This window comes from Duffyella gerundensis, assembly GCF_001517405.1.
GTDB lineage: Bacteria > Pseudomonadota > Gammaproteobacteria > Enterobacterales > Enterobacteriaceae > Duffyella > Duffyella gerundensis.
Map to the genome: position 1 here is coordinate 3615749 of NZ_LN907827.1, position 57671 is coordinate 3673419.

Annotated in this window: 41 protein-coding genes and 1 tRNA gene (2 of these 42 running past the window's edge); 9 read left to right on the forward strand and 33 right to left on the reverse strand. The window is 55.6% G+C overall.

What is annotated here, in order from left to right; translation table 11 throughout:
* The 7 genes from rfbB to trxA all read right to left on the reverse strand — a co-directional run.
* Positions 1-378 carry the beginning of a dTDP-glucose 4,6-dehydratase gene (gene rfbB, locus EM595_RS16555; RefSeq protein ID WP_067434642.1) on the reverse strand. It extends 696 nt beyond the left edge of the window, so the window shows 378 of its 1074 coding nt (coding positions 1-378); the start codon lies at positions 376-378; its stop codon lies off the left edge, out of view.
* Positions 375-1637, reverse strand: coding sequence for a UDP-N-acetyl-D-mannosamine dehydrogenase (wecC, locus tag EM595_RS16560; RefSeq protein WP_067434648.1), 1263 nt, complete (start codon positions 1635-1637; stop codon positions 375-377). Before wecC ends, rfbB begins: the two co-directional genes overlap by 4 nt.
* A complete protein-coding gene (gene wecB, locus EM595_RS16565; RefSeq protein ID WP_067434651.1) occupies positions 1634-2764 on the reverse strand; it encodes a non-hydrolyzing UDP-N-acetylglucosamine 2-epimerase in 1131 nt (376 codons plus the stop codon). Before wecB ends, wecC begins: the two co-directional genes overlap by 4 nt.
* Positions 2765-2774: 10 nt before the next feature.
* A complete protein-coding gene (gene wzzE, locus EM595_RS16570; RefSeq protein ID WP_067434654.1) occupies positions 2775-3824 on the reverse strand; it encodes an ECA polysaccharide chain length modulation protein in 1050 nt (349 codons plus the stop codon).
* A gap of 33 nt (positions 3825-3857) precedes the next feature.
* Entirely contained in the window at positions 3858-4940 is a 1083-nt protein-coding gene (gene wecA / locus EM595_RS16575) for a UDP-N-acetylglucosamine--undecaprenyl-phosphate N-acetylglucosaminephosphotransferase (protein WP_067434656.1), read from the reverse strand.
* Positions 4941-5256: 316 nt separating this feature from the next.
* Entirely contained in the window at positions 5257-6516 is a 1260-nt protein-coding gene (rho, locus tag EM595_RS16580; protein WP_067434659.1) for a transcription termination factor Rho, read from the reverse strand.
* 341 nt (positions 6517-6857) lie between these two features.
* Positions 6858-7187, reverse strand: coding sequence for a thioredoxin TrxA (gene trxA, locus EM595_RS16585; RefSeq protein WP_067434661.1), 330 nt, complete (start codon positions 7185-7187; stop codon positions 6858-6860).
* A gap of 132 nt (positions 7188-7319) precedes the next feature.
* On the opposite strand from trxA, the gene rhlB reads away from it, so the two are divergent.
* Entirely contained in the window at positions 7320-8609 is a 1290-nt protein-coding gene (rhlB, locus tag EM595_RS16590) for an ATP-dependent RNA helicase RhlB (RefSeq protein ID WP_067434664.1), read from the forward strand.
* Between the two features lie 6 nt (positions 8610-8615).
* Positions 8616-10100, forward strand: coding sequence for a guanosine-5'-triphosphate,3'-diphosphate diphosphatase (gene gppA, locus EM595_RS16595; RefSeq protein WP_067434667.1), 1485 nt, complete (start codon positions 8616-8618; stop codon positions 10098-10100).
* A gap of 102 nt (positions 10101-10202) precedes the next feature.
* On the opposite strand, the gene rep is transcribed toward gppA, so the two are convergent.
* Entirely contained in the window at positions 10203-12227 is a 2025-nt protein-coding gene (rep, locus tag EM595_RS16600) for a DNA helicase Rep (protein ID WP_067435586.1), read from the reverse strand.
* A gap of 105 nt (positions 12228-12332) precedes the next feature.
* On the opposite strand from rep, the gene ppiC reads away from it, so the two are divergent.
* Entirely contained in the window at positions 12333-12614 is a 282-nt protein-coding gene (gene ppiC / locus EM595_RS16605) for a peptidylprolyl isomerase PpiC (RefSeq protein WP_067434671.1), read from the forward strand.
* A 1-nt stretch (position 12615) separates the two neighbouring features.
* Here the strand turns inward: ppiC and EM595_RS16610 are convergent, their stop codons facing one another.
* Both EM595_RS16610 and pdeH read right to left on the reverse strand, forming a co-directional pair.
* A complete protein-coding gene (locus tag EM595_RS16610) occupies positions 12616-14652 on the reverse strand; it encodes an AsmA family protein (protein ID WP_067434675.1) in 2037 nt (678 codons plus the stop codon).
* 61 nt (positions 14653-14713) lie between these two features.
* A complete protein-coding gene (gene pdeH / locus EM595_RS16615) occupies positions 14714-15481 on the reverse strand; it encodes a cyclic-guanylate-specific phosphodiesterase (protein ID WP_067434677.1) in 768 nt (255 codons plus the stop codon).
* Between pdeH and EM595_RS21170 the strand changes: the two genes are divergently transcribed.
* The 3 genes from EM595_RS21170 to EM595_RS16625 all read left to right on the forward strand — a co-directional run bounded on the left by EM595_RS21170 (position 15461) and on the right by EM595_RS16625 (position 18008).
* The gene (locus tag EM595_RS21170; RefSeq protein ID WP_157883900.1) at positions 15461-15661 is read left to right on the forward strand and encodes a hypothetical protein; all 201 of its coding nucleotides are present in this window, start codon (positions 15461-15463) and stop codon (positions 15659-15661) included. The genes pdeH and EM595_RS21170 overlap by 21 nt on opposite strands.
* 77 nt (positions 15662-15738) lie before the next feature.
* A complete protein-coding gene (gene kdgK / locus EM595_RS16620; protein ID WP_067434680.1) occupies positions 15739-16671 on the forward strand; it encodes a 2-dehydro-3-deoxygluconokinase in 933 nt (310 codons plus the stop codon).
* 467 nt (positions 16672-17138) lie between these two features.
* Positions 17139-18008 carry an alpha/beta hydrolase gene (locus EM595_RS16625; RefSeq protein WP_067434683.1) on the forward strand — a complete coding sequence of 290 codons (870 nt, stop codon included), beginning with the start codon at positions 17139-17141 and terminating at the stop codon, positions 18006-18008.
* Between the two features lie 32 nt (positions 18009-18040).
* Here the strand turns inward: EM595_RS16625 and EM595_RS16630 are convergent, their stop codons facing one another.
* The 8 genes from EM595_RS16630 to bcsR form a co-directional block, all read right to left on the reverse strand.
* Positions 18041-19534, reverse strand: a complete 1494-nt coding sequence (locus EM595_RS16630; RefSeq protein WP_067434685.1) for a M16 family metallopeptidase — start codon at positions 19532-19534, stop codon at positions 18041-18043.
* Positions 19535-19760: 226 nt separating this feature from the next.
* The gene (locus tag EM595_RS16635; RefSeq protein ID WP_067434690.1) at positions 19761-21047 is read right to left on the reverse strand and encodes a dicarboxylate/amino acid:cation symporter; all 1287 of its coding nucleotides are present in this window, start codon (positions 21045-21047) and stop codon (positions 19761-19763) included.
* Positions 21048-21287: 240 nt separating this feature from the next.
* Complete coding sequence (gene hmsP / locus EM595_RS16640; protein WP_173645383.1) at positions 21288-23294, reverse strand: biofilm formation regulator HmsP; 2007 nt, start codon at positions 23292-23294, stop codon at positions 21288-21290.
* A 144-nt stretch (positions 23295-23438) separates the two neighbouring features.
* Positions 23439-26912, reverse strand: a complete 3474-nt coding sequence (gene bcsC, locus EM595_RS16645) for a cellulose synthase complex outer membrane protein BcsC (protein ID WP_067434696.1) — start codon at positions 26910-26912, stop codon at positions 23439-23441.
* The gene (gene bcsB, locus EM595_RS16650) at positions 26905-29166 is read right to left on the reverse strand and encodes a cellulose biosynthesis cyclic di-GMP-binding regulatory protein BcsB (protein WP_067434699.1); all 2262 of its coding nucleotides are present in this window, start codon (positions 29164-29166) and stop codon (positions 26905-26907) included. The genes bcsC and bcsB (EM595_RS16650) overlap by 8 nt, the downstream gene beginning before the upstream one ends.
* 15 nt (positions 29167-29181) lie before the next feature.
* Entirely contained in the window at positions 29182-31800 is a 2619-nt protein-coding gene (gene bcsA, locus EM595_RS16655; RefSeq protein ID WP_067434702.1) for a UDP-forming cellulose synthase catalytic subunit, read from the reverse strand.
* On the reverse strand, positions 31797-32528 hold the full coding sequence (gene bcsQ, locus EM595_RS16660; RefSeq protein ID WP_067434705.1) for a cellulose biosynthesis protein BcsQ: 732 nt from the start codon (positions 32526-32528) through the stop codon (positions 31797-31799). Before bcsQ (EM595_RS16660) ends, bcsA (EM595_RS16655) begins: the two co-directional genes overlap by 4 nt.
* A complete protein-coding gene (gene bcsR / locus EM595_RS16665) occupies positions 32528-32725 on the reverse strand; it encodes a cellulose biosynthesis protein BcsR (RefSeq protein WP_067434708.1) in 198 nt (65 codons plus the stop codon). The genes bcsQ (EM595_RS16660) and bcsR overlap by 1 nt, the downstream gene beginning before the upstream one ends.
* Before the next feature lie 169 nt (positions 32726-32894).
* On the opposite strand from bcsR, the gene bcsE reads away from it, so the two are divergent.
* Genes bcsE through bcsG form a run of 3 tightly spaced genes read left to right on the forward strand, consistent with a single transcriptional unit; the run spans position 32895 to position 36270 of the window.
* Positions 32895-34433, forward strand: a complete 1539-nt coding sequence (gene bcsE, locus EM595_RS16670; RefSeq protein ID WP_067434711.1) for a cellulose biosynthesis protein BcsE — start codon at positions 32895-32897, stop codon at positions 34431-34433.
* Positions 34434-34438: 5 nt separating this feature from the next.
* Entirely contained in the window at positions 34439-34618 is a 180-nt protein-coding gene (locus tag EM595_RS16675; protein ID WP_306464866.1) for a cellulose biosynthesis protein BcsF, read from the forward strand.
* Positions 34618-36270, forward strand: coding sequence for a cellulose biosynthesis protein BcsG (bcsG, locus tag EM595_RS16680; RefSeq protein WP_067434718.1), 1653 nt, complete (start codon positions 34618-34620; stop codon positions 36268-36270). The genes EM595_RS16675 and bcsG overlap by 1 nt, the downstream gene beginning before the upstream one ends.
* Positions 36271-36432: 162 nt before the next feature.
* On the opposite strand, the gene EM595_RS16685 is transcribed toward bcsG, so the two are convergent.
* The 15 genes from EM595_RS16685 to EM595_RS16755 all read right to left on the reverse strand — a co-directional run.
* Positions 36433-37440: a family 8 glycosyl hydrolase gene (locus tag EM595_RS16685; RefSeq protein ID WP_067434721.1), complete on the reverse strand. Its 1008-nt coding sequence runs from the start codon at positions 37438-37440 to the stop codon at positions 36433-36435.
* A gap of 12 nt (positions 37441-37452) precedes the next feature.
* On the reverse strand, positions 37453-37896 hold the full coding sequence (gene bcsD / locus EM595_RS16690; protein ID WP_371317198.1) for a cellulose biosynthesis protein BcsD: 444 nt from the start codon (positions 37894-37896) through the stop codon (positions 37453-37455).
* On the reverse strand, positions 37893-41699 hold the full coding sequence (locus EM595_RS16695; RefSeq protein WP_067434727.1) for a cellulose biosynthesis protein BcsC: 3807 nt from the start codon (positions 41697-41699) through the stop codon (positions 37893-37895). Before EM595_RS16695 ends, bcsD begins: the two co-directional genes overlap by 4 nt.
* A 13-nt stretch (positions 41700-41712) precedes the next feature.
* The gene (gene bcsB, locus EM595_RS16700) at positions 41713-44409 is read right to left on the reverse strand and encodes a cellulose biosynthesis cyclic di-GMP-binding regulatory protein BcsB (protein WP_067434730.1); all 2697 of its coding nucleotides are present in this window, start codon (positions 44407-44409) and stop codon (positions 41713-41715) included.
* Positions 44406-46508, reverse strand: coding sequence for a UDP-forming cellulose synthase catalytic subunit (gene bcsA, locus EM595_RS16705; RefSeq protein WP_067434732.1), 2103 nt, complete (start codon positions 46506-46508; stop codon positions 44406-44408). The genes bcsB (EM595_RS16700) and bcsA (EM595_RS16705) overlap by 4 nt, the downstream gene beginning before the upstream one ends.
* A gap of 89 nt (positions 46509-46597) precedes the next feature.
* The gene (gene bcsQ / locus EM595_RS16710) at positions 46598-47395 is read right to left on the reverse strand and encodes a cellulose biosynthesis protein BcsQ (RefSeq protein WP_067434735.1); all 798 of its coding nucleotides are present in this window, start codon (positions 47393-47395) and stop codon (positions 46598-46600) included.
* Positions 47386-47982, reverse strand: coding sequence for a cellulose biosynthesis protein BcsO (gene bcsO, locus EM595_RS16715; RefSeq protein WP_067434738.1), 597 nt, complete (start codon positions 47980-47982; stop codon positions 47386-47388). Before bcsO ends, bcsQ (EM595_RS16710) begins: the two co-directional genes overlap by 10 nt.
* Positions 47983-48251: 269 nt before the next feature.
* Positions 48252-49256, reverse strand: coding sequence for a dipeptide ABC transporter ATP-binding subunit DppF (dppF, locus tag EM595_RS16720; protein ID WP_067434741.1), 1005 nt, complete (start codon positions 49254-49256; stop codon positions 48252-48254).
* A complete protein-coding gene (dppD, locus tag EM595_RS16725) occupies positions 49246-50232 on the reverse strand; it encodes a dipeptide ABC transporter ATP-binding protein (protein WP_067434744.1) in 987 nt (328 codons plus the stop codon). The genes dppF and dppD overlap by 11 nt, the downstream gene beginning before the upstream one ends.
* Before the next feature lie 11 nt (positions 50233-50243).
* Entirely contained in the window at positions 50244-51146 is a 903-nt protein-coding gene (gene dppC / locus EM595_RS16730) for a dipeptide ABC transporter permease DppC (RefSeq protein ID WP_067434747.1), read from the reverse strand.
* 9 nt (positions 51147-51155) lie between these two features.
* A complete protein-coding gene (dppB, locus tag EM595_RS16735; protein WP_067434750.1) occupies positions 51156-52175 on the reverse strand; it encodes a dipeptide ABC transporter permease DppB in 1020 nt (339 codons plus the stop codon).
* A 167-nt stretch (positions 52176-52342) separates the two neighbouring features.
* Entirely contained in the window at positions 52343-53953 is a 1611-nt protein-coding gene (dppA, locus tag EM595_RS16740) for a dipeptide ABC transporter periplasmic-binding protein DppA (protein ID WP_067434753.1), read from the reverse strand.
* A gap of 1499 nt (positions 53954-55452) precedes the next feature.
* Positions 55453-55529: transfer RNA gene (locus EM595_RS16745), tRNA-Pro, on the reverse strand.
* 116 nt (positions 55530-55645) lie between these two features.
* Positions 55646-57334, reverse strand: coding sequence for a kdo(2)-lipid A phosphoethanolamine 7''-transferase (gene eptB / locus EM595_RS16750; protein ID WP_067434756.1), 1689 nt, complete (start codon positions 57332-57334; stop codon positions 55646-55648).
* Positions 57335-57566: 232 nt separating this feature from the next.
* Positions 57567-57671, reverse strand: the end of a protein-coding gene (locus EM595_RS16755; RefSeq protein WP_067434759.1) for a molybdopterin-dependent oxidoreductase. It continues 645 nt past the right edge of the window; 105 of the gene's 750 nt are visible here — the last part of the coding sequence; its start codon lies off the right edge, out of view; it ends in the stop codon at positions 57567-57569.

Genomic DNA, 57671 nt, shown 5'->3' on the forward strand with positions numbered 1-57671 from the left:
TTCTTTCTGACGAATGCTATCCAATTTTTGCCAGTAATGGCGTGCGGCTTCCAGCAGGTGATAGGTGCCGACGAGATTGGTTTCTACAAAAGCAATGGGGGCGTCGATAGAGCGATCAACATGACTTTCTGCTGCCAGATGCATAATGCGATCGGGCTGATACTGGGCCATAACGCGATCTAACGCTGCGCGATCGCAAATATCAACCTGCTCAAACGCGAAGTCTGGATGGTGCTTTATCTCCGCGAGTGATGCCAGATTACCGGCATAACTCAGCTTATCGACCACAACCACCTGATGGGTGGTTTCCTGCAGGAGAAAACGGACTAATGCAGAGCCGATAAAACCAGCGCCGCCAGTGATCAGAAATTGGCTCATTGCCAGACGCCTCGCGTATCCACCCGCCATGGCTGAGCGATAGCGGTGCTGTCGATATCGCGAAAGACCTGATGATCAACCAGCATCACCAGCACATCCGCCTCGGCCAGTGCCTGCTCCAGCGAAACCAGCGTTGCCAGCCCAGTCAGTTTCTGCGGCAGTGATTTTACGTGTGGTTCAACCACCCAGTTGGTGCCACTGTGCCAGCGCGCAATGAGCTGGGCGACTTCCATTGCCGGGCTTTCGCGCAGATCGTCAATATTGGGTTTAAACGCCAGCCCGAAGCAGGCGATGGTGATGTCGCTGGCACGCTTGCCGCTGGCTATCAGACAATCTGCCAGCGTCCGCTTAACCTGATCCAACACCCAGTGCGGCTTGGCATCGTTCACTTCGCGCGCCGTACGAATCAAACGCGCCTGCTGTGGATTCTGCGCGACGATAAACCAGGGATCGACCGCAATACAGTGTCCGCCTACGCCAGGTCCCGGCTGCAGAATATTGACGCGCGGATGACGATTCGCCAGGCGAATCAGCTCCCACACATTGATCTGCTGCTCGGCGCAAATCAGCGAAAGCTCGTTGGCAAAAGCGATATTGACGTCGCGGAAGCTGTTTTCAGTGAGCTTGCACATTTCGGCGGTGCGCGCGTTAGTTTCCACGCAGGCCCCCTCAAGGAAAATACGATAAAGCTCGCTGGCACGTGCCGAACAGGCGGGCGTCATGCCACCAATCACCCGATCGTTTTTAATCAGCTCGGCCATAATATGGCCAGGCAAGACGCGCTCGGGACAGTAGGCGATAAAGATATCGGGCTGTTCAGCCTCGTGCTGAGGGAAACGCAAATCGGGCCGGGCATCAGCCAGCCAATCGGCCATCTGCTCGGTGGTGCCGACCGGTGAGGTCGATTCAAGAATCACCAAATCACCTTTTTTTAGCACCGGGGCAATCGACAATGCCGCGGCTTTGACGTAGCTCAAATCGGGCTGATGATCACCCATAAACGGCGTTGGCACAGCGATCAAAAAGGCATCCGCGGCGACCGGCGTGGTGCGGGCAGAAAAGTTGCCCTGCTGCACCGCCGTTTGCACTACGTGATCCAAATCGGGTTCCACAATATGGATTTCACCACGATTGATGGTAGCAACCGCCTGCGGATTCACATCGACGCCGATAACCTGCTTGCCCCGGGAGGCAAAAATCGCGGCGGTGGGCAGGCCGATGTAACCGAGGCCAATAACCGAAAGGATGTTAAAACTCATAACGTTACTCTGTTCTCTTTTAGTGCCTGTAAAATTCGGCCACAGGCCTGACCATCACCATAAGGATTATGCGCGCGGCTCATCTCCTGCCAGGCGTTATCGTCGTTGAGTAAGTGGGTGATGCCAGCAACGATCTTTTGCGTATCGGTACCCACCAGGCGCACCGTACCGGCGGCGATCGCTTCCGGCCTTTCAGTGGTATCGCGCATCACCAGCACCGGTTTACCCAGCGACGGTGCCTCTTCCTGAATACCACCGGAATCGGTGAGAATCAGCCAGGCATGATTCATCAACCAGACAAACGGCAGGTACTCCTGCGGCTCGATCAGGATGATGTTGTCGATGCCGCTCAAAATGCGGTTGACCGGCTCCAGCACGTTGGGATTGAGGTGCACGGGATAAACAATCTGCACCTCAGGATGCTGACGGGCAATCTGCGCCAGCGCGCTGCAGATGCGCTCAAAACCACCGCCAAAGCTTTCCCGACGATGGCCGGTAACCAGAATCAGCTTTTTATCGGCGCGCAGGAAAGGATACCGTGCCGCCAGCTGTTGATTAAGTGCAGCGTCGCCGACGACCCGATCGCGCACCCACAGCAACGCATCAATCACCGTATTCCCGGTAACGAAGATGCGTCGATCGTCGAGGTTCTCACGCAGCAGATTCTGCCGTGCCTGTTCGGTCGGGGTAAAGTGCAGACGTGCAAGATGTCCGGTTAAGGTGCGATTGGCCTCTTCCGGCCACGGCGATGACAGATCGCCGGTTCGCAATCCAGCCTCCACATGCCCCACTGGAATACGATGATAGAAAGCCGCCAGGCTGGCCGCTAACGTTGTGGTGGTATCACCATGCACTAGCACCACGTCGGGCTGAAAATCGGTAAGCACCGCCTTCATGCCTTCCAGAATGCGGCTGGTGATTTCCGTCAGCCCCTGCTCGGGGCGCATGATATTGAGATCATAATCGGGCGTGAGGGCAAACAGATTCAGCACCTGATCGAGCATCTCGCGATGTTGGGCCGTCACGCAGAGGCGCGATTCGAAGGCGTCATCCTGCGCCAGTGCTTTCACCAGCGGGGCCATCTTAATGGCTTCCGGACGCGTACCAAAAACTGTCAACACTTTCACACGGATACTCTTAATTTAAAGGCTGAATGGCATGGCGAGGACGGCGCAACAGAGCAATACCCGCACCGATAAGCGCACCCACTGCGCCCCACATAATCATCAGGAACAGGCGACGCGGGCTGTCGCGTTTCACCGGCTCTTCAGGCGTGCGCAGATAACGGTAGCTCTGGAACTGTTTATCGGGATGTGGCCCGGCCTGCAACGTGGTCAACATCGCCCTGTTCTGATCATAGTCGATATCATAAGCCGGGCCGTTTACCTGCAGGCTCTCCAGCCGCGCCTGCAACAGAGGTCGGCCTAACATAAAGAGTTCTGAATCGGGCAACTGCTCAGAGGGCGTAGTGGTTTTGGCTTCATTAATGCCCTGCTCGCTGGCAATTTTTAACGCCTGCGTCACACTGCGCAGCTGACGTTGATAAACCGTATTAGCCACGCTTTCCTGGCGAGCAATTTGTGCCTGCAGTTGTCCTGCACGAACCTGCCAGGCACCATCCAGTTCATCATTCAAATGGCGGGCGGCGCGCTCGCTGGCGAAAGCAACATACTGCCGCAGCAGATTATTGGCATCCGCCGCGCTTTCTGCCGTTAACCTGACGCTGTCATGCGGATTGCGGGCCGCATCGACCGGTGCCAGCTCAATATGGCTAATCAGTTCATCAAGCAGAGCAGCATCGTTATGCGCATTACCGCTTTTTCGCTGCTTGTAATAGTCCGTTTGCTGCCAGAAATCGCGACGTGTATCCCACGACGCGAGCTGCATCACAAACTCCTGATACGCCTCATCCATCGCCGTCGGCAAGGGCGCGGTGACGCTCACCGGCGCATTACGCATATCGAGATAATGCAGGAACTGTTGCTGCGAATAGTAGCTGCCCAACATGTTAACCGTTGGGCGATCGGTAATGGCGGTGGTGCTCCACGCCTGCTTCACCAGCAATGAATAGACATACGCCAACAGCATCAGCAGCACAGCACAGCCGATAATCCAGTGCTTACCACGCCAGAGTTTGCAGCACAGGCCACGAATATCCAGTTCGTTATCTACGTGGGAGGAGGTCATACAGCGCATTCCTTTTTCACAGAGTCAAAAGTGCTATCTGGCTTCATTGTTTTTGCCGCCGTGGCGCAGACGTCGTTTGATACGTTTGACCTTACGCGCCACACGCCATGCGTGCTTCAGGCAGTAACCGTAGAGGAAAAACGCCAGCAGAAAGAGCGCCAGCATGACCCACTCCGGAATAAACGCGAGGTATTCTCCCAGCACACCGATGGCGGCCAGCAGCGCGGCGGCCAGCGTAATCAGCATAAATGCCTGACGCGACGTGAAGCCTGCACGCATGATCAGATGATGAATGTGCTGCCTGTCGGCGGAAAAAGGACTCATGCCTTTGCGCAGGCGGCGGTACATAATGGCGACCATGTCCATCAGAGGAATGGCGATCAACCACAGCGCGGTGACAGGGGTAATGGGATGACTTAAACCCTGGGTAGTTTCCAGCAGGATCCAGATAATGGTGAAACCAATCAGCGTGCTGCCCGCATCGCCCATGAAGACTTTATAGCGACGGCCAAACACGCCAAGGTTGAGCAGAATGTAAGGTAGCGTGGCGGCAATCATGGCAAAGCACCACATCGCCAGGCTCAGCTGGCCATCAAAGTAGAGAATAATGCCCATTGCGCCGAAAGTGACGCAGGAGAGACCACCCAGCAGGCCATCAATACCATCGACCATATTAAAGGCGTTAATGGCAGCCCAGACGGCAAACAGCGTCAGGACGTAGCCGAACGGGCCAACGATCAGCTCCATTGGACCTACAATGAACCCGAGGCTTAGCAGATATAATTTGGCGCCAACCATCATCACCACGGCAATGGCAGCTTGCACCACCGCCCTGATTTTGACGCTGATATCAAAACGATCGTCCAACGCACCGACCAGAACCAGTACGCCAGCACAGGCGAGATAGAGCAACGCGTGAGGCAAATAGTAATTGGTTATCGCGAAGGTAAAACAGATTCCGGCAAAAACCGAAATGCCGCCCACCAACGGGATCATGCCTTGATGACGCTTACGATAATTAGGTTGATCCACCAGACCAATTTTTTTAGCCGCTTTACGAGCAAAAAACAGGAAAGCTAAGGAAAAGACAAAAATTAACGCAAGCTCAGTACTCATATCGAGTAAATTCACATTCACAGCTCTCAGCTAAAAGACTGGAATACTATAAGCAATTATTATGCCCGATTAAGCATCCCGATTCCGAATTCTGCTTTTTGCCACGAATTTTCCAGCCTGTGAGCCAGAGCATTCCGTGCCATTGTCCGCAGTAAGTATAAGACTCCATCAACCTGATAATCGTATAGCCCATAAAAGAAAAACGCCACGTGTTAACGTGGCGTTCCTGCGTTTTTATCCGCTTTTGGCGCACAAAAAAATCAGGATGTCATAACCTTCTCTTTTTCGGCGCTTTACGTACGGTTGTCCGCGCGTTTTATGAACGCTTCATCATATCGAAGAATTCATCATTGGTTTTGGTCATCGCCAGCTTATTAATGAGGAATTCCATCGCGTCAATTTCACCCATTGGATGGATGATTTTGCGCAGAATCCACATTTTTTGCAGCTCTTCCTGCGTAGTGAGCAGCTCTTCTTTACGCGTACCAGAACGGTTGTAATCGATCGCCGGGAACACACGTTTTTCAGCGATTTTACGCGCCAGGTGAAGTTCCATGTTACCGGTGCCTTTAAATTCTTCGTAGATAACTTCATCCATTTTAGAACCGGTATCGACCAGCGCAGTCGCGATGATGGTCAGGCTTCCGCCCTCTTCCACGTTACGTGCAGCACCAAAGAAACGTTTTGGACGATGCAGGGCGTTAGCATCCACACCACCCGTCAACACTTTACCGGAGGCCGGTACGACGGTGTTGTAGGCACGCGCCAGACGCGTGATGGAATCGAGCAGGATGATGACATCTTTTTTATGCTCAACCAGGCGTTTCGCCTTTTCGATAACCATTTCGGCTACCTGCACGTGGCGCGATGCTGGCTCATCAAAGGTGGACGCGATAACTTCGCCTTTCACCAGACGCTGCATCTCGGTTACTTCTTCCGGGCGCTCGTCGATCAGCAGCACCATCAGCACGCAATCCGGGTGGTTATACGCGATGCTCTGCGCAATGTTCTGCAGCAGCATGGTTTTACCGGCTTTCGGCGGTGCCACGATCAGGCCACGCTGACCGCGACCGATTGGCGATGCTAAATCCAGCACGCGAGCGGTCAGATCTTCAGTTGAACCGTTGCCACGCTCCATGCGCAAACGTGAGTTCGCGTGCAGCGGCGTTAAGTTTTCAAACAGAATCTTATTACGCGCGTTTTCCGGCTTATCGTAGTTAACCTCGTTCACCTTCAACAGGGCAAAATAACGCTCACCCTCTTTCGGTGGACGGATTTTACCGGAAATGGTGTCACCAGTGCGGAGGTTGAAGCGGCGGATTTGGCTGGGGGAAACGTAGATATCATCGGGACCGGCGAGGTAGGAGCTGTCACCAGAACGGAGAAAACCGAAACCGTCCTGCAATATCTCCAGCACACCATCGCCGAAAATATCCTCGCCGCTTTTCGCGTGCTGTTTAAGGATAGCGAAGATGATGTCCTGTTTACGCATGCGCGCCAGGTTTTCCAGCCCCATATTTTCGCCGAGAGTAATTAACTCAGATACAGGCGTATTTTTTAATTCGGTAAGATTCATAATGGTGGGTTCTTAAACTCGGGGTAAATCTCGAAGTGATTGTCGTAAGTGGTATGGCAAAAGATCCATGCCTGTTAATGGCGTTACTTTCTGTCTGCTCGACGATCATTTAAGGAAAAGCGATCTGACACGAGGAGACGGTTTAAAAGCGTTGCCGGAAATTTGGTGCTGACCGTCAGATTGCTGAACGATGGAAACTGGAAAGGAAATCATTCAACAAGGGAAAAACTTGGAATCAAACTACAGGTAAGTTCGTATTGCAGTTAAATCAACATAGCATGGCTGAAGCCGGGCGTCCAGCGGTCAGCGTAAAATCGTTGACCGCCAGCGCCGGCAGAGGATCAGCTCAGATTCGCGTTCAGAAACTCTTTCAGCTGACCTTTGGAGAGTGCGCCCACTTTGGTAGCGGCGACTTCACCGTTTTTGAACAGCAGCAGCGTTGGAATACCGCGAATACCGTATTTAGGCGCAGTGCCCGGGTTTTCATCGATATTCAGCTTAGCAACGGTCAGCTTACCATCATACTCAGTGGCAATTTCGTCAAGAATCGGGGCGATCATTTTGCAAGGACCGCACCACTCAGCCCAGAAATCGACCAGTGTTAAACCTTCAGCTTTCAATACATCGGTTTCGAAGCTGTCATCGGTCAGATGAACAATTTTATCGCTCATGTTCTACTCCAAAGGATTATCTTTACCTTGATGATGTAGCATTAAGCAGCATCAGGTTAACTTAATTTCTCCGCTTTTATTTCAGCGGATATGCTTTCGTAAAGCAACAGGAAGCTGATATTCTACCACACTATGAGCAAAACACACTTAACCGAAAAGAAGTTTTCCGACTTCGCCCTGCACCCTCAGGTCGTTGAAGCCCTTGAAAAGAAAGGGTTTCACAATTGCACGCCTATTCAGGCGTTAGCATTACCTTTTACGCTCTCCGGACGTGATTTAGCAGGTCAGGCGCAAACCGGTACCGGCAAAACGATGGCGTTTTTAACGTCAACGTTTCATCATCTGCTTACTCACCCGGCCCCTGAAGGTCGTCAGGTGAATCAACCCCGTGCCTTAATTATGGCACCGACCCGCGAACTGGCGGTACAAATTCACGCAGACGCTGAGCCACTGGCTGAAAGCACCGGCCTGAAACTGGGTCTCGCTTACGGCGGCGACGGTTACGACAAACAGCTGAAAGTGCTGGAAAGTGGCGTCGATATCATTATTGGTACCACCGGTCGTTTGATCGATTACACCAAGCAAAACCATATCAACCTCGGCGCGATTCAGGTGGTTGTGCTGGATGAAGCCGATCGCATGTTCGATCTCGGCTTTATTAAAGATATCCGCTGGATGTTCCGTCGTATGCCGCCGGCTACCCAGCGTCTGAGCATGCTGTTCTCAGCAACGCTGTCGTGGCGCGTACGCGAGCTGGCGTTTGAGCACATGAATAACGTGGAGTCGGTTGAAGTTGAACCAGACCAGAAAACCGGCCATCGCATTAAAGAAGAGCTCTTCTATCCGTCTAACGAGGAGAAGATGCGTCTGCTGCAGACACTGATCGAAGAAGAGTGGCCCGATCGCGCCATTGTGTTTGCCAATACCAAACACCGTTGTGAAGATGTCTGGGGCCATCTGGCTGCCGACGGTCACCGTGTCGGCCTGCTCACCGGCGACGTGGCGCAGAAAAAACGCCTGCGGATTCTGGATGATTTCACCAAGGGTGACATCGATATTCTGGTGGCAACCGACGTGGCAGCACGCGGCCTGCACATTCCGGCGGTAACACACGTCTTTAACTACGATCTGCCTGACGATCGCGAAGATTACGTGCACCGCATTGGCCGTACCGGCCGTGCTGGCGCCAGCGGTCACTCAATCAGTCTTGCCTGTGAAGAGTACGCGCTGAACCTGCCGGGCATTGAAGAGTATATCGGCCACGGTATTCCGGTCAGCAAGTACAACAGCGACGCGCTGTTAACGGATTTGCCACCGGCCAAACGCCTGGCGCGCCGTACTGGTAGCGCACCGCGTCGTGGTGGAAACAACAATCGCCGTGGCAGTGCGCCACGTAACAACAACCGTAAACGTTCGGGTTAGCCATCTATGCCAGGCGCATCGACACTGTATGCAGCAATTGATCTCGGTTCAAACAGTTTTCATATGTTGGTGGTGCGCGAGGTGGCAGGCAGTATTCAGACTGTCGCCCGAATCAAACGGAAAGTGCGCCTGGCTGCAGGATTAGATGCCGACAGCCAGCTTTCGCATGAAGCGATGGAACGCGGCTGGCAATGCCTGCGGCTCTTTTCAGAGCAGCTTCAGGACATTCCAGCCGATCAAATTCAGGTAGTCGCCACCGCGACGTTACGCCTGGCCAAAAACGCCTCCCTGTTTATCGATCACGCGCAACAGCTGCTCGGCTGTACCATCAACGTCATCAGCGGTGAAGATGAAGCACGCCTGATTTATCAAGGCGTGGCGCACACCACCGGCGGCTCCGATCGCCGTCTGGTGGTGGATATTGGTGGCGGCAGCACCGAGCTGGTTACCGGCGAAGGGGCAAAAACCACCGCGCTGTTCAGCCTGTCGATGGGCTGTGTGACCTGGCTCGAACGCTTTTTTGGCAACCGTAATCTCGGTAAGCACAACTTCGAGCAGGCCGAACTGGCTGCCAGAGCGATCATCGCGCCGGTAGCGGAACGGTTGCGCGTCCATCACTGGGATGTCTGTGTCGGCGCATCGGGCACGGTGCAGGCGCTGCAGGAGATCATGGTGGCACAGGGCATGGATGAGCGCATCACCCTGAACAAGCTGCAACAGCTCAAACAGCGCGCCATTCAGTGCGGTAAACTGGAGGAGCTGGAGATTGAAGGCCTGACGCTTGAGCGCGCACTGGTTTTCCCCAGCGGGCTCTCTATCCTGATCGCCATTTTTCAGGAACTGCAGATCGAAAGCATGACGCTGGCCGGCGGCGCACTACGCGAAGGTCTGGTTTACGGCATGCTGCATTTGCCGATCGATCGCGATGTTCGCAGCCGAACGCTACAAAACGTGCAGCGCCGTTTCAATATTGATGTGGAACAGGCTGAGCGGGTCAGTCAACTGGCGGTGCTGTTTTGCGATCAGTTAAATGACTCATGGCACCTCGATCGCCGCTGTCGCGATCTGCTGGAAAGTGCCTGCCTGATTCATGAGATTGGCCTCAGCGTCGATTTCCGGCGTGCGCCACAGCACGCCGCCTACCTTGTTCGCCATCTTGATCTGCCGGGTTTTACGCCAGCGCAGAAGAATTTACTGGCGACGCTGTTGAAAAACCAGAGTCAGAACATCGATCTTGCCCTGCTCACCCAACAGAATGCCGTTCCGCCGCGCATGGCCGAGCGGATGTGCCGTCTGCTGCGCCTGGCCATCGTGTTCTCCAGCCGTCGTCGTAATCACACGCTGCCTGACGTGCGCCTGCAGGCTGACGACGATGCGTTAAGCGTTACGCTGCCCGCTGGCTGGCTGGACGCGCATCCGTTGCGGGCTGAGCTGCTGCAACAGGAATGCGATTACCAATCCTACGTGCACTGGCCGTTGAGGGTTAATTAGCCAGCCGGTTTTATCCGCCGCGAGCATCAGTTGCAGGCGCCGTACTGCTGATTAGCCCAGCTTCCTGCGCCGACAGCGCATTTCTGCCGCGACAGGCGGATTTCATTCGCTTTTCTTCGATTTTTCCAGCATGGCACGCAGCCCGGCAACACGGCTCTGACCGGTTTTCATGCGCTCTTCGGCGCTGACCACCTTACGCTCGGTTTCCCATTCCACATCATCCTGCGGCAGTTCCAACAGAAAACGACTCGGCTCGGGACGCACCAGCTCGCCATACTGACGGCGTTCGCGGCATAGCGTGAAGGTCAGTTCCTTTTGCGCACGCGTAATGCCGACGTAGGCCAGCCGCCGCTCTTCCTCAACGTTATCTTCATCGATGCTGCTTTGGTGCGGCAGTAATCCCTCTTCCATACCCACCAGGTAGACGTAGGGAAATTCCAGCCCTTTTGAGGCGTGCAACGTCATCAGCTGCACCTGATCCAGCTCTTCATTACTTTCTCCGCGCTCCATCATGTCGCGCAGCGTAAAGCGCGTGACCACCTGCGTCAGCGACATCGGCTCATCAATATCGCTGCCTTCCAGCATTTCGGTCATCCACTGAAACAGCATATTGACGTTCTTCATGCGCATCTCAGCCGCTTTTGGGCTGGTTGAGGTCTCGAACAGCCAGCTCTCATAATCGATGCCGCGAATCAGATCGCGCACGGCGTTGATCGGCTCGCGCTCCGCCAGCTGCGACACTTCGCGCAGCCAGCCGGTAAAGCGCTGCAGATGCTCAAGGCCGCGCCCGGTCAGCGTCTGTCCCAGGCCCATATCGAAGCTGGCGTTCAGCAGGCTTTTATTACGCTGATTCGCCCATTCGCCCAGCTTTTGCAGCGTCGCCGGGCCGATCTCACGACGCGGCGTATTAACGATGCGCAAAAAAGCGCTGTCATCATCGGGGTTAGTCAGCACCCGCAGATAGGCGAGCAAATCCTTGATTTCAGGGCGCGAGAAAAATGACGTGCCGCCAGAAATACGGTAAGGAATGCGGTTCTGCATCAGGAACTTTTCAAACACCCGCGACTGATGATTGCCGCGATAAAGAATGGCGTAATCTTTGTACTGCGTTTTATTAATGAAGTGGTGCGCAATCAGTTCGCCGGTGACCCGCTCCGCCTCATGTTCTTCATGATTGGCGCTTAACACTTTTAACGCGCTGCCGTATCCCAGCTCGGAAAAAAGCCGTTTCTCGAACACGTGCGGGTTATTGGCAATCAGGATATTGGCCGATTTCAGGATACGTCCGGTGGAACGGTAATTCTGCTCCAGCTTGATCACCTGCAGCGCCGGAAAATCTTCGCTGAGCAGCACAAGGTTTTGTGGCCGCGCGCCGCGCCATGAATAGATCGATTGATCGTCATCGCCGACAACGGTAAAACGCGCCCGCGCGCCTACCAGCAGTTTAACCATTTCATACTGGCTGGTGTTGGTGTCCTGATACTCATCCACCAGCAGATAGCGAATGCGCTGCTGCCAGCGTTCACGCACCGTTTCGTTGCGCTGTAGCAGCAGCGTCGGCAGTAAAATAAGATCATCAAAATCAAGTACGTTGCAGGATTTCAGGTGCGTATCGTAAAGCCCGTAGCAGTGGGCAAACAGCTGGTCGCGTTCCGATCGCGCGGCGGCGGCGGCCCGCGGCGGATCGATCAGATCGTTTTTCCAGTTGGAGATCGTTGATACCAGCAGCTGCAGCAGGTTTTTATCACCCTCCAGCCACTGCTCGGTTAAATCTTTTAACAGCGCCAGCTGATCCTGATCGTCGAACAGGGAAAAGTTCGATTTCATGCCCAGCGCGGCGTACTCCTTTTTGATGATCTCCAGTCCCAGCGTATGAAAGGTGGAGATCAGCAGGCCGCGCGCTTCTTTGCGTCCGAGCGTTTGCGCCACGCGCTCTTTCATTTCACGCGACGCTTTGTTGGTAAAGGTGACGGCGGCAATATGGCGCGCCTGATAGCCGCATTCGCGGATCAGATGGGCGATTTTGTTGGTGATCACGCGCGTTTTACCGGAACCGGCCCCCGCCAGCACCAGGCAAGGCCCGGTGACAAATTCGACCGCATGTTGTTGGCTGGGATTAAGACGCATAAGAAAATAACTCGTGAAATGGCGCAGGAATAGAAATAATGGCGCAGTATACGGCGGCTTGCTGCCAGGCAGCAACCGCAGCTCCCACAGATAAAAGGTCACATCATGGCAAAAACCGCATCAGCGCTGCACATTCTGGTAAAGGAAGAGAAACAGGCAGTGGCCCTGCTGGCGCAGCTGGAAAAGGGCGCCAACTTTCAGCAGCTGGCGAAAAAACATTCCACCTGTCCGTCGGGTCGCAACGGCGGCGATTTGGGTGAGTTCCGCAAAGGGCAGATGGTACCGGCGTTTGATAAAGTGGTGTTCACCTGCCCGCTGCTACAACCTGTCGGGCCGGTGAAAACCAGCTTTGGTTACCACATCATTAAAGTGCTTTACCGCAGCTAACTCATTTCTGTTTCATTTGCTGCAGTACGTTGGCGCACTGATTGTCGTCATTGTCACTCGGCGAGATCAGCGCCAGCAGGGCCGCAGCCGGTCCCACCACGGCACCAAGCGCCACCGCTGCCGCACCGCGTGCCAGCAGCGGGCCCGCTTTCACACCCGCATCCGGATTTTTGAAGGTGCCGCGCACGTAAAGCGGCGAGCGCAGCGTGATTACGCGTGCGCCTTTGCTCTCAGGATTGATGGTTAAGTTCAGCCGCTCGCTGGCGAAATTGGTATCGCCGGTAATATTGATAATGGCGTTTTCGGTATCAAACACAAACAGTCGCGAAGCCGCCACGCCGTCACGCACGTCGAGATTGGCCGCCGCGCAGTTGATGCGCACCTGGTCGTCACCAAACAGCTTGCCGACCACGTAGTTACCGACGTTAAGGCCAACGATTTCCATCAGACCGCGGCTAATCAGGCCGTTGTTCATCAGCAGTTTGAGATTGCCATCGCTGGTCGCCAGCAGATCGGCCACCGAGTTGCCACGGCCGGTCAGGGTGGCATCGCCATTCAGTTGGCCCATGCTGTTTTGCATCGCCTGCACATCCGGGAAAAGCTGCTTCAGCTGCAGTTTACGCGCGTGCATATCGATGCGACCGCGCATCGGCGACTGACTGCCTTCCAGGCGCAGTGTGGCATTCAGGTTGCCGCCCGCCATCCCGAAACGCAGCGGATCGAGCAGCAGATCGCCTTTTTTCAGCGTCAGATGGGTATACAGATCGCTTAACGGCAGCGATGAGCTGTGCTCGATACGGCGACCACTGAACTTGATATCAGCATCCATCGTATCCCAGCTTTTGGTATCAAACTTGTCGTGCGGCAATACGCGATCGGCAGGCTGCGTTTTAGACGCGGCTTTTTTACCGCTGCCTTTACCAGAATCGACGCCAATCAGCGGACCGAGATCGGCCATACGTAGCTGTCGGGATTCCAGCTCACCGGTGAGCTGCGGGCGCGGTTTGCTCTGAATATAGGTCACCGTACCGTGAATATCGCTGTCGCCAATATGGCCGTTGAAATCCTGATAGCGATAACGCGCGCCGCCTTTCTCCTGAAAACGCGCCTGTAACCGACCATCGGTTTCATAAGGCGGTGTGTCAGGCAACAGCACGCCGGTCAGGCCGTAAAGGTTGGCCAGCGTGTCGCCCGAGAAACGCAGTCGCAAATCCAGGCCGCCAAGGTTCATCGGATCCTGCAGGCTGCCGGTCAGGCGGACGCGCGTGGTGCCGTTGCGAATATCAGCCTGCAACGGGAAAGGCGTGTTTTTACTGCGCAGCGACAGCATGCCGCCCAGCTTACCTTCGCCAGTGAGCTGCTCGTCGTTGTACGTGCCCTTCGCCTGCCAGCCGAAAACAAAATCAGCGGCACCTTTCTGCCGATCGTCGCCGCCCGCCAGTTGGCCATAAGGCACCGGCTTGCCGAGCGGATCGACGGTAATCTGCACATCGGCTTTATTCACTGCGTCACGATAGAGGATATGGGCCCGATCGAACTTCACGTTATCCAGTTGAAATGACCAGCTGGAAGGCGTTGCCGGCGTGGCGTTATCGCCGTCGTCTGCCAGCTCGAAAGTCCAGTTGTTCTTTTTATTGGCGGTCTGAATCAGCCGCGCATCGGCCTGCTTCAGGCTGATCCACGGAATATAGATTTGCTTGTGCAGCAGAGCCAGCGGCGACAGCGTCGCGTCGGCCCGCTCCAGGTGCACCATGGTTAAATCGGCGATATCCGGCGGGTTGCCCAGCATGACATCTTCGGCATGGATATACGGCCACGGCACCCAGCTGCGCCAGCCAGCCTCATCGCGGTTGCGTGCCCAGGCCACACCGAGGTCGCCGCGAATAGCAAAAGGACGCTGCAGCTCAGCAGAGACTTTTTCATTAATGGTGGGTTTGAGGCGATTCCAGTCAAAGGTGGCGATAATCACCACAATGACCACAATCAATAACGCTACAATACCGCCGATCCAGCTTATAATTTTTCCCGGGCGTGACATCGCCAATTCTCCTTGCCAGTGCTATCTCCCTTAAAGATAGTCGAGGCGCGGCAGTTCGGCATTACGCTAGCTGTCGGGGAAGATCTTTTAGATGCTCAAAGCTCAGTGGACGCGAAAAATAGTAGCCCTGCGCGGCGAACGCCGGCGAATTACGCACCATTGCCCACTCTTCGGCAGTTTCCACGCCTTCCACAATCACGCCGTTACAGTAACGATTTATTAATGCCAACAGCATAGCGAACAAATTACGTCCTTCTTCACTTTTACGCAGCAGCAGGAAAAGCTCGCGTGAAAGCTTGATAACATCATATTTCAGTTCGGTCAGGGCAGAAAAGTTCGCCATCCCTGAACCGAAATCATCCAGCCACAGCGCATTCAGTTCCGGCATCTGCGCCACAATCTCTTCCTGCGGCAGCGCATAATGCTCAACCAGCTCAAAACGTACACAGGGCAAGCGGGCAATCAGCGCACGGATTTCTGCTTCATGGCGAATAGCCAACAGGGTGGGGCCGTCGATATTGACTGAAGCAACCAGGTCGTCATGGATAAAGTGATCCTGCCATTGTGCCAGCTGAACGAGCTGTTCTTTAATGATATCAAGCCGCTGCGGGACGGTTAAGGCAGCAAAATAGTCTTCCGGCGATACCCTGGTTTGCGGCGCGGAGGGATGCGTCACCGCGGTAAGCAATTCAATTGCCACTAATCTTCCGGTGACCCGATAGATTGGTTGAAACGTATAGTGTCGCTGGCACTGCTGCCAGAAAAGATGCGTATCAACCGGTTGAGCGTCAAGTGAACAAGGTCGCCGATGAGTGAAATCCTTCATCATCTGGTGGTGTTCCTGGTTATTGAAGAGTGCCTTCAACTGGCATCCCGTTCGGCAAGTATCGGCCAGCACAGGGATAACTTTATCCAGCGCGCTGATTTCGCCACGTTATTTATTTTATCCACCGTGATGATTTCAATCCGGTTAAACAAGCGTGACGTTTTGGCCTCCTTAGATAACTAAAACAGCGTTTTAAATAATTGACGATCGCCAGTTGAACGCAGAAACTGAAGGCAAACATCAACGCACGGGTGAAGGTTATGACACACAAGAAAATCGCCGTTATCGGCGAATGTATGATTGAACTCTCCGAAAAGGGCGAACATCTTAAGCGCGGATTTGGCGGCGATACGCTGAACACCGCGGTCTATCTTGCACGCCTGACCGCGGCATCGGCGCTGCGCGTCGATTACGTTACCGCACTCGGTGACGATATCTTCAGTGAGCAGATGATCAGCGCCTGGCAGCAGGAAAATGTGCATACCGATCTGATTCAGCGGCTCGAAAACAAAATGCCCGGGCTCTACTTCATCCAGACGGACCAGCACGGCGAACGCACCTTCTATTACTGGCGCAACGATGCGGCGGCACGTTACTGGCTTGATGGCCCGCGGGCAGAGGCGATCTGCGAGCAGCTGGCGTACTACGATTATCTTTATCTTAGCGGCATCAGCCTGGCTATTCTCAACGACAACAGCCGTGAAAGGCTGATGCAGCTGCTTCAGCGCTGCCGCGCGAACGGCGGCAAGGTGATTTTCGACAACAATTATCGTCCGCGCCTGTGGCAAAGCCGCGAAGCGAGCCAGCACGCCTATCGCGCCATGCTCGCCTGCACCGATATCGCTTTTTTGACGCTGGATGATGAAGACGCGCTATGGGGCGAGCAGCCGGTTGAAACGGTGATCGCGCGTACGCGTGATGCGGGCGTCAGCGAGATTGTAATCAAACGCGGCGCCGACTCCTGTCTGGTGGCGACCGACGGCGCGCCGCTGCAGGAAGTGGCGGCAATTAAACTGGCAAAAGAGCAGGTGGTGGATACCACCGCAGCCGGCGATTCGTTCAGCGCGGGTTATCTGGCACAGCGACTGTGCGGCGGCAACGCCCAACAGGCAGCAGCGCAGGGCCATCGCACGGCCAGCACGGTGATCCAGCATCGCGGGGCGATCATTCCACTCAGCGCCATGCCGCACTAATTATTCACCTACACAGCGGTCGTTCTGGCCGCTGTGCTATTTACGCTGAACAGGTTATTTCGGCACTGGTGCTACGCAATCAGAAATATATTTTTTGGCCTGGTTCACATTTATTCCTACTTCTGAAAAATTAACGTCAATTATCTGACGAGTTTCCTTAATGACATCAATTTGTGTTAAGTCGATAAAATAATGCTTACATTTGACTTAGGGCATTAAAAATCCCATCACCTTAATTTAACCCATTAAAAATAAAACAATTTACTTAACGCATTGCCTTTGCGGTTTTTTCTTAAAATTAAGTATAACGTCCTGATTAAATATAAAAAGATAAAGCCAGGCATATTCTGAAACCCTTATTTCGTCCCGTTAATTACTGGACGAAAGAATAAAAAAGCGCCATCTTTTATCTATTCGCAGCGTACATTTTTTCAGCTGCCGCAAACAATAATAACGGACAGCCTGTCATGATAACTGAAATCATTAATATTTGGCCAAACGGCGATGCGCCGGGTGCCAGCGATTCACGCGCTCAGCCGCAAATTGTCGATTTAGCGAAAGAGTATGAGCCTTTCGATCGTGCCGCCAGCGGCGTGCGCTGCCCGGAACTCGCCTTCTGGTTCCCGGAAGAGTCCAACGGAATCACCCTGCTGGTGGCGCCAGGCGGTGGCTATCAGCGCGTCATGATCGACCGCGAAGGCAGCGCGCTGGCGACCTTTTTCACCGCCATGGGCTATACGCTGGCGGTCATGACTTATCGGCTGCCTTACGACGGCCATCATGAAGGTGCAGATGCGCCACTGGCCGATGCACAGCGTGCGGTGCGCCTGTTGAGAGACCGGGCGCAGCGTGGGCTGAACGGTAAGTACATTGTCATGATGGGTTTTTCAGCGGGCGGCCATCTGGCCGCCAGTCTGGGAACGCGCTTCGCCGAGAAGCTTTATCCGGTGCAGGACCAGATCGACAGTCAGTCGCCGCGTCCTGACGCGATGGTGCTGGTCTATCCGTTGATCAGCATGCGCGACGGCCTGGCGCATGAAGGCGCCCGTACCCGACTGCTCGGCGCGTGGCCCGATCAGAAAAGCATCGACGCCTATTCTATGGAAACCCGCGTTCATGCACAGACGCCGCCAACGCTGTTAATTCACTCAGCGGATGATGATTCGGTGCCCGTTAACAACAGCATGGTGTTCTTCAGCGCGCTGCGCGAGCACAACGTGCCGGCAGAGCTGCATTTCTATCAGAAAGGCGGTCACGGCTTTGGCATTCGCGGTGTGGCTGACCTGCCACTTGCAAGCTGGCCGATGCTGGTGACCGAGTGGCTGCGGGCGAAATAAGCATCGGGCTCAAGAGTGAGCCCGATCGGGAGTTATGACTGCGGCTGTACGGGAATATCTGACGCTTCCGGCTGGGTTTCATCAACCGGCGCGCTGACTGCAGCGGGCGGTGTCATCACCTTTTCCCAGCTGTCGAACAGCCGTTTGACGTTGGTTTCCGCTTCGCCTTCCGGCTGCATCAGCATCATGGTCAACGACTGCGTCAACTGCTGGCGCAGTTCCTGATTCAGCATAGGCAGCGTCAGCGAGCTGAGAAACTGCTGACGCAACTTCTGATACTGTTCCGGCGCGATATCCACCACCGCATTTTGCTGCGAGCGCAGACGCTGGCTCATCAGCACATCGGTATTGGTGCGCGCATAGGTGGTAAACAGTTTGCCCAGTTCGGCGGTTTTCTGCGCCATCAGCGCATCAAACTCCTGCTGTGACAGACCCTGATCGCGAATAGTTGCCAGTTCGCGAGCCACCAGATGCATATTCGCCTCCAGCGTGGCGTTATCGCTGTCCATGTTAATGCCGCACTGCGCATGCTGGTAAATCACCCGGCAATCGAAGCCCACCTGCACGCCTTGCGCTTTGTTTTCGCTCAACACTTTCTGCAGATGCCAGAACAGCGCTTCACGGGCCAGATCGCTCTGCCAGTAGCGGTTGAGGTTCTGCGAATCGCGTATCGGCTGCCACGGTGTATCCCACACCAGCGACAATCGATCCTGCTTCGCATTGCCGCTGACCAGGTTGATCGGCTGCTGCGGCAGAGGCGCCAGCGTCGCAATCGGTGCAGGCGTCTGGCGTTTGCCCTCCAGCGTCGAGAAGGCCTTGTTGATCTGCTCGGCAAGCGTGCGACTGTCAACGTTGCCGACGACAAACAGCGTCATCGCATCCGGCGTGTACCACTGTTTGTAAAAGCTGTTCAGCTGGTTGCTATCAATCGGTGCGCGCGGCTGCTCGGCAGGATCGTGCGCCAGCAGCGCCGACCCTTTCAGCCGGTAGCGCCACCATGCGCTCTGCGTATTCGGCGGCCAGGTAGCAACGCTGTCGTCCGCGCTGATTGCGGTGTTCACCACCTGATCGGTAATGCTCATTTTGCCTGCGGTCGCGGCCAGCCAGTTAAGCGCTGATTTCAGCAGCTCAGGGCGATTGTAAGGCAGGCTGATATTGTATTGCGTAAAGTCGTACGACACGATGGCCGGTGGCAGTGGATGATCGGGATTAATTCCCTGCTGCCATAATGCGCGCTGCTGAGCCGGATCAAGCGTGGCGTTATGCACCATCGCCAGGCGCGGCAGTAAGTGGCTGTAACCGGTCTGCTGGGCACTTTCTACCAGCGAACCGGTATTCACCAGCAGACGCAGCTCAATGCGATCGCTTGGGCGTTGCGGCGTAGTCAGCAACTGCCAGTTAAAACCGTTATCCAGCTTTCCCTGCTGCCAGGCGGGATCGGGCTGCAGTGTTTCAGCCTGCACTATGCTGCTGGCCGCAGCCAGAATGACGCCACCAACGAGTAATCTTATTCTGGTGCCCTGCATGTGAACCCCTACTCAGTCCCAAACCAAAAATCATCACCCCGTCTTGCGGCCCGCTTCAATGCCAGAAGCCACGACGTCGGAAGAACAGGTTCTTAGACCGCGTAAAAAAGCAGATGTCGCGCAGTGGAGTGAAAAATCTTAAAAAACAGGGGGGATCATATGCAAATGCCCGCAGCGAGGGCAAGCGGCTGCGGGCATTTAACGGTGAAAAGCGCGGATTTTATGATTAAAGCGGGGTCTCAGACAGCTTTTTTGCCTTTTTTCCCGCTGCCAGCGTCTCCGTCATCTGCTTCTCATCCAGCTGGCCTACCCACTTCGCCACCACCAGTGTGGCAACGCCGTTACCGACCAGGTTGGTCAAAGCACGCGCTTCAGACATAAAGCGGTCAATGCCGAGAATCAGCGCCAGGCCCGCGACCGGCAGATGACCTACCGCCGACAGGGTTGCCGCCAGCACGATGAAGCCGCTACCGGTGACGCCCGCCGCGCCTTTGGAAGAGAGTAACAGCACCACCAGCAGTGTAATCTGATGGAAAATATCCATGTGCGCGTTGGTGGCCTGCGCAATAAATACCGCTGCCATGGTCAGGTAAATCGAGGTGCCATCAAGGTTAAAGGAGTAGCCGGTTGGAATCACCAGGCCCACCACCGATTTTTTACAGCCGAGCTTTTCCATCTTATCCAGCATGCGCGGCAGCGCCGATTCCGAAGAGGAGGTGCCCAGTACAATCAGCAGTTCTTCTTTGATATAGGCGATAAACTTGAAGATATTGAAGCCGACCACACGGGCAATCAGCCCCAACACCACCACCACAAACAGCACGCAGGTAATATAGAAGCAGACGATCAACTGACCCAGTTGCACCAGCGAACCGACGCCATATTTACCGATGGTAAAGGCCATGGCCCCAAACGCGCCAATCGGTGCCAGACGCATGATCATGTTGATGATGCCGAAAATCACCTTCGAGAAGTTATCGATGAAGTTAAAAATCAGCGTGCCGCGATCGCCAAGGCGATGCAGGGCGAAACCAAACAGAATGGCAAACAGCAGCACCTGCAGAATGTTGCCGCTGGCAAATGCGCCGATGACGCTGCCGGGAATGATATCCAGCAGGAACGGAATAATGCCCTGCTGCTCGGCCTGCTGTGCATAGACCGCCACCGCTTTGGCATCCAGCGTGGCGGGATCGACGTTCATACCCGCGCCTGGCTGAATCACGTTCACGACGACCAAACCGATAATCAGCGCAATGGTGCTGACAATTTCGAAATAGAGCAGCGCCACGGCGCCGGTACGGCCTACGGCCTTCATGCTTTCCATGCCGGCAATGCCGGTGACCACGGTACAGAAAATCACCGGTGCAATAATCATTTTAATCAGTTTAACGAAGGCGTCGCCCAGCGGTTTCATCTGCGCGCCCAGTTCCGGATAGAAATGGCCGAGCAGCACGCCCGCGGCGATGGCTGTCAAAACTTGAAAATAAAGGCTTTTGAACAGAGAAGTTTTCATAAAAGCGATTCCGTTAACGGCATGGAAGGCGACAGGCGTCACTGTAATTATTCCTGCGGCTGTTTTGCCCGATAAGCATCGGCGAACCGCAGTTTTCTACGACAGCGCGAAAATAACACCCCGATAACAGAATTGATATATCCTGACACAGCCTGACATTGGCATAGTTAACAACTATGAACTGAAACGCTTCAGCGATGAAATTAATAACTTGTGGGACAATTACGTGAGTGATACTGCTCAGAATTTCCGGTGTTGCAGCCAGGGTTCAAATTTATCCAGCGGCAGCGGTTCCGCATAGAAATAGCCCTGAGCAATGGTGATGCCACGCGACAGTAGCCAGTCGCGCTGCTCGGCGGTTTCTACCCCTTCCGCCACTACATCCAGCTCAATAATCTCCGCGATGGCCGCCACAATTTTGACCATGGTGTCATCATCGGGCAAAGCAGACACAAAGCTGCGATCCATCTTTAGCTTGCTGATCGGCAAGGATTTGAACTGGTGCAGGTAGTTAAGGTTGGCATAACCCATGCCAAAATCGTCCAGCGCCACGGCCACGCCCACCGCTTGCAACTGACGCAGCAGCGCCTTTGCCTGCTCGGTATCGCCAATGTTCGCCGTTTCGGTAATCTCCAGCACAAAGCTGCCTGGCGCAATGCGGTGTCGCTGAATGAGATCCTGCAGGTGCGTCACCATCGTCGGATCGCGCAGCTGGTTGGCCGAGATATTCACGCTCAGCGGCAACATAATGCCGCGTTTTTGCCAGCCCGCCAGTAAACGACACGCTTCTTCAAACACCCAACGACCGATGGCATCGATCACGCCGATCTCTTCGGCGCTGACGATAAATTCTTCGGTTAATCCCCAGCTGCCGTCGGGCTGACGCATGCGCAACAGCGCTTCTGCGCCGACCATCTCGCCGCTCTGCATATTGACCTGCGGCTGCAGATAGATGGCAAACTGCTCCTCCTGCAACCCCTGCAAAATGTCATGCTCCTGAGTCAGGCGCTTCTGCGCGCGTTCAGTCAGGGCGGGATCGAAAAACAGAATCTGGTTTTTGCCCTGATGCCGCGCCGACATCATGGCAGAGTTCGCGCGGTTAAGGATTTCAACGGCATCGAGCAGCGTATCCGTTTCGCCCAGGCTCATGCCGATACTGACGTGCGGGCGCAGCTGAATTTGTTGCAGGTTTACCGGTTGATTCAGGCGGATCATCAGGTTGCGCGCCAGGCGAATCGCGCGGAAAGGGTTATTGGCCCGTTTGGCCAGCAGCACGAAATCGCTGGTACCGAGCTGCCCCAGCACCATGCGATAGTCGATCACGCTGCGTATTTTTTCCACCAGCGTCAGGATCAACGTGTCGCGCTGCGTATCGGTCAGCACGCCATTGCCATCCAGCAGGGTTTCAATGCGAATCACCATCACGGTGAACGGCGATTTGCGCCCCGGATGATTAATAAACTGTTCCAGCAGCGCGATGAATAACGTGCGGTTCGGCAGGTCGGTCAGCGTGAAGTGCGTGGTCAGGCGGCTCATTTCATCATGCACCGACTCCAGCACCTGCATGTTGCGGTTGTAGCTGCGCACCAGCATGCCAAATTCATCGTCGCGATGCCGACTTTGCAGCGACAGCTTGTGGGTCAAAATAGACTGCGGCGGCAGATCCTGCAGCTCGTGAGCAATATTACGCAGCGGATGTACGATCAGGCGGTTTATGCACCAGCTGATCGCCACCGACAGCACCAGCGCCAGCAGCAAATAGGTGGTCAGCATGGTGGAGATGGTACTGAGAATAAACTGGTAGACGCGCCAGGAATCGGCTTGCAGCACCAGATAAGCCAGCGGCTTAGGCAGCGCCGTTCGCTCCACTGAATAGAGCGGCACGGTGATCTGCACCGGCAGTTCAAACAGCCGGGCAATCAGCCGCGGAACCGGTCGCTCAGCCTCAAAATCGGTATGCAGCGCCTGAAACGCGTTGGGTAATACCACATCAGCGCGGGTTAAAATCCCGGCAGGTTTCAGCGAGTTAAGAATGCGCTCCGCCTGCGGAATATCGGCCCGCAGCACCGCTTCTGACAGCGGCTGACGCACGGTATGCGCGATATTCTCCATCTGCTGGGCATAGTCAACCCTGCGCTGCTGCACAAAATGGAAAAGCTGTACCACGATAAATATACAGATGGTCACCACAGCAACCGCTGAAATCGTGGCCATCTGCTTAATCGTAAGTGATCGACTAACGCGCAAAATTCTCTCCCGGCCCGCTATCCGGAACGTAACGGCCGCCCAGAGTATATCCTAAGGCACCCTTTTTTTAAGCAAGGTTAATGGCACGACAAAAAGGCTTTAAGGGTTTTCCGATGACGATCGGCGAATTTTCCCGTTTCAACGCTACTTAAAATTGGCGTACGGCGTCAGCGGCTGCGGAGGAATATTCAGATCGCCTTCCCACCCGGCCAGAGTGTAACGGACATAAAGCAAGCCGTGGCTCGGCGTATAATCTTTTGCCTGTTGAATATCGACGCTGGCGCCCAGCGTCCAGTGCGCGGTTAGTCGACGTTCAATCGCAGCCTGTAATGTGTAGCCAAATCCGCTGCTGGAACTGGCAGTGGATGCAGGATTGCTTGCGGGCGTAAAACCAGGATTAACCGGATAGCGTGTCTGGCTGGCGCTGTGCGATCGCGACCAACTCAGTGCACCGCCAATGTCTACCGACCAGTTTGTGGTACGTTGACGCCAGCTTAGCGGTAACGAAAGCGAAAAATATTGCTGCGGGCTGTAATAACCACCCTGACCAAAAGCGTAGTCGCTGAGATCCTTCTGGTAATGCCACAGCATACTGTTCAGGCCAATCGTGGCGCGACGGTTATCCTCATTGATCCACTTATAGTAATAACCTCCCATTAACCGCTGCCGGCTGTTGTCTGTTACGTTTTCGCCGCTGAGTTGATGGGCGCTGAGATCGGCCCACACGCCGTTGGCTTCGCCACGATCGTAACTGATGCTGATATTCCCGCCGCTCGCTACCACGCCGCCCCAGGTTTTGCCACCGTTGGCACTGGGATCGCGCGCGCCAGCATAGGCGAGCAGCGAGCTTGAAATGGGTCGACGTGAGGCACCAAAAGTCAGGCCGAACGGTCCGGCATCGGTTTGCCAGCTGGCTCCGCCAACCCAGTTAACAACCTGAAAACCCAGCGGCGTGGTGCCAATATCAGCTGACCATCGATCGTTATTCCAGCCCGCGCCCAGCGCGACGCCTTCGGCCTGCTGATTAAAATCGCGGTCGCAGCCACCGCTATTGGCATCTGCACAGCTACCAAAATTCTCACTGTGGCTGCCAGCAAACGTCCCTGCGGACACGGCAACGTGATCAAAACGGACAAAAGCGTTGCCCGCTGCCAACGGCGTTTCCGCCTGCAACATAGTAGTGTGCGCCGTGAAATCAGAAATTCCCGGCGTGCCTTTGTTGCGCGAATAATCTTCTGCCAGCGTTAACGTTGTTTGCTGTTGCTGATAGCGGTCAGCCGCATCCCGGCGAATACTGCGCTTTAGCCAGTCATCACCTTCGGTGGTACGCATCAGCTGCGTAAAATGGACGTTATCTTTCGGCTCTTCGGTGGTGATACCGCTGGCTACCATCGCCTGACGATAATCCGCCAGCGCCTGTTGCGGCTGTTGCTGCTGAGCGGCAAATCTCGCCGCGTCACGGAACAACAACGCGCTGCTTTGTGAAGGTGGTTGCCGCTGCGCCAGCATCTTGCCCTGCGTAAAGTGCGCCGCGGCGCGGTCAGGTTCGCCGACGCGCTGCCAGGCGTTGGCAATGCGCCGCTCGCGGTTCAGATCCGGCTCCACCGGGACGGGTGGCAGGCCCTGCAGCGCACGTCGCGCCTTATCCTGCTGGTTCAATGCGATCAGCGCCTCAATGCGGCCCAGCTGTGCATCACTGTTTGTGGTATCGCGATCGAGCACCTGTTGATAACTTGCCAGCGCCCGGGCGGCATCACCCCGCTCCAGTGCCCAATCGGCCAGCGTTAAATCGCGGCGTGGTGAGGAAGGTAACTGGCGCAGCAGCGCTTCAGCCTGTGGCTCACGTCCACTGTTGCGCAGCGCGTCGGCATGTTGATAAATCTGATCCTGTTGCAGCCGCGTCGCCAGATCGCGTATATCCTGGTTCCAGGCCACCTGCGGCAGGCTGTTGAGTGTTGCCAGCGCGGCAGCGGTTCTGCCGCTACCGGAGAACCAGAGCGCACTGGCATACACCTGCGTGGCATCGCCAAGTCGTTGCCGGGACATGTTGGCTATCTGTTCGTCAGCTTGCTGCGGTTGGCCGCTCTGGCGTAACGCGCCAGCCAGCCGATAGTTAAGCCAGACATCATCGGGCGCGTCCTGTTGCGCCTGCCGATATTTCTCTACCGCTTGCGGCCAGGCGCCCCGCTCTGCCAGCGCGTCCGCCTCTGCGCGGACAATCTCACTGCGCAATGTGGTCAGGTTACCTGCCAGCGCCCGCTGCTGATCGGGAGGTAATTGATTGATGAATGCCAGCGCACGCTGCGGTGACTGTTGTTGATAATAGGCGACCAGGCGACGTATGGCGGTGGTATTGGTGGCATCCAGCCGTAACGCCCGCTTCCAGGCCTGCTCCGCCGCATCATTTTGCTGGCGCGTAGCGGCCACGTCGCCCAGGCCAATCAGGGCATAGCTGTCGCTCTTATCCAGCAATTGTGCCTGCTGATAATACGTCTGCGCCCCATTCACATCGCCTGCAGCCAACGCCTTATCGCCGTTTTCAATCGCCAGCCAGTAGCGGTTGGTCTGTACCAATGACTGCCACTTACCAATTTGCGTGCTGTCTGGCCCAGCGGCTATCGCCTTTTCCAGCCAACGAATGGCAACGGCTCGCTGATTGTTGCGCGCCTGTGCCTGACCCATCGCACCCAGCAAATCAGCATCGTCAGGATTGGATCGCAGTGCGGCTTCCAGTGCCGGAATGGCATTGCCGCCTCGTTCAACCAGCGCCAGTGCCCGTGAACGCTGCTGAAAAGCGGGGTCGGCCAGCTGCTGCTGCCGTTTCGCCAGTTCTGCCTGCCCCTGCTTTTGCGCATCGCCGGTGGTAAAGAGGTCCAGGTACTGTTTCAGTGCCGTGATGCTCTCCGCCGTGACTGGCTGTGCCTGGATGTTTTGCAACCAGAGCTCGGCTGCCGCGTTTCGTCCAGCCGCATTGCCTGCCAGCTGACGGATTTTTTCCTGCGCCCCGACGGCATTATTTTGGGCAAACTGGGCGCGCGCAATCTGCAGTCTGACGCCAACGTTGCCGGGATAACGCCGATCCAGCGCCTCCAGTTCCGTTAGGGCTCGCGTTTCCTGCCCGGGAAGGCGCAGCACCAGCCGCCAATATTCCAGCGCCACATTGACGTCAGGAAAAGTTCCATGGAACAGTGCATCCCAGGCGGCACGCGCTTCAACCAGACGACCAGACGTTGCCAGAAGCCGTGCCTCCTGCAATTTTTGCCTGCCTTCCGGCGAGCTCAGCAGCATGCCCGCTTGTGCCTCGCGCATTGCAGCAGAATCGGGTGCCACACGCCGCAACGCGGTTAACAGCGTTTCGGCTGTAGCGCGATCGCCCTGACGCAATGCCATGCGCAACCGGGCCGCAATGACCTGGGGATTGTCCGGATCGATCTTCTCGAGTCGATAGAGTGACTGCTGTACCAGATCATATTTATTGGTCGCTTCACCGGCCAGCACCTGTTCCAGCAGAAAATCAACCGGTGCCACGCTTGATGGTGCTGCCAGCGCCAGCGGTAACGGCGCAAAAAACAGCGCCCCCAGTGCCGCACCGGACCAGTTAATCACGCACTTAGTCATCGTGATCGTCTTCGCCAAGTCGGCGACGCGTTACCATACGCATCACTCGCCACATCAGCAGAGCAAAAATCACCACCACCAGCACGGCAAACGCGCCCAGCAGCAGCGGATGGGTCGCCAGCGCATGCCATACCCGCTCCCACCAGGGCAGATAACCGACATACCAGGTATCGCCAACGCGCAAGCTGTTTACGCCCGATTCACGAATGATGGAGGCGGAACCATAAATTGCGTTGCGCTTACCGGGATCCTGCAGCGCATTATCCAGCATTTGCCAGGCCTGTGGGCTATCTGCCATCAGTGCTACCACGCTTCGCTGCGCATCAAAAGGTGACTGAAAGCCGATTACCGCGGCCATTGGGCCCTGCGCTGAAATCACGGTATGACCACCGACGCTACGCTCGTCCGCAGAGACACTGACATCATCAAGCAACGACTGACGTTTAGGCGTATTCAACGCCGTACGGGTTGCATCAATTAGCACGTTAATCTGGCGGTCGTCGCGCAGGCCCGGTGGCAGCGTACCAATAACCAGCAAGTCATGAGCGCTATTTTTTACCTTGCTGCCATCATCGGTGAGTTCAACGCGCAGCGCCGGATAGCCCGTCTGAGCGCCGGTATTGCCCATCACGGTCAACAGCGTGCTCATCTGCTCAGGCGAGGGTTTAGCGCTGACCAATATTTGCGTCTGTGATAAATCCGCAAAGCGGCTAAACGGGAAGCCCGCGTTGGCAAAAGAGCGCAGCGATGGCATTTCGATGTAGTGACGGTAACCGGAAAAATCGATAGTGGAATTGGGATCGATCACCACGTGATTCGTGACTGGCGTGACGGTCTGGCAGTGACCATCGGCGGTACCGCCGCTAAAAGTATTGGCATAGTCGAAATTAAAGCGCAGCTGGTTTACTGCACCCAGCCGCAGCGCCGGAATCGTCAGTTGTCGATTACTGTCCTGCAAGCCCTGAATCAGTGGGATATGCAGCAGTTGCTTGCTGTCATCCGTTTTCGCACTCAGCGGATAATCCTGCATAAACTGGTTATTCAGGTGGACGGCAAGCCGCGAGCCTTCATTTTGCAGCGGCGAGGTGTAACGCCAGCCAACGTCCATCGTGATACCGCGTGCGCGAACCAGAAACAGATCCGGCGGCAGGTTTAGCGTCAGCGTAACAGGCGCAGGTTGCATGCCCTCTGACTGCAACTGGTTTTCATACTGCGTCAGCTCAGCAAAGGTAGTGGGACGATCGGTATGCACCCAGTTAGGGGCGTCATAAGCCTGGCGGGGTGCCAGCAGGTCTACGCTTTCAATGATGGCACTGTCGCCACGCAGCAGCAGGTTACCCTGAACCAGGCCCGCTACGGCGGTGCTCAGGTCATTGTCATCACGTCCCAGAATCAGCAACATTTTTTGCCAGGGATTGCCCGGCTGGCTCACCATACGCACGGTGGGTTTATCCACCGACGGCAGATCGCGCAGAAAATCGGGCCGCTGTGCGTTAGTGGCAAAGACAATGGCATGCTGCCCGGCCGGCAACTGGTTATACAGCACCGGGAATGACTGACCGCGCCACTGTGCCTTTACACCAAACCAGGAGGCAAGCACGGCAGCAGCGCGCTGCTGACCGATAGCGGGTTGACTGGCAAACACCATTGGCAGGCTCAACTTTTGCGTATCACGCGGGTCAAGAAAGGGCTCAGGGAAATGCGAAAGATCGTTTTTCAGCGCCAGTTTTTGCAGCGTCAGATGAAGCTGGCTCGCCTTACTGATATCGAGCCAGATGGTGCTGTTGGCCGGGTTTTCACAGACAGAGGTGTAATGCCCTACTAGCTCGAAACGCAGACGGTTAAAGTCACTGATGAAGCGCGGATCAAGCTCAAGATCCAGCGTATTTTCCTGGCCAGACTGGTCAGGGGTCACGGTAACCAGATTAACCAGCTCATCGTTAAGGTAGATCTTCAGCTGGGACAGCGTGGGCGTCAGCGCGGGTGAAGGCCGGTAATGTAGCGTTAGCCGTGCCTGCGTAACCAGTTCATCACTGCGCACGCCGAACTCAATCTGTCCATCCGGACGCGTGCCGCTAAGCGTCATGCTGCCAGGTGGTGGTGCAATCTGCGTAAAAGCGCGCACAACATCGTGCACCGGTGCCGTTCCGCTATCCGCGAGATCGGCTGTCGGCAACGTGCTTTGCGGCGCGGCCCACAGCGGGTTGGTCATGCCTAACATCACGGCTAACACTGCGCTTAATCGTTTATTCATCAGGTTTCATCACTATCAGGATTGTTCTGTCACGACGCGACCCGCAGGCGTCCTGCCGGTACCGTGCGGCATAAAAGAAGCCAGCCAACGCACCAGCTGCGTCAGGGCACGAAATAATTTGCGCAGCGGCACAGGCCCATATTCGGCCAGCCGCACATAGCCTTTGAACCCAAGCACCATGATATCGGCGAGGCTTTGTACCGGACGATCTTCCGGGAACCCGTCCTGCCATAGCGCCCAGGTATCCGCACGGGCAAAAGTACATTGAATAAAATCGATATGCTGTTCGGTGGTCAGTTCATGCAGCCGGATACCCGCACGATGTCCGAAGACGCGCTGCACATAACAGGGAAACGTGAACTCCTGCTGACCCCGGCGTAGCAGCAGCGTCACTTTTTCCCCTTCACGCAGGCTGTTCGCCTCTCGTAGCTCAACGCCAACACCCCCATCGGAGTAATCACGCAGCGTACAGGGCACCATATGCCCATCGCTGCGACCCAACGCCGCTGGCATCGCAATCTCAACGCGATGCGCCTCACGAATCTGCCTGGCCTCAACGGAAACGGCGACGGCTCCGCCCAGAATCACCATGTTATAGAGCACCCAGACCAGGCTAACCCAAACGGTTAGTACCTCATTTGCCGGACCGTATTTCATCCGCCAGAAGGCGAACAGCACACCCGCCAGGTTAATCAGCACCAGAAAAATATAGGGTTTAGTGATAACCCAATCGAGATGTTGCTCCTCTACCAGGCCGCCTTTAGCGGTGACATTGAACTTCCCTTTGTGCGGATTAAACAGCGCGACCGTGGTGGGACGGGCGATATACCAGGCGAGCACGGTTTCATAGACTTCACTCCAGAAAGAGTGACGCCAGCGCCCCTGAATACGCGAGTTGGTTAAGCTGGTATGCAGCATGTGTGGCAGTACATAGATAGCGATCGCCAGCGCCGGTGCGTAGATGATATAGGCATGGAACAGCAGGAAGGCCAGCGGCGACAGCAGGAAGATCAATCGCGGAATGCCCGAAAGGAAATGCAGCATGGCATTGGCGTAACAGAGGCGCTGCACCAACTTCAGCCCTTTGCCAAACAGCGGGTTATCGAGCCGAAAAATTTGCACCATGCCGCGAGCCCAGCGAATACGCTGGCCGATGTGCGCTGACAAGCTTTCCGTTGCCAATCCTGCAGCCTGGGGAATGCGGATATAGGCGGAGGTATGTCCTTTGCGGTGCAGGCGCAGAGAGGTATGTGCATCTTCGGTAACCGTTTCTACGGCGATGCCGCCAATCTCATCCAACGCGTCACGGCGCAGTAGCGCACAGGAGCCGCAAAAAAACGTGGCATCCCAGGTATCGTTACCATCCTGCACCAGCCCATAAAACAGCGAGCCTTCATTGGGTGTCCGGCGGAAACGGCCCAGGTTACGTTCAAAGGGATCGGGCGAAAAGAAGTGATGCGGTGTTTGCAGCATCGCCAGCTTTTTGTCCTTCATGAACCAGCCCATGGTCATCTGCAGAAACGATCGCGTTGGCACATGGTCGCAGTCAAAAATAGAGACATAGTCACTGCGACAATGGTGGCGCAGTGCATTATTAATGTTGCCCGCCTTAGCGTGTTCGTGGGTAGCACGTGCCACATAACCGATGCCGACAGCTTCAGCAAACTCGCGAAACGCTGGCCGGTTGCCGTCGTCCAGCAGCCAGATGTTAAGTTTGTCGCGTGGCCAGTCGATGCCCAACGCGGCGTAAATGGTCGGCTTAACCACGCTCATCGGCTCATTGTAAGTGGGTATCAGTAGATCCACGGTCGGCCAGCTTTCAGGTGGGCCGGGCATGCTAACCGGCTGACGATTAAGCGGCCAGATGGTTTGAAAATAGCCCAGAACCAGCACTACCCAGGCGTAGGTTTCTGCCGCAATCAGTAACAGGCCAAAGGTAAGGCTTAGCGGGTCGTCCCAGTTCAGCGTTGAGGTATAGCGCCACCACAGATAGCGGCATGAAACGGTTAACGAGAGCACGATCAGCATCAACGTAGGCAGGCGGCCAGGAACCCGCTTTACCACCATCGCCATACTCCACAACAGCAGCACAAAAATAAACTGTGTCAGCAGATCGAAAGGCTGGGAGATACAGAGCAGCGCCAGCAGACCGGCCAACAGCGATGCGGTTAAAAATAACAGGCGGCGCGTCAAGGGCGACAATTGCCGCAGTCGCCGCTCAACGCGTGCATGCGTGCCCTGCGATTCCACCCGTTGTGGCAGTGTATCGAGCCAGAGATAAAAACGCTGTCGCCAGCGAAACAGCGGTTGAAAGGCATTCACGCGCAGGCGTTGGCTACGCGGACTGCTGTCCTGCGGCAGCGTAATGATCAACCACAGGCTTTGTACCAGATAGCGCAACAGATCGAGTGGCTGCGGGCGCTCGGGAGAAATATGCGGCCATAGCTGGCGACGTCGGGCAATAATCTGCTGCCAGCCAGGCGATTCAAAGCGCAGCAACGCCCAGCCAAGTGCGCACCACAGGCAGTGCAGCCACGACGCCAGTGACGAAGCACCGTGCATCTGCGCCAGGTCATAACGCTTTTTAAGCGCCTGCCAGGCAGGCGGAACCAGCAGCCAGCGCAGCGGATTCATGCCACTTTTTCCTGTACATGCAGCAGCAGCCAGTTTGCCAGCGTCACCACTTCCTCAGCGATTAACGACCCAGGACGATACTCGCCAACCGGCTGTTTGTTGAGCAAGGCTTCGGCCATCGCCTCATCGCGATGCAGGATCAACGGGATCAAATTGCGCAGCGAGTCGATCCACAGTTGGTGCAAATCCTGTTGTAGCAAGCTGCCTGCGTTGAAATGATTAATCAGAAACCGGGAGTTATCGGCAAAATTTGACTGATGCAATCGCAGATGGCAGTTAGCGTCGGCGGTGAAAATACGCAACTGACAATCGCACTGCGCCAGTAGCGGCGCAAAGGTCGCATCCGCTTCTGCCGGTACATCGAACAATATCCAGCGGTAGCGTGCCTTCAGGGCCACCATGTCATCAATCATTGGTTGCTGCCATGCTGACTTATTGAGCAGATAACGTTGATGTTGTTTATCATTCAGCAGACCAAAGGGCACAAAATCGAGGCCGGGATGATAGCGCATTGCGCCCTGCCGCCAGTTCTCATCGACGGCCGCGGATAAGGCCCAGCCGCGTGTATGCTGAACCGGCATATTGAAATGAATGCGCAGCTGATTCACCGGTGACAGATCGACGGCGAGCACGCTTTCGCCCAGCGCATGCAGCGCCCAACTCAATGCCGCCGTTATCGCTGTTGCGCCGGTGCCACCGCGTAACCCTTGTAGGGCAATAATCGACATCAGTGATTATTCTCAGAATGAAGCTGTGTTAATTCCGCCAGCAAAGGCCAGCGTTCGTTCATTTTTTTCAACCGCTCATGACGTGCTATATCAACATAATGAAAAGCGTGCAGAGAAAATGCCTTGCTTAGCGTACTGATATCATCCTGTGCCTCACCCGAACCGGCAACCACCGTAAGTGTATTTTCTTTTTTCATTACCTTTCACCCATTGCGTTTCTTTCCAGCACTTTTTCTATTATTTTCATTCAGGGAAGAAACCGAGCATAGTGACACAGGTTGCCTGTGCCATAAGTAAAAATAACATTTACCAGGATGTGACTGTCTATAATAAACTAGCCTGGATCAATCGATTCGTGAAAAAAATATGAAAAAACCCTGGTCACTCGGTCTTAAACAGGTTCAGAGCGAATTTATCATGATGGATACGCCCGGTTGTTACTGGGTTACCGCCACGCGTGAAGAAGATGGCCGCACCTTTATTCGTCAGGTTATTGCCAGCCAGCAGGCATTAACGTTGATCAGCTCAGCTGAAAAACCACAACGGCTACTTCAGCCGGTGCCAGCGGAAGGCCCAGATCGCATCCCCATGTATTCGCTTAAAAAAAACCGAAAAAGCCTGCTGCAACTTAGTGATGACCTGATGCGCATTCACAACAGCAAAAGTGGGTTGATGGTATTTTACTGTGATGTATCTCACTGGAACACATTATCCGGACAGGAAATATCTGACTGGCTGAAAAAAACCAGACGACGGTTAATAACGCAAAAAATAACGCTATTAATCCTCACCACCGGTTTTGAAATTAGTCACTTACGCAATCATTTACAGCATTGCTTCCGACAGCTGGATGGGGCCGCACATATCGATCATCAACAGGATAGCTGGCAGTACCGTATTAGCTGGTGGAATTATAATAATGTTTTAATCGCTGACCGCGCGGTTCGTCTCACGCTAACGCAGGAGCGTTTTACCGCGCTACCACAAAGTGAGAAAAATCAGCCTTTATCGTTAAACGATGAGAATAATTATATTGCCGAGCAGCAGGTTCTGGAAGGGGCACCACCTTTATCAAAGCAGTGGTTATTATATGAAAGTAACGCACAGGTATTTTCTCGCGCGCAGCAAGCCAGCACGGCCACCGTTATTTTTAGCCTTGCACGCAATGAGCAAATCAACGAGCTGGCAGAGTATATTCATGGCCTGCGTTTGACCCGCGGCAGTGGATTGAAAATTGTGCTGCGCGAAATGCAAACCAGCCTGCGTTACAGCGATGAGCGTCTGCTGCTGGCCTGTGGCGTCAACGTCATTGTGCCGCACGGCGCCAGTTTGTCACGTTTTCTGAGCGCGCTGGAAGGCATTCAGGGGCAGATCTGGAGTCGCCATATTCCCGGTGATCTGACCCTGCTGAAAAACGCGATGCAGCCGCTGCAGGAGCGCGGCTACCTGTCACTCGACGCCTTCTGCGATGCGGTGAGGCGACTGGTCAGTAACACCGTCTTGCCTGAGAACGGCAAAGGACTTTTGGTGGCGCTGCGTCCGGTGCCTGGCATGAAAGCAGAACAGCTGATCGCCTTATGCAAGCCGCGTCGCTATGGCGATTTGGCAACCCTGACGGGTCAACGCATCTGTCTCTTCCTCTCATCTTGTCGCTACAGCGATCTGGATACAGCGCTGCGTTCAATCTTTCGCCTGCCGCACGATGAGATATTTTCCAACCGGCTGGTGTGGTTCGAGGATGCTCAAATTCTTACAGAAATCAGTCAGATGAACGATGCGCCCGGAGCGTGGCATGACCTGCCGCTACCGACACTGGCACCGGTTATCAAACAGCCGGTCAGCCAGCAGCCACGTATTCATCCCCAGCCCGTCACGCTGTTGCAGAATGAGGTTGAAAGCGAATGAGCCTGATGGACGCCGTACAAATCCTTATCGTACTGCTGCTACTCCTTTTAGTTTTTCGACCGCTCTATGCCCGCTGGCTGCCTGCTGGCTGGCGCAACATTTCCTGGCGATTGTTAGCGCCGCGCGCGTTGAAATATGAGGGAACCTGGCAGCGAAAAACCACCAAAATGGATGAAGATGATTAATGAATGATGTGAACGCGCCTGACGCACACTCGCCTTCCCGATGGTCTCACTGGCGCGGTTTAGGCGGCTGGAATTTCTATTTTCTCCTGAAATTTGCGCTGCTCTGGTTTGGTTATCTTAATTTCCATGCGCTAACCAACCTGGTGTTTCTCGCCTGGCTGATTTTTCCGTTGCCCAGCTTGCGGCTGCATCGTCTGCGCCAGCTGATCTCCCTGCCCATAGGTTTTGCGCTGTTATGGCACGATACCTGGCTGCCGGGCTGGGAAAGCTTGCTCAGTCAGGGCAATCAGCTGGCTGGCTTCTCGCCAAACTACCTGCTCGATCTGCTTAACCGCTTTATCAATTGGCAGATGGTCGGCGCCATGTTCGTCATGCTGGTGATCTATCTGTTTGTCTCGCAATGGATCCGCATTACCGTGCTGGTTTCGCTGCTGCTACTCTGGTTAAACATTGTCAATCTGGCGGGCCCGGCCTTTTCGCTGCTGCCAGGCAGCAGCACAACGCCACCCGTGGTATTAAAAACCAGCACGCCGGCGGGTGCGGTACCTACCGCGCTGGATGATACTGCACCGCCCACCAGCGCCAACCTGACCGCCTGGCTGAACCGTTTTTATGAGCATGAACGACAGCGCAATACGCACTTTCCAACGACATTGCCTGCTGATTCGCAACCGTTTGATATTCTGGTGATCAACGTCTGCTCGCTGGCGTGGTCGGATATAGATTACGCTCAGCTGCGTTCGCATCCGCTGTGGAAGCACTTTGACATTCTGCTTAACAATTTCAATGGTGCCACCGGTTACAGTGGCCCTGCGGGAATCCGTCTGCTGCGCGCCAGCTGCGGTCAGACGTCGCACAGCGATCTCTATAAACCCACGCAGGAGAGCTGTTATCTGTTTGATAACCTGGCAAAACTCGGTTTCAAAGAGCAGTTGATGATGGATCACACCGGCGTGTTTGGTAACTATTTGCAGGAACTACGTGATTTTGGTGATATCCAGGCACCACTGATGTCACAGGCGGGTATCTCTCCGGAATTGACCTCATTTGATGGCTCACCGGTCTTCAATGATGGGCAATTGATGCAACGCTGGTTGGACGATCGTCTGAAAAGCAGCGAGCCGCGCACGGCGACTTTTTATAATTTGATTCCGCTGCATGACGGTACCCGTGAGCGCGGCTCAACGCAGACCGCGCCGTGGACACCGCGGGCGCAGGTGCTGTTCGATCAGCTGGATACGTTCCTGAACAATCTCGAAAAATCGGGTCGGCGGGTGATGGTGCTGGTGGTGCCGGAACACGGCGCCGCCCTGAAAGGCGACAAAATGCAGATGTCAGGCCTGCGCGATATTCCCAGCCCCGATATTACGCATGTGCCCGTGGGCATTAAGTTTGTCGGCATGAAAGCGCCGCATCAGGAACAGGCGCTGGCCGTTGAGACGCCCACCAGCCTGCTGGCGATTTCCGAGTTAGTCTCCCGCGTGGTTGACGGTCAGGTATTCAACGCGCCTAACATCAACATGTCCGTGTTAACGCAAAATCTGCCCCAAACGCCGGTCGTATCAGAAAACGATAACGCGGTGGTCATCATGTATCAGGGCAAACCCTGGATTCGCCTTAACGGTGGTGACTGGGTGCCCTATCCCAACTAATCCCCTTTCTCCCGCCTCGCAGGCGGGAGAAAGGTCGGGTGACTATCTTAATGAAGCATTAGCGCTATCAGCGGTAAAACAGGTTCCAGGGCACGCTACCGTCAAAGGCGCGCGTCCTGAGCCTTTACGCCTGCCAGCTCGTAAGGCGGAATATCACCGCGGTTACCGGCTCTCTTCATACGCCATATTGGTCAACAGCTGCAAACTGGCTGAGTAGTAATCGCTGTCAGCAGGCAACCGATCGTTAATATAGGTTGTTTCACCCATAGTTAAATCACGCACCGCCAGCAGACCACCGTTCATGTTATAGCCCGCTGGCGTGTTGCTGAGCACATCGATCCACGCGGGTGTCGCCTGACGCGGATAGTGTTGCCAGAACGCCTGGAACGGCACCAGACGCAGGCTTTGCGCATCATACCAGGCGATATAAAGCGGCACACGAATCGCATCGTAGCTGAAGCGCGGCGGCCAGCCGGTAGCCGGGGCCATTGAACCATCGGCGTTCATCGCCACCCAATCCAGCGGCAGCCCACTGGTGCCAAAACGCATATCGCTGAGCATCGCAAAGCTGTCGTTAATCAGCGTGGTCCACACTTGTAAATGGCTGCGCTTAGCAAACGCCTGAAACGCCGGAAACAGGAAGTAAGATGGATTCAGCACCACATAGCTGGTTTTATTGAATCCCTGCGCGCCCGGCAGCATGACCGTACGGCCCGCGTAGCGAATCACATCATGAGCAATAATCGCTTTCTGAATCGCATCAGACTGCTGCTGATATGCCGGGTTCTGCCATTTTTCCGCCGCCCGTTGCAGCGCCCACGCCACCAGAATATCGCCGTCGGAAGCGTTGTTTTTATCTCCCGTGGGATTCGCTGCGGCAGGGTTATAGCGCCAGATAAACAGCCCGTTCTGCTTGTCGCGCAGCGTGGTATTGGTCCACTGCCAGAGCTTATCGAAGGTGGCGCGATCGCTATAATGTACCGCCAGCAGCATCGCATAGCCCTGACCTTCGGTGTGGCTGACGTTCTTGTTAGCCGTATCGATAATGCGACCATCCGCCTGCAAAAAGCGGCTTTTATAGGTCTCCCAGCCTTCGCTGGCCGCGGCCTGCGCGCTACAGAGCATGATCATCATTAACGCTACCCACTTATGCCGGATCCATTTCTGCATGACGTAACAACCTTATTGATAGCGAAAAGTCAGTGTTGAATCCTGTGCGGTGCTCTCGCAGATCACAGGAACGGTTGCGCTGCCACCCTGCTCACGCAGCCAGCGCCCATAAAGCCCACAGAGCACGGCGCTCAGCGCCGCCTGAAACTGCGCCTGTTCCTGAGTGCCATCGCTGCCGGGCAGGCCGAGATGCTGAATCAGCATTGCGCCTTCCTGCGGCTGCAGGTCAGCGAATCCCCAGTTAAAGCGCGCCAGCACCAGGTTAATCTGGGTTTCCAGATCCTGCACGGTGCGCGCGGCAGGCAAGGGATAACGTCCCGCCAGCTGCTCGCCAATATTGTGTAAAAAGGCCTGGCTTTCCGCTTCTCCGGCATTGTCGATCATGCCGCTAATCATCAGGTTCAGCAGATCAAACCAACCCGGTTGCGGCCGTGCGCCATAATCCTGTGCCATCATTTATCTCCGAACATATAGCGGAACCACAGATTCGCGGTACTTTCGTTGTAATCACCAAAGGTGTCATAGCCGAGCTGACCGCCGACGGTAACATCTTTCGATATTTTATAATCCGCACCGGCGTGCAGGTTATAGCCGATGCCGTTTTTACTGCCGCCGGAGTAGTACGCCTCTTTGGCAAAGCCATTGGCCACGGCATTGTCCATTGCCGACTGCAGATCGGGATTATTCGGGAACAATGCGCTGCGATCCTGGGAATAGGATTGATAGCCCACCGCGCCGCCGACGTTCATCTTCAAATCATCATAGGTACGGGAATATTCCACCGGCAGTGAAACGCTGATGTAATCCTGCGGGCTGAAGTATCCGCCCTGACCGTAGCTGTAATAGCTGAGGTTCTTCGAGAAATCCATCCAGCTGAGATTAATGCCGGTTTTCAGCTCGCGATCGCTGGCGTGGAACGGACGCAGATAGACCCCGGCGCTGCCGTTGAGGCTGTTGTTGCTGGCAACGTTCTCGCCGAGATAGCTGTACGCACCGGCGCCGAGATAATAGCCCGCATCGCCGTTATCATAGCTGAGCAACGCGCTGGCACCATTTTTGGTGACCCGCCCCCAGGATTTACCGCTGGTTTTGTCGGTGGCTCCCACGTAAGAAAGCAGGCTATCGGTCATTGAGCGCCGCTCACCGGTGAGCACCAGCGTCAGGAAGTCGGTTAGCTTCGGCGACCACTGAATGCCACCCACCAGCGTATTGAGATCCTGACCAAGCGGCGTGGAACCGAGATCAATTTTATAATTGTCGCTCTTCAGTGCCACCGCCACTTCAACGCCGGATGCCTGCTGCGATTCGGTGGTGGCCGCGGGCACGTCATTCAGCGTAGCGCTGCCGTTGGCCACTACCTGCGACTGCGTCAGGGCATTGGTGCCAAAGCGCTGCCAGGCGTTGCCCGCTGCGCTACCAGCATTCAGCGTCACTGGCGTAACGGTAAATTCGGCGCGTGAGTCGCCAAACGGCACGCTTGACCAGGTCAGCGGCGCTTTCGCTTCAGTGAGCTTGCTGAGGCCCGATTCGCCATCGCGGCCGCGCACCTGCACGCCCGCCTGCGCCCAGCTACCGGTGCGCGTTTGCAGTTCTTCCATCATGCTGTCAATTTGGTGCAGCGTGCGGCCCTGCTGCGCCACGGCGCTGTTATCCACTACTGCTTCACCTTCACCGCCGGTGGCCAGCGGTGTCTGCTGCCACGGCAATACGCTGCCGTAGCTCGACGGCGAAGCCTTCGCTACTGGCGTGCTGCGGTTGATAAACGGATTGTCGCTCAGCGCCAGGCCACCGATGGTCGGCGTTGCGCCATTCTGTGTACCCTGCAGGCCAATCAGCTGACCGCGTGCGCTGCGCAAGTAGGCCAGCGCCTGACTGTGATTGCCCTGCGCCTCTTCCACCCGAGCCAGCAGCAGCAGGCGATCCGGCGTCTGCGTCGCGCGCAGGCCATTGCGCAGGCGGGCCACTTTATCCAGATCGTGATTAGCCAGCGCCACGTCGATAGCGCCTACGCGGGCATCCTGATTAGGCGTATCGCGCGTCATCAGATAGTCGTAGACCACGCCCGCTTCTTTATTCATTTTGCCCGCCTGATAGAGGCGTGCCATGGCGAACATCAGCTCCGGGTTCTGCGGATCGTGCTGCAGCGCACCCACCAGCTTATCGTAGGCCGCGGCATACTGTTTCTGCTCGCGCAGGCGGTCGGCTTCGTTGATCACATAGCCGTTACGCAAACTCGCCAGCTGAGACGGCGTACTGTTTGCCTGCAGTTCCGGGCTGCTGAGGAAAGATTGCGCCTCGCTACTTAAACCGGCCTGATTCAGCACCGCCATCTGTGCCGCATAATCACCGGCATTGCCCTTCACGCCGCGCTGCATGTTGTTATGTACCACCGCGACGGCAGAAGTGAGATCGCCCGCCTTCGCCAGCCGATCGGCCAGATTACCGGCATCGACTGGATTAGCCGGAGGTGACATCGCCAGCGCTTTCAGCGTATTCGCCGCCGCGGCGTTGTCGCCCTGCGCCAGATAACGATCGGCGGTGCTCATCTGCAGGTTAAAATTCACCCGTTCTGCCAGCGCCCGCATCTCGCCGGTGCGGCTGGCAGCAGGAATGCGTGACAGCAGCGTGCTTGCCTGCTGCCAGGCGCCACTTTCGCTGGCGTTAATCGCTGCGGCGTACCGCTCGTTAACGCTGGCGTTGTCACGCAACGCAGGCTGCATCACGCTGGCCGCCATAGCGCTATCGCCCTGCTGGCGATAAATGCGTGCCAGATCAAGACGCAGCCAGCCGTCGGCAGGAAAGCGAGCAATGCCCTGCTGCAACAGGGCGATCGCCTGCGTTGGATTACCGGCGGCCAGCGCTTTTTTGGCCTGCTGACGCAGCGGATCGCTGCTGGGATTGTTGCCCCGCGGCGTCAGGCTTTGTCGTACGCTATCGGGCAGCGAAGCCAGCAGGCTGTTCGCCTCCTCGCCACGGTTCTGCTGGCGCAGCACATAGAACAGCCCCTCTTTGGCATTGCGGTTGTCACTGTCGCTCTGTAATACCGCGCGATAGGTCTGCTCCGCGTCCGCAAATGCACCGCTACGACGCTGCACATCAGCGCGGAACAGCTTCGCCGCCAGCCCTTTCTCTCCGCTGACCTGCGCCAGCGGTTCGCTCAGGGTCAGCGCCTGCGCGCTGTCGCCGTTTTTCAGCGCCTGTTGCGCCGCCGCCAGCTGCGCATAAAAACGCGCATCGCCCGCCTGCTGCTGACGTGACTCACCTTCTGTGCCGCCCAGCTTCGCCGAGCGCTCCAGATAATCTGCCGCTTGTGAATAGTTGCCGCCGCGCTGCGCCACATAGCCCATACCGGCTAACGCATCCGCATCTTCCGGGTTGGCCTGCAGCACGGTAGAAAATGACTTCTGTGCGCCCGCGACGTCGCCGCTGTTCAGAGCGGTAAAACCCTGACCTTTTTCAGCGCCGCCGACATTTTTACGATAGTGCTCCATCACCGCATTATCCTGCGGGTGACGCTGCTGCCAGGTTTGATAGATCGCGGCGTCACCCGGCTGCGGTCCTAACCAGAGCAGCGCCTGACGCAGCGAACGATCGGCATCCTGATTACCGCTCGCCAGTTCGCCGAGCAGCGGTAATCCTTCACGTCGGGTCGACTCCTGATAGGTCAACGCCTTGCCCAGAGCCAGCTTCGCGCCGGTGTCCTGCGGATGCTGACTGGCAAACTGCCTTAATGCTTCCACCGCCTGTGGCAGCAAGGTGCGATCGCCCGCCATGGTCAAATAATATTCTGCCGCCACGCTGGCCGGTGGTTCATTGCCGGTGAAGGTATTGCGCCAGGTTTGCAGCGCGGCCGCAATATTGCCGCTGCGCGCCTGCTGACGCGCCAGGCTGAGCTGCGCCTGGGGAATCGACTGCATCTGGCGGGCATTATCCAGCTCGCTGAGATGAGGATCGTTTGGCGATACCGCTTTCAGGCGCGAGCGCCACTGGGCAGCGGCGGTGTTATCACCGCCCTGTTGCGCATACAGCGACAGTAAATAGAGCGCCTGCGTATTGCCCGGCTCCACCATCAGCACTTTTTGCAGCGACTGCATCGCCAGGTCGTCATGGGCTTTTTGATGCCAGTAAGATGCCTGATCAAACAGCGCCTGCAGCGCCGGATTGCTGCTGTCAGCTGCCAGCACCGGTTGCGCCAGCGCCAGCGCACCGCCGAACAGCAGCGCCTGTTTGATACCGGCATTGAGGAAAGTGATTTTCATAATTAGGTTTTCCTTACTTCTTACCGGTCTGCTGGTTGTCGTTTTGCGATGGCAAACGACGACGCGCATGATGTTTCAACATAACCCAGGTGGCGCTACCGGCAATCGCTGCCAACAGCAACGCGCTCAGCGCTAACAGCACGCTGTGCTGGTTGGCATACCAGAACACCATCATGTACCAGGGCATTTCGCCGCGCGGCGACTGGGGGCCAACGCGGAAGCTGCGAATGCCGTTTTCATCGGTGATGATCGCGGTATCGCCACGAATCCCGGCGTTAATCCCCGGTGCGTTAAGATCGCTGTGCAAACGCAGCAGTTGCGCATCGTTGGTAGCGATAGACATCACCACCAGCCGACCGGCGTTCCACGGCGAGGCGTAGCTGACAAAGCCGCGCCAGGCTTCGTTGGAAGAAAAATAGCGATCGGCATCGAGCTGCTGCCGCGACCAGTCGCCGGTGAGCCAGCTGCGCATCTTATCCAGCACGCCCGGCGCCTTGACGCCCAGCGTGGTGCCGCTGGCGTCATAATCGCTTTTAGCCAGCATGGCGCGGGTAAAGGCGCTTTGCTGCACGGTAGAGACCGCCAGCACATCGCTATTTTTCAGGCGCGTCAGCGAGGTGCCGCCCTGTGGAATGCCAAACAGCACATGGTTCTGATACAGCGCCACGCCGGTGGCGTTACCGGAACGGCTGGCCAGATCGAGCAGCGTGCTGATTTCGCTGTCGCTGGGTTTCTCCGGCAGCAGCAGCGTGGTCTGGGAATAGTCCGCCAGCTGGGAGAACGGGAAGGATGCGCCGACGAAATAGGCCAGGTTAGGCAACATCGCGAAGTGTCGCGTATGGCTCAGGTCGATAAACGAATCTTCCTCAATGCGGCTCTTGATATTGTTATTCAGCAGCACGCCGCACGGCGCGTCCGCTTTAGGCGCAATATTGAAGTACAGCGCCAGCTGGTTATCGCCGTAAATCAGATAGGGATCCAGCTCCAGACGATACGCTTCCTGTCGCGCGTCACCGCCCAGGCGGCGCCAGGCATCTTCCAGTAGCCCGAGTTTGTTAACCGACAGGTTGCGCAGGAACGTGCCGTTGAGCATGACATTAAGATACGAGTTATTTTCGTCAATCCAGGTTTCCGCCGGAAAGCGATAGTTGAGCTGCACCGGAATGGCGTCACCGTCCCACAGAAAGAGATCGGGCGCAGCGCGGAAGTTCACGCGCAGCGCATCGTGCCACAATCCGTTAGTGGTCATACTCTGATCGGTGCGCAGCAGTTCACTGAGGCGCACCGGTCGCGTGGTGTTGATCCAGCGCGGCGCATCATACGCCTGACGCTGCGGCACATTGGCGGTCACCACGGTCAGCGACGCGGCATCGGTGGTCAGCGGCTGGCTGACCAGACGATACGCCGCCTGACGCAGCTGCTCATCATCACTGCCGATCACCAGCATCAGCTTGTAAATCGGGTTGTTGGGGTTGTCGATCATCATCAGCCTGGCTACGTTGCCCGCAGGCACGGTGAGCACGCCAATTTTGTCGCCGGGATGCGCAAACACAATGCCATTTTTCTCCGGCAGGCGATCGCGCAATACCGGAAAACGGGCGCCGCGATAATCCGCCTGAATGCCCAGCCAGGAAGCGACCATCGCCGCCGCGCTGACCTGCGCCGGATCGGCTGCCGCTGGAAACACCATCGGCACGCTGGCTTCGGTCATCTGCATCGGATCGATAAACGGCCGCGGAAAATTACGCAGGCGGGTGCCGGTGTTGAGCTGTTGCCCTTCCAGCAACAGACGCGTGGTCGGCATAATGGTGACGCGGTTCTGCGTGGCGCTGTCGCGCTCGCACAGCAGCTTATCGGCATCGTTGATTTTGAAGCTGAGATTATTGCTGGACACCACCATCGCCGCCGGAATATCGAGTTGATAATCACTGACGTCGCTGTCGGCAGCGCCCAGCGGCAGCGTACCCAACGGCTGGCCATTAAGCATCAATTGCAGCGAGGTGTTGCGGGCAGCCAGCGCGGTAGAGACGCGCAGTGACAGCATCAGCCGGGCGTTGGTGATGACCTGATCGGCGGGCAGCGTAAAGACAATGCCTGACTGCAACTGGCCGCCGGTCAGCGTGATACCACGCGGCTGGCCCATCTGCGCCACGCTGATTTCGCTGCTGGTCGGCTGAAACAGCATAGCGGGTGCCACAGGCGGCGTTTCAATTGCCGGTTGCACCGGCTCCACCGCGACGCTATCGGGGATGGCTGGCGTTGCTTCGGCGGCGGCATCAACGCTGGACGACGACGCCTCGGCAGCGGGCTGTTGCTCCACCTGCGGCGCGTCGTCAGTCAGCGGCGCAGCGCTGGCCTCCGTCTGCATCGCCGGTGGCTGCGAGGCATTGGTTGCTTCAGTAGCCGGATTGCTGGCAGCAGGATCGCTCTCAGTCGGGGACGGCTGCGTCACAGCGGGCGCGCTGGCTGAACCGTCATTCGCGGTGTCTGGCGCGGTTTGCGCCGCAGCGGCCGCGTTCGGCGCATAAGGATCGGCGGCCACGGCGGCGCGCAGTTGCTGCTCTTCCGCACCTACGCCCGGCGGCGGCGGCACCTGCGACAGCGCCTCGCTGTCCTGCGTGACGGCGGTGTTCTCCGCCCATGCGTGGCTCAGCAGCAGACTGCCCGCCAGCGAGGTCACCAGCAGACTTTTTATCAGACGTGGTTTCATGCTCCCTGATCCTCCTGCGCCTGACCGGCAACGGTTTTACGTTTGTCCCGTCGCCCTTTCCAGGTCAGCCAGAAGAGTTCAAACACGGTACGAATAATGGTTAACAGCGAGCGCAGCGGGCTGTCCGGCTTATATTGCGGCTGAATCCAGGCGTCGGCGCGCGCCAACACCACGCGTACCAGTTCACGGCGGCGCGACAGCGGCATCTGGCCGAACTTTAGGCGAATCACGTCGTCGTCGCTGGAGATGATGCTAACCGGAATAGTGATGGCACCCGATTGCAGAAGAATATCAATTTCTTCAATTTCATCATGCAGATGACGTTGATCGGGCGCGATGATTTGCGCGCCGCCCATCGACAAATCGGAGGTCACCGTGCGTGACGAGATGCCGCTGGCGTAATGAATAATGGCCGGAATTTCGACCTCGATACGGATGGTTTTACGTACCTGCTTGGTTTCGCGTGCCACGGCAATCGCCGCCATCAGAATCACCAGGCTGAAAATCGCCCAGCCAACGTTCAGCGCGATAACCCAGGGATCGACGCCAAAATAGTCATGCGCCACCGCGCGCACCACGCCCGCGGTAATGCCCGCGGTCAGCAGCAGCGCGGTGATGACATGCGGACGGACGATGTTGAAGTCAAAGAAACCCTGATCGAGCAGGCCACCCTTGTCGGTCACGTTGAACTTGCCATGCTTGGGTGAAATCAGCGTCAGCAACGTCGGAATAACCAGGTGAAATGCCATCACCGTTTCATAGATTTCACCCCAGAAGGTGTAACGGAAACGGCCGTTCATGCGTGAGTTAACGTACAGCGACATCACCAGATGCGGCAGCACGTAGGCGAAAATCAGCGATGCAGAAGAGTGAATAATATTCAGGTTAAACAGCAGGTAAGCCAGCGGTGCGGTCAGGAAGATCACGCGCGGAATACCAAACTGGAAATGCAGCATGGCGTTGAGATAACAGAGACGCTGTTGCCACTTCAGGCCGCGACCAAACAGCGGATTATCGACGCGGAAAATTTGCGTCATGCCGCGCGCCCAGCGGGTACGCTGCACCACGTGCAGGCCGAGACGTTCGGTTGCCAGACCCGCCGCCAGTGGGATCGCCAGAAAAGCCGAGCCCCAACCAAGGCGCTGCATTTTCAACGCGGTGTGCGCATCTTCAGTCACGGTTTCCACAGCAAAACCGCCAATCTCTTCCAGCGCAGCACGGCGGATCACCGCACAGGAGCCGCAGAAGAAGGTGGCATTCCAGTTGTCGTTGCCCTGCTGTACCGGGCCGTAGAACAGCGCACCTTCGTTAGGAATTGAGCGCGCCGCACGCAGGTTGCGTTCAAAGGGGTCGGGTGAATAGAAGTAGTGCGGTGTTTGCAGCAGCGCCAGTTTGGGATCCTTCAGGAAGGGCCCCACGGTGGCCTGCAAAAAGGTGCGCGTGGCAACGTGGTCGCAGTCAAAAATGCAGATCAGCTCGCCTTTAGTGATTTTCATCGCATGATTGAGGTTGCCCGCTTTGGCGTGACGGTTATCGTCGCGCGTGATGTAGCCGACGCCAACGTCGGCGGCAAATACCGCAAACTCACGACGCTTGCCATCATCAAGCAGATAGATTTTCACCTTATCGCGCGGATAATCGATGCACTGCGCTGCCAGCACGGTATCGCGCACTACGTCGAGGCTTTCGTTATAGCTCGGAATATAGATATCGACCGTCGGCCAGAGGCTAATATCATCCGGCAACGGCTCAATGGTACGCTTCAGCGGCCAGGTAGTTTGCAGGAAGCCAAGAATTAAAATCACCCACACGTAAAGCTCGGCAATATAGAGCGCGATGCCGAACAGCGCCTCTATCTCCGAATTAAAATGCAGGGTTTCGGTGGTGCGCCACCAGATATAACGCGTCGACATTAATGCCGACAGAAATACCATCACCACGCTGACTTTTTGGCTTTTGCTGAAGCCCAATAAAAAGAGCAGACCAATACTGATTAAACCAAAAATATACTGCTTTTGGCTGTCCATGGGCGTAATGATGATCACCGCCGCAATTGGCGCTAATACCAATAGCAGCAGGTAGAACCAAATTTTTTTCATGAGGATCCTGGCAACGCTAAATGTTTATTATTATTTCGCTCGCTGGCGATAATGTTATCCGCAGGCCGCACAGCGGCCCGCTTTCCGGCTTACCGCGAGCGCAGCGAACCGTGCAATTCTCCGTTGCCAACCTGGATGTCCAATAGCGAAGCGACACGCCTTGCGATCAGCTCAATATCAAAAGCCGCCGCTGAAACCGGACTAAAATCAAAAATGGACTGCTGTGAAGCATTGGCTTCTGCCACGCTCTCGTCGCGGTGCACCACGCCCAATAATTTATCGTCGAGGCGCTGCTGCATAAAAGCCGTTACGTCCCGACTTATATTGCGACGTGTATCACTCTGGTTCAGGACGAAATAGTGTCCCGCTTTATTATTTAACGCTTTGCCGATCATTCGGTTATTTTCAATATGCGGTAACAGTGATACCGAGGCGGTATCCGCTAACATCACCACCAGATGTAAATCGGCTAATTCGGCCACCGCTTTCAGCGCCGGATTCGGGCCGGGCGGAAAGTCAGCCACAATCACCAGGCCGGGATAATTCAGCAACGTGCTCAGGCCGCGCGGTAAAAAATGCGCATCCTGCGTGAGATGATCTTCGAAGCGCACCCGCTCCTCTTCCGTTACGTCGCCGTAGGGCAAGACGAAGACGTTGCCGCCGGTGGTCAGCACCGCCTGGCTCCAGTCCGGATTTTCAGCGGATCGCGCCACAAAGCCGCGCCCGTCAGATAAGGGAACGCCGAAGTGCAGGCGCAGCGCATTTTGTACGTCAAAATCGATTGCCAGTACTTTGCTGCCGGAGCGCGCCAGCGCCCAGGCGAGATTAGCCGCCATCGTGGTTTTACCAACGCCACCTTTCGGTGAGCAAACACAAACTAACGGCATAGGGCGATCTTCTCCAGTAACGGTTTGAGTAGCGTCTCTTTCGACAGCATCACCGGCTCAGCGGGACGCGTACGGAATAATCCCCCAAAACGGCCAGGCGCAGCAGGCGGCGGCGTCGGCATGCCAACAGGCGGCAGTGCCGCAGCGGGTGCTGGCTGAGCCACCGGCGCAGGTGCAGCGGGCCGCGAAGGCACCGCGGTGGCTGAAATCTGCTGCAGCAGCGAACCGGTTGCGGGCGTAGTCTGCACCGCCGCCTGGGCACGCAGCGACGGCAGCGGTGTCACTGGTTTTGGACTGGCCGCCACGCTGTCGAGCAGCAGGCTGCCGGTGCTGACGGTGCGCGCGCTTAACAGCTGCGCCACCACCGGCGCCGTAAAGGCGTCGCTTTTCACCGGCTGTGGCTGAGCACGATCGATGCGCTGACCGGTTTCCAGCACGTCATCGTGATTTTTCTCTTCAGACAGCTGTTGAATAATCGCCCAGCGCTGCTGGTCGTTTTCTAATGACTGGCCTGACATATCCCTGAAGTTGATATCCTGCGTCTGCGTCTTTTCCTTAAAACGCTGCAAATCATCGTAATTTTTCATGCAAATACGTCTGGCCAGTAAGGGAGAGGGAATTTTCGGCGAATATAGCACATTCTGTGCAAACCGTGAGATTAATCTTATAAGTTATTCAGAAGAACGAGAATGAAGTCTTGGGCATTTCGCGGCATAAACGGGTGAAAAAGCGGCAATTGGGGGAATCTGGCAATGATATTAATAAGTCGATCTTAAGTAAAATAAGCGTTCTGTTGTACAGACTCGTCCATATAAAAAGAAAGAAAAACGGGCCAGCCAGTGACCCGTTTTCTTGTTTAGCCTGCCTGCTGCTGTTCATCCTGATCAACAGCGAAACAGGCGATTTGCTGGTCGCCATATTGTTTCAGCTGCGGCTGCAACTGGGTGCAGGGACCAAAGCGGCGTACGCAGCGGGCGTTAAACGCACAGCCCGGCGGCGGATTCAACGGGCTCGGCAGCTCGCCGGTGAGTTTGATACGCTCACGGCGATCATCTGGATTGAGGCGCGGCGTGGCTGATAACAGCGCCTGCGTATAAGGATGGCGCGGGTTGCTGAAAATCGCTTCTTTGGTGCCGCGCTCCACGCAGCGACCGAGATACATCACCATCACCTCATCTGCAATGTGCTCAACCACCGACAGATCGTGCGAGATGAACACGTAAGACAAGCCCAGCTCCTGCTGCAGATCCATCATCAGGTTCAGCACCTGAGCGCGCACTGATACATCCAGTGCGGAGACCGGTTCATCGGCAATCAGCACATCGGGATCGAGCATCAGGCCGCGGGCAATCGCGATACGCTGACGCTGGCCGCCGGAAAACATATGCGGATAGCGATCGTAATGTTCGGTTTTCAGGCCGACCTTCGCCATCATCGCCAGCGTTTTCTCTTTGCGCTCTGCCTTGCTCAGGCTGGTGTTGATCACCAGCGGCTCTTCCAGAATCTGGCTAATTTTTTTGCGCGGGTTCAGCGAGCCGTACGGGTTCTGAAACACGATTTGAATTTTCTGCCGACGCAATTTCTGCGCCTGCGGATCGTGCTTGAGCAGATCCTGGCCGTGCCAGTAAAGCTGCCCTTCGGTCGGCGTTTCAATCATGGTCAGCAGACGACCCAGCGTCGATTTACCACAGCCCGATTCGCCCACTACCGCCAGCGTCTTGCCGCGCTCAAGATTAAACGAAACGCCATCCAGCGCCTTCACCAGCCGCTCTTCACCAAACCACCCTTTTTTCACCGGGTAGTGTTTTTTCAGATCGATCGCCTGCAACAGATAATGTTGCTCAGTGGTTTCATGCTTCATAAGTTGGTCTCCCGGCATCATCCAGCGGATAGTGACATTTGGACTGACGCCCCGGAATATCACGTAATGGCGGCTCTTCCGCCCGGCAGCGATCGGTGGCATACGGGCAGCGCGGATTCAGCAGGCAGCCGTTTGGCCGATCGTATTTGCCCGGCACCACGCCTGGCAACGACGCCAGACGCGCTTTATCGACCGCAAACTCCGGCAGTGCCCGCAGCAGCGCCTGCGTATAAGGATGGCGCGGCGCACGGAAGATATCCACTGCCTTGCCGGTTTCCACCACCTGCCCGGCGTACATCACAATAATGTGCTGTGCCGCTTCGGCCACCAGCGCCAGATCGTGAGTAATCAGGATCAGCGCCATGTTCTCCTGCTTTTGCAGCTCCAGCAGCAGCTCGATGATCTGCGCCTGAATGGTCACATCCAGCGCGGTGGTTGGCTCATCGGCAATCAGCAGTTTTGGCCGACAGGCGATCGCCATGGCAATCATCACGCGCTGGCTCATGCCGCCGGAAAGCTGGTGCGGATAAACATCAAGACGCGATTCCGCATCAGGAATGCCAACCTGGTTCAGCAGATCGATGGCGCGCTGGCGACGGGTACGGCGATTGCCGCCCTGATGCACCTTGATCGCTTCCATAATCTGATAACCCACGGTGTAGCAGGGATTCAGGCTGGTCATCGGATCCTGGAAAATCATCGCCACTTCCGAACCCACCAGCTGGCGGCGCTCTTTCTCGGAGATTTTCATCAGATCGCGCTGATTAAACGCCAGCTTCTCTGCTTTTACCTTACCGGGATAATCGATTAATCCCATGATCGCCAGCGAGCTAACCGATTTACCTGAACCCGATTCACCGACAATGCCGACGACCTGGCCCTGTTCAACCTCGTAGCTGATGCGGTCAACCGCCTTGAAAGGTGCCTTTTCGTCGCCGAAATGCACCGATAGTTGATCTACATGTAATAGTGCCATCTCGGAGCCTCTTACTGCTTGAGTTTCGGGTCGAGGGCATCACGCAAGCCGTCGCCCATCAGGTTAAATGCCAGTACGGTAAGCAGAATAATGACGCCAGGAAACGTCACCACCCACCAGGCACTTTGCGCATACTGCAGTACGTCGGAGAGCATGGTGCCCCACTCCGGCGTTGGCGGTTGCGCGCCCATTCCGAGAAAGCCCAACGCCGCCATATCGAGAATGGCGTTGGAGAAACCCAACGACGCCTGCACGATCAGCGGTGCCAGACAGTTAGGTAAGATATTGATGAACATCTGGCGGATCGGACCGGCACCGGCGACGTTCGACGCGGTAACGTAGTCGCGGTTAATCTCCACCAGCACCGCAGCACGCGTCAGACGAATGTAGTGCGGCAGCGCCACGAAAGTCAGCGCGATAGAGGCGTTAACGATCGACGGACCAAAAATTGCCACCAGCACCAGCGCCAGCAACAGGCTTGGCAGCGCCAGCATGATATCGACCAGACGCATGATGGCTGCATCAAGCGCACCGCCAACGTAACCCGCCAACAGGCCGAAGATCACGCCAAACACCAGCGACAGCACCACCACCAGACAGCCCACCAGCAGCGACAACCGCGCGCCGTACATCAGACGCGTTAATACGTCGCGACCGACATCGTCGGTGCCGAGAATAAACTTCCAGCTGCCGCCTTCCTGCCAGACCGGCGGATGCAGCAGCGCATCACGGAACTGTTCCGCGGGCGCATGCGGTGCCAGCACGTTGGCAAAAATAGCGATTAACAGCATCAGAACCACGTAAACCAGGCCAATGACCGCGCCTTTATTACGCTTAAAGTAGTGCCAGAATTCCTGAATTGGGGTCATCGGCTTGGGTGCAGCGGTGACGCTGGCTGGATCAACAATTGACATGATGCCCCCTTATTTCTTGTGGCGAATGCGCGGATTGACCACGCCGTACAACAGATCAACCAACAGGTTAACCACGATAATCAACACCGCGACCAGCAACACGCCGCCCTGCACTACCGGGTAATCGCGGCGTTGCAGTGCTTCAATCAGCCAGCGGCCAAGGCCCGGCCAGGAGAAGATGGTTTCGGTCAGAATGGCGCCTGCCAGCAGCGTGCCGACCTGCAAACCAATCACCGTGACCACCGGCAACATCGCGTTACGCAGCGCATGCACAATGATGACGCGCATACGCGACAGCCCTTTGGCGCGCGCGGTGCGGATGTAATCCTCGCCCAGCACTTCCAGCATCGATGAGCGCGTCATGCGCACAATCACCGCCAGCGGGATGGTGCCCAGCACGATCGCCGGCAGAATCATGTGCATGACCGCGTCATGGAAGTCGCCTGGCTCCCCCCAAATCAGCGTGTCGATCAGCATAAAGCCGGTAAGCGGTTGCGTATCATCAAGGAAAACGGTGTCGCCCACGCGGCCGGAAACCGGCGTCAGGTTGAGTTGCACCGAAACCAGCATGATCAGCATGATGCCCCACCAGAAAATCGGCATGGAGTAGCCGGTCAGTGAGATGCCTACTGCGGTGTGATCGAAGACAGAACCGCGTTTAACCGCGGCCAGTACGCCCACCGGAATACCCACGGCCACGGCGAAAATCATCGCGCAGAAGCCGAGTTCCAGCGTCGCCTGGAAGCGAGGCACAAATTCATCCCATACCGGGATGCGACTCTTCAGCGAAATCCCCAGGTCGCCATGCAGCACCCCGTTGATATAGCTGAAATATTGTTTCCATAGTGGTTGGTCGAGTCCCAGTTGGGCCATCAGTTGCGCGTGACGCTCGGGAGATATCCCGCGCTCACCCGCCATGATCAATACCGGATCGCCTGGGATTAAATGAACAAATGCAAAAGTGAGTAATGTGATACCGATAAACGTTGGGATAACAAGGCCCAAACGTCGGAGTATGAACTGCAACATAATCCGTTTCTCTCGTGACCAGGCAGCCGTAGCCGCAAGGTTAGTTATTGCTTACATCTGACGATCGGGTAGCCCCGACCGCGACGCAGATGGGCTGCGTCTCTACCGTTTCCAGTAAAACAGGGGATAAAACCGGGGCAACTCGCGCCGCCCCGGAAGCAGCAGGATTATTCCTTAATGTCTACCTGAGCAAAGTAGTGGCCGCCAAGCGGATCTACTTTATAGCCGGAGACTTTCTTGCTGACCGGTTCGTATACCGTTGAGTGCGCGATCATCAGCGCCGGGACCTGGTCATGCATTACAACCTGAGCCTGCTTATAAAACTCGATGCGCTTCGCCTGATCGGCGGTGGCGCGTGCTGGCTGAATCTGATCTTCAAACGATTTGTCACACCAGCGCGAGTAGTTCGAGCCATCTTTCGCGGCTGAACAGCTGAACAGCGTTGCCAGGAAGTTATCCGGGTCACCGTTGTCGCCGGTCCAGCCCATCATAACGGTCTGATGCTCGCCCGCTTTCGCACGCTTGAGGTATTCGCCCCATTCGTAGGTCACGATTTTCGCCTTCACGCCAACTTTCGCCCAGTCAGACTGAATCATCTCAGCCATACGACGCGCGTTCGGGTTGTAAGGACGCTGTACCGGCATTGCCCACAGATCGATAGTGAAACCGTCCGCCATGCCCGCTTCTTTCAACAGTGCCTTCGCCTTTTCAGGATCGTAAGCATAATCCTGCACCGCGTCGTTGTAGCCCCACATAGTGGGTGGAATCAGGTTTTTCGCTGGCTGACCGGCGCCCTGATAAACCGCTTCAATGATCGCTTTTTTGTTGACCGCCATGGTCAACGCCTGGCGCACCTTCAGATTATCCAGCGGCTTTTTCTCAACGTTATAAGAGAGGTAACCGACGTTCAGGCCCGCCTGCTCATACAAATTGATGTTTTTATCCAGCTTCATGCGCGCGATGTCAGCCGGGTTCGGATATGGCATCACGTGACATTCGCCTTTTTGCAGCTTGGCGTAACGCACGGAAGCATCAGGTGTAATAGAGAACACCAGACGATCGATTTTTGGCTTGGTGCCCCAGTAGTCGGCGTTGGCTTTGTACAGGATGCGCGAATCTTTCTGGTACTGCAGCAGCTGGAACGGCCCGGTGCCGACCGGATTCAGGTCAACTTTTTCCGGCGTGCCGGCTTTCAGCATGTTGTCGGCGTACTCTTTTGACAGCAGGGATGCGAAGTCCATACCGAGGTCAGCCAGGAAAGGCGCTTCCGGACGCGTCAGCACGAAGCGCACGGTATTTTCATCGACCTTCTCGATTTTGCTGATCAGCTTCGGCATATCCATGCCTTCGAAATATTCGTAGCTGCCGCCAGAAACACCGTGATATTTGTTGTTTTTGTCGAGCTGGCGCTCAAAGGTAAACACGACGTCATCGGCATTAAAATCGCGCGTCGGTTTAAAATCTTTGGTGGTTTGCCATTTCACACCTTTACGCAGGTGGAAGGTATAGGTTTTGCCATCGTCACTAATATCCCACTTTTCCGCCAGCGCCGGATGCAGTTCGGTAGTACCCACCGTGAACTCCACCAAACGGTTATAGATCTGACGTGAGCTGGCATCATAGGTGGTGCCGGAGGTAAACAGTTGTGGGTTGAAGCCTTCAGGTGAACCTTCAGAACAATAAACCAGGGTTTTAGCCTGAACGCCTGCGGCTACGGTCATCGCAATCATGCTCAGACCGACCTTCAGCATCCTGGATTGAGCCAGGGATTTACTCATGCTTATGCTCCAATGTGTGATGTGTTGTTGTGTGCGTGTTGCATTTGCCCGACCTCTGATTTTTTTATGCGGCCGGTGCAAGGAGAGGATGTGAGGTTGACGTGATGAAAAACTGACGCAATCGAATCCGTCAGATAAATCCGCTTTCGCACCCTTATTGACGCATCAATTTGTCAACAGTTGCAACTAACGTCAATACGGCGCAACGGTATTTACACAGAGTGTGAGAAAGTGCAAACAAACATAAAAAAAAGCGAAAAGATGATTTGCCAGTAAATTAATTCAATAAGTTGCCATTAAAGCAGCCATTAATCTGGTCAAACCAGCAATAAGCTAGTGGTTATCATTGCTAAAAAACAATTTCAAATTAAGGCTAAACGACGATGTTATGACCGATTTCGTCTCTGTTTTGCACAACATTCAGCTAAATATGCTGCGCTTTTCGCATAAGAAACAGTCAAATCAGAGAGGAAGATCATAAGTTGGATGCGCTGCGAATTAAGCGTTCGAGGAAGAGCCGACAAGGCCTGCGGAGCATCAAGGCAATAAAAACCGTCTCAAAAATAACAGCGATGGTTGGCAGGGTTAAATATGGCGTATTGCTGTTCCCCTAACGGAATACACTAAAGAGCGCAAAAAGGATTTTCTTATAGTTCATCGGCGCGATATCAATAATGACTTTACGTCGGTACAAAATAAAATCCTCTGGTAATAAGCACTATTTTCGGCAAATTATCGCGCTATATGGTTGTTTTCTTGTCTTATTTATTTACATCAAAAACGACCAGCCTCTCTCGACCAACCCTTTTGCCATTCCGGCATGACCCAATCCGCAACCGCTCTTAAGCGATTGTCATTACGCCCCCCTTTCATCCCTTTTCATTCCCTTTTTTTACCTGGCCTCACCTGAGCGAAGATCCCAATCTGCACTCAATTTCCCCCACCTTGTTTTCCAGCTCTCGCCCTTTCTGGCTCTGGCTTGAGTTCTGGTTCTGGTTCTGGTTCTGGTTCTGGTTCTGGTTCTGGTTCTGGTTCTGGTTCTGGTTCTGGTTCTGGTTCTGGTTCTGGTTGTGGCTTTGGCTTTGGCTTTGGCTTTTGATTTTTGTCGTTGTGGTTTTGACCTGGGTTTTGACCTTGAGGAGGCATCACCACCGCCGAGGCAAAAGCGTTTTCCAGGGCGAGCCGCAGGGATGCGGCGAGAAGGTGCGTTGAGCCGGGAGCGAATCGCGCCTGGTCCGTCAGGAAAAGGATTTTGCTGAGGGCACCCGCCTTTGGCGGGCGGTTATGTTTGCCGGATAGCGTGGGTGCAGGGCCGGGGCGACTGCCGGCCCTGCTCGGGCAGGCTTTAGCCTGTACGAAAGAGCTTTTGACCTTAAGACGTTGACCTTAAGACGTTGACTTTAAAAGGCCGGCCGCCTACATCAGGCCAGACCAACCCCCACTCAAATTCCAGACGAAAAAAAGCCCGCTTTTTCAAGCGGGCTTCTTATTCTTAAATATGGTCGGCGAGAGAGGATTCGAACCTCCGACCCACTGGTCCCAAACCAGTTGCGCTACCAAGCTGCGCTACTCGCCGATGCGGGCGCATGTTACTGCGCCGCTATTTGAGCGTCAATGACTTTTTATACTTTGCCTGCCAATCGCCTGGAAAGCGTGCTGTTGCTGCTTCGGCGGCGATTGGCAGCAGAGTCATTAGCTACCGCTATGTGCGCTGGCAGGTGCCTGACACCAGTTGTTGGCAGCTTTAATGCCACCATCCGGTGAGGTATAGCCCAGGCAGCCAAGAATGGTATCAAACAACTCAACGTGACGGTGCGTAGCACCCACGCGCTGCTGCGCCTGTAACCGTTCGAACGCGCTCTTGTTATGGCTATCTTCCAGATACTTGTCAGATGCCCAAACAATCATCGGCACGCGAAACTGCTCTGGCGGTGCCATTTCACGCGGCGTACCGTGCAGGTGCATGTTTTCACTGATCGATTCACCGTGATCGGAGGCATAGAACACAATGGCTTTCTTATCGCGCAGCTGATCAAACACGCTATCGAGCACGGTATCGGTATAGAGCACCGAGTTATCAAAGGCATTGATCAACTGCGCTTTGCTGCAGGTATCATCCACGCCCATACATTCCGGCTTATAGCGCGCAAAGTCACGCGGATAGCGCTGCGAATAGAGATAGTGCGAGCCTTTGGTATGCAGGACCACCAGATGCTTGCCTTTCGGATAGCGCTGCAAGGATGCCTGTAGCTCAGGAATCAACAGCATATCGTCAACGGCTTTGCCCTGATTACGCTTCTCTGAACCAATCTGCTCACGGAAAGAGAAGTTATTGGCGTTGGCATTATCGTAGAACCAGACTTCACTCTGCATGGCGAACAGCTCGGAGGTAAAGCCCAGCTCGCGCATCACTGCAAACACGTTCTGCTCTTTCAGCGTGCGGCCCGGGTTATCCATGGTGCCGTTTTCGCGTACAAACATGCAACGCAGCGAGAGCTTGGTTGCGGTATCGCATGACTGGCCGCGGAACGCTACCAGGTTCTTCTCTTTCGACAGCTTCGGCGTGGTATCGCGGTCATAGCCGAGAATACCCATGTGATCCCAGCGCGTGGTTTCACCAATCACAAACACCACGTAGGTGTCGTCGATGCCTGGCGGCGCGACATAGGTGAATTTCTTCGCCGGATCGAGCAGTTCCTGGTCATCCAGCGTCTCGTGAACGCGCGTCCAGGTAAACAGGCCCACCGCAGCCAGCCAGTTAGAAGGCAGGTACGAGTGCGCCACGATGCCGCCGTAGCTCGGCAGATCGATATTGGTGATCTCTTCGTTGGTCTTTTGCAGCTTATCGAAGAAGCGAATCGGCAACCAGACCAGCGCAACCGACAGCGCCAAAATCACCAGCGGCTTCAGACGTTTGCCCGGCGTTTTCAGCTGTTCAAACAGCGTTTCGCGCAGGTTGTTCATCCAAATCATCATCAGCGGTAGCGCGCTGACCAGCACCATCCACAGCACAAAGTGAAAGCCGATCACTTCTTTCGACAGATCGACGTCGGTGGTCATCACCGATGCGACAATCCCGTAGCCAATGACCACGTTGAAAAAGGCCATGTAATAGGCGGCAGCAACGGAAATCAGTACCACAACCGTTGCCAGTATGCGCCATACCAGCTTGCCGCCCAGCGACAACAGGCGCATCAGGAAGAAAGGTAACAGGACGCTGGCAAGGATTTCAGCCACAGCGGAAAACCAATCTGTGGCGTTTGATTTACTAATAAAGGGATCAAATCGGCGGTAAAAGATCGGTAAATTCAACAGAATACCGATATAAAGTGACAGCAAAAGAGACAGCTTTTGCTGTGTTAACGTTTTTATATAATTCATCTGACCTTCTTTCCCCAACGTGGCCGCATAGCGTGTAAACGCTTATCAGACCCTGTCAGGGTGGCGGAGTTCGCACAAACCGTGGTTTAAACGAGGTTAATCATGTTACAGGAGGATTCTGAACGACTTAACAAGCGAAGCGCAGCCGTTGAGAGGGCACAGTAGAACATAATTACGCCAGCCGCGCAGCGAATTATAGTTATCGTCGCGAGTAAATTGTGTGATTTTTATACTAGATGCCGCTGAACCAGTTATAGCCCTGATCTTCCCAGTAACCGCCGGGATTCTGATCGGTGACAAAAATCGCCGCGATGTGCTTGGCATTTTTAAAGCCGAG

What these genes read in the sequence shown, in the direction of transcription:
- wecC (WP_067434648.1), bottom strand. Translation starts at nt 1,637, where the DNA reads ATGAGTTTTAACATCCTTTCGGTTATTGGCCTCGGTTACATCGGCCTG.
- wzzE (WP_067434654.1), bottom strand. Translation starts at nt 3,824, where the DNA reads ATGACCTCCTCCCACGTAGATAACGAACTGGATATTCGTGGCCTGTGC.
- wecA (WP_067434656.1), bottom strand. Translation starts at nt 4,940, where the DNA reads ATGAGTACTGAGCTTGCGTTAATTTTTGTCTTTTCCTTAGCTTTCCTG.
- rho (WP_067434659.1), bottom strand. Translation starts at nt 6,516, where the DNA reads ATGAATCTTACCGAATTAAAAAATACGCCTGTATCTGAGTTAATTACT.
- trxA (WP_067434661.1), bottom strand. Translation starts at nt 7,187, where the DNA reads ATGAGCGATAAAATTGTTCATCTGACCGATGACAGCTTCGAAACCGAT.
- rhlB (WP_067434664.1), top strand. Translation starts at nt 7,320, where the DNA reads ATGAGCAAAACACACTTAACCGAAAAGAAGTTTTCCGACTTCGCCCTG.
- gppA (WP_067434667.1), top strand. Translation starts at nt 8,616, where the DNA reads ATGCCAGGCGCATCGACACTGTATGCAGCAATTGATCTCGGTTCAAAC.
- rep (WP_067435586.1), bottom strand. Translation starts at nt 12,227, where the DNA reads ATGCGTCTTAATCCCAGCCAACAACATGCGGTCGAATTTGTCACCGGG.
- ppiC (WP_067434671.1), top strand. Translation starts at nt 12,333, where the DNA reads ATGGCAAAAACCGCATCAGCGCTGCACATTCTGGTAAAGGAAGAGAAA.
- EM595_RS16610 (WP_067434675.1), bottom strand. Translation starts at nt 14,652, where the DNA reads ATGTCACGCCCGGGAAAAATTATAAGCTGGATCGGCGGTATTGTAGCG.
- EM595_RS21170 (WP_157883900.1), top strand. Translation starts at nt 15,461, where the DNA reads ATGAGTGAAATCCTTCATCATCTGGTGGTGTTCCTGGTTATTGAAGAG.
- pdeH (WP_067434677.1), bottom strand. Translation starts at nt 15,481, where the DNA reads ATGATGAAGGATTTCACTCATCGGCGACCTTGTTCACTTGACGCTCAA.
- kdgK (WP_067434680.1), top strand. Translation starts at nt 15,739, where the DNA reads ATGACACACAAGAAAATCGCCGTTATCGGCGAATGTATGATTGAACTC.
- EM595_RS16625 (WP_067434683.1), top strand. Translation starts at nt 17,139, where the DNA reads ATGATAACTGAAATCATTAATATTTGGCCAAACGGCGATGCGCCGGGT.
- EM595_RS16630 (WP_067434685.1), bottom strand. Translation starts at nt 19,534, where the DNA reads ATGCAGGGCACCAGAATAAGATTACTCGTTGGTGGCGTCATTCTGGCT.
- EM595_RS16635 (WP_067434690.1), bottom strand. Translation starts at nt 21,047, where the DNA reads ATGAAAACTTCTCTGTTCAAAAGCCTTTATTTTCAAGTTTTGACAGCC.
- bcsC (WP_067434696.1), bottom strand. Translation starts at nt 26,912, where the DNA reads ATGACTAAGTGCGTGATTAACTGGTCCGGTGCGGCACTGGGGGCGCTG.
- bcsB (WP_067434699.1), bottom strand. Translation starts at nt 29,166, where the DNA reads ATGAATAAACGATTAAGCGCAGTGTTAGCCGTGATGTTAGGCATGACC.
- bcsA (WP_067434702.1), bottom strand. Translation starts at nt 31,800, where the DNA reads ATGAATCCGCTGCGCTGGCTGCTGGTTCCGCCTGCCTGGCAGGCGCTT.
- bcsQ (WP_067434705.1), bottom strand. Translation starts at nt 32,528, where the DNA reads ATGTCGATTATTGCCCTACAAGGGTTACGCGGTGGCACCGGCGCAACA.
- bcsR (WP_067434708.1), bottom strand. Translation starts at nt 32,725, where the DNA reads ATGAAAAAAGAAAATACACTTACGGTGGTTGCCGGTTCGGGTGAGGCA.
- bcsE (WP_067434711.1), top strand. Translation starts at nt 32,895, where the DNA reads ATGAAAAAACCCTGGTCACTCGGTCTTAAACAGGTTCAGAGCGAATTT.
- EM595_RS16675 (WP_306464866.1), top strand. Translation starts at nt 34,439, where the DNA reads ATGGACGCCGTACAAATCCTTATCGTACTGCTGCTACTCCTTTTAGTT.
- bcsG (WP_067434718.1), top strand. Translation starts at nt 34,618, where the DNA reads ATGAATGATGTGAACGCGCCTGACGCACACTCGCCTTCCCGATGGTCT.
- EM595_RS16685 (WP_067434721.1), bottom strand. Translation starts at nt 37,440, where the DNA reads ATGCAGAAATGGATCCGGCATAAGTGGGTAGCGTTAATGATGATCATG.
- bcsD (WP_371317198.1), bottom strand. Translation starts at nt 37,896, where the DNA reads ATGATGGCACAGGATTATGGCGCACGGCCGCAACCGGGTTGGTTTGAT.
- EM595_RS16695 (WP_067434727.1), bottom strand. Translation starts at nt 41,699, where the DNA reads ATGAAAATCACTTTCCTCAATGCCGGTATCAAACAGGCGCTGCTGTTC.
- bcsB (WP_067434730.1), bottom strand. Translation starts at nt 44,409, where the DNA reads ATGAAACCACGTCTGATAAAAAGTCTGCTGGTGACCTCGCTGGCGGGC.
- bcsA (WP_067434732.1), bottom strand. Translation starts at nt 46,508, where the DNA reads ATGAAAAAAATTTGGTTCTACCTGCTGCTATTGGTATTAGCGCCAATT.
- bcsQ (WP_067434735.1), bottom strand. Translation starts at nt 47,395, where the DNA reads ATGCCGTTAGTTTGTGTTTGCTCACCGAAAGGTGGCGTTGGTAAAACC.
- bcsO (WP_067434738.1), bottom strand. Translation starts at nt 47,982, where the DNA reads ATGAAAAATTACGATGATTTGCAGCGTTTTAAGGAAAAGACGCAGACG.
- dppF (WP_067434741.1), bottom strand. Translation starts at nt 49,256, where the DNA reads ATGAAGCATGAAACCACTGAGCAACATTATCTGTTGCAGGCGATCGAT.
- dppD (WP_067434744.1), bottom strand. Translation starts at nt 50,232, where the DNA reads ATGGCACTATTACATGTAGATCAACTATCGGTGCATTTCGGCGACGAA.
- dppC (WP_067434747.1), bottom strand. Translation starts at nt 51,146, where the DNA reads ATGTCAATTGTTGATCCAGCCAGCGTCACCGCTGCACCCAAGCCGATG.
- dppB (WP_067434750.1), bottom strand. Translation starts at nt 52,175, where the DNA reads ATGTTGCAGTTCATACTCCGACGTTTGGGCCTTGTTATCCCAACGTTT.
- dppA (WP_067434753.1), bottom strand. Translation starts at nt 53,953, where the DNA reads ATGAGTAAATCCCTGGCTCAATCCAGGATGCTGAAGGTCGGTCTGAGC.
- eptB (WP_067434756.1), bottom strand. Translation starts at nt 57,334, where the DNA reads ATGAATTATATAAAAACGTTAACACAGCAAAAGCTGTCTCTTTTGCTG.